This window comes from Methylophilaceae bacterium (assembly GCA_018398995.1).
Taxonomy (GTDB): Bacteria; Pseudomonadota; Gammaproteobacteria; order Burkholderiales; family Methylophilaceae.
Genome location: CP073759.1, coordinates 346,029 through 403,221, shown reverse-complemented (window position 1 = coordinate 403,221; position 57,193 = coordinate 346,029). Strand labels below are relative to the sequence as shown.

Below are 57,193 nucleotides of genomic sequence, written 5' to 3'. Positions count from 1 at the left end.
CATGCTGAACTACATACATTATTATCGATGATTACACCGCTTAGTTGGTTAGAGCGTGTGCCAACCTATAAAGATCAGCAAGAGAAATTAAGTAGTAAAGATTTATCAACCTATGGCTTTTTAGGTTATCCGCTACTGCAAAGTGCGGATATTTTGATGTATAAAGCGACGCAAGTGCCTGTTGGTGAAGATCAAATTCCACACATTGAATTTACGCGCGAAATTGCCCGTCGCTTTAATCATATTTATGGCAAAGAAACTGGATTTGAAGAAAAAGCAGAGGCGGCAATAAAAAAATTAGGCAATAAACGCGGTAATTTATATAACGAGTTGCGCACAGCTTATCAAGAAAGTGGCGATGAAGAAGCATTAGAATCGGCTAGAGCCTTAATTGAAGAGCAGCAAGGCATGAGTATGGGCGACAAAGAGCGTTTACTTGGGTACCTTGAAGGCGGTGGAAAAATCATTCTCATTGAGCCAGACTATAAATTGACGCCTGCTTCAAAAATGCCAGGATTAGATGGTCAGAAAATGTCTAAATCCTATAACAACACCATCTCTTTACGTGAATTGCCAGAGGATATCACCAAGAAAATTAGAACCATGCCCACGGATCCCGCTCGGGTGCGACGCACCGATCCAGGCGATCCAGCTCATTGTCCAGTATGGCAATTACATGAAATCTATTCGGATGACAATATCAAAGATTGGGTGCAAATGGGCTGTAAAGCCGGTTCCATCGGTTGTATTGAATGCAAGCAACCGGTCATTGATGGCGTATTAAAAGAGTTGAAGCCGATTCAAGAGCGCGCTGCACAATACGCAGAAGACCCAACCTTGGTCAAAAATATTGTATCAGAGGGTTGCGAAAAAGCCCGCAAACTGGCACGTGAGACCATGCGAGATGTGCGTGATGTGATGGGTTTGGATTATGGTTAATTAATGAATTGTTAAGCACATTTGGTGTTTTATCTTTACTAAAAGTGCTATATGATGTGGTTTATTGTTTAAACGGCTGTTAAAAGGATTTCTTTGCTAATCACCACATCAGACATTAAAATCAATGGCGAGGCGCTGTACGAGCTGCCACATGATTTATATATTCCACCTGATGCACTAGAAGTCTATTTAGAGTCGTTTGAAGGACCATTAGACTTATTACTTTATCTAATCCGCAAAAACAATCTTGATATTTTAGACATTCCGATGGCAGACTTGACTGTGCAATATATGCAGTATGTCGAAAAAATGAAGGCGATTAAGCTGGAACTGGCGGCTGATTATTTATTAATGTCTGCTATGCTCATTGAAATTAAATCACGCATGTTGCTGCCTAAACCAGCACAGATTGAAGAAGAAGATGATCCGCGGGCTGAACTCGTTAGACGGCTGATGGAGTATGAGGCCATTAAGTTAGCTGCTCAAAACTTAGAGGATATGCCTAAAGTGGGGGATCAGTTTCAAGTTGCCGATGCTTATTATCAACATATTGCAGATATTAAACCACCAGAAGTGAGCATAGATGAATTAGTGGAAGCATGGCGTAATGTGCTCAAACGTGCCAAATTAAACTCCCATCACAAGTTGGGCAGAGCAGAGCTTTCTGTACGTGAGCACATGAGTGCTGTATTGCGCCGCTTGCAAACGGATGGCATGTGTGAGTTTTCTCAGCTGTTTGATTTACGCGAAGGTGGCTTGCCTAAATTGGTGGTGAATTTTTTAGCCATTTTAGAATTAGCAAAAGAAGGGCTGATTAAGATCACCCAGCAAACGGCTTTTTCAACCATTTATTTGCAAGTGAGTCATGCAGAATGAGGGAACCCGAAAACATAACGGAAATGAAACAAATTATCGAAGCGGCCTTGTTAACTGCTGGGCAACCGCTCAGTTTAGATGATTTGTTAAAGCTATTTGCTGGTCGCATGGAGCGCGCAACGCTGAGAATGTTGTTGGACGAACTCAAGCAAGATTGGGAAGATAAAACCTTAGAGTTGGTGCAAGTGGCTAGCGGTTATCGTTTTCAAGCCAAGCCAGAACTGAGTGCTTTTATTGCCCGTTTAAATCCTGAGCGACAACCAAAATATTCTCGTGCAGTGATGGAAACACTCGCCATTATTGCTTATCGTCAGCCGGTTACGCGTGGTGATATTGAACAAATTCGCGGTGTAACGGTTAATCCAAATGTCATTCGCCAGTTGGTTGAGCGCGATTGGATTGATGTAGTTGGACAACGAGAGGTGCCTGGTAGGCCATCACTTTATGCCACAACAAAACATTTTTTAGATGATCTTAATTTACGCTCATTAGCAGAATTGCCACCGTTTGAAGATTTTGCCCAGACTGAAATACCACTCGATAGTTAGTTGTTATCACACTTAAGAATCAGAATGTTGAGTCGGAATGGAGTGGTTGCTGTAAAATCACCTACTTACCAATTATTACTCATTATTAAGATCCTTCATGGCCAGACCCTTTAAAAAACCTCAAGATAAACAAATCGCTACACGCAGATCAGTGTCTGACGATACTGTGGCAATGGAGCCATCTCAACGTTTGCATAAACTGCTGGCGATGGCAGGTTTAGGCTCGCGCCGTGATATGGAAAAGCTCATTGAAAGCGGCCGCGTCATGGTGAATGGTGAGGTGGCACAGCTTGGTGCTGGGGTTACCAAATATGACGAAGTCAAAGTGGATAATCGTCCTATTCGCTTATCTTTTACACCAGAGCTACCACAAGTATTGATTTATCATAAACCTGACGATGAAATTGTGAGTGCGGATGACCCAGAAGGTCGTGCCAGTGTATTTGATAAACTGCCACGTATTAAAGATGCTAAGTGGATTGCCATTGGTCGTTTGGATATGAATACCTCTGGATTGCTGATTTTTACTACATCCGGTGAATTAGCCAATCGTTTTATGCATCCGCGCTATGAAGTAGAGCGTGAGTACGCTGTCCGTGTGTTTGGTGAGCTGACCGATGAACAAATAGAGATGTTAAAGCAAGGTATTGAGCTTGAAGATGGCCCAGCAGCGTTTGATTCAATTGTTGCCCAAGGTGGTGAAGGTGCGAATCATTGGTATCAAGTGATTTTGCGTGAAGGTAGAAACCGCGAAGTGCGACGGTTGTTCGAAGCTTTTCAGATGCCTGTGAGTCGTTTAATGCGCGTGCGTTTTGGGCCTGTGACTTTGCCATCACGTGTTAAACGAGGCGGTATGCTGAAACTGGATACTAAACAGGTTATTGGTTTAATGGAGTGGGCAGGGCTAGCAGTGCCAAAAGCACCACCTAGACAGCTTAATCAGCGAGAAAAAGACAAAGTGACGACCGTATTTACGCCAAAAGTACGCAAGCGTCGGGGCGGTGTGTTAGAACATCAGCCAAAAGGAAGGTCAGTAGATGGTAAAACCGTCGAGCATAAAGCCGTAGAACAACGTAAGCCTCGGTCAGCAGCAGACACAAAAAGAAAGCCAACGAAAAATCGTCGCATTAGAGGTTAAAAATGAACCCCTTAAATAGCCAGCAACTGCGCTTTGGTCAGCAAGAACACGAACTGATCGCCGCCGCTAGTCTCCAACCAAACAAAGGGCACATGAGGGTAAGCTTCTAATAACGCATCTCTGTTGTGACCAATTTCAACAATCAGTATGCCTTCATCGTTTAAATAATGGGCAGCTTCGCGCAGGAGTGTATGCGTGTGATCCAATCCTGCATCGCCACTACCTAATGCTAGTTGTGGTTCATTGCGATATTCCGTTGGTAGTGCGGCCATACTTGGGGCATCAACATACGGCGGATTGCTAATCATGACATCATATGTTTTTCCTGATAGTGCACTAAACATATCTGACTGTATCGCAGTCACTTGGTCTTCTAAACCATAATTGGCGATATTGATATTGCTGACGGCAATCGCATCTAGTGAAATATCAATGACATCAACCGCAGCTGAAGGAAAAGCATGTGCCAGTAAAATGCCTAAACAGCCACTGCCAGTGCAAATGTCTGCTGCATTTTCAATCATCTCGGGATATTCAATCCAAGCACTCAAACTATCATTGAGCAATAATTCTGCAATGAATGAGCGTGGGACTATCACCCGCTCATCCACATAAAATTTGAAATCATGCAACCAAGCTTCGCGTACTAAATAAGCTGTTGGCACGCGCTTGGTTACTCGTTGTTCAATTAAGTAGGCAAGATGTTTACGTTCTGCTGTTGTTATAGCGGCGTCAAGAAAATTTTCTAAGGTTTCCATGGGCAAATGCAAACCACTCATCATGAGCCATACGGCTTCATCATAACTATTGTCCGCGCCATGACCATAAAAAATATCGGATGCTTCAAATTGGCTGACCGCATAACGAATCCAATCACGGATAGTTGATAGTTCTTCCGCTAACTTGATGGGATTACTCATGCTAATAATTTTTCCATGGTTTTTTTATAGGTTTCTTTTAGCGGTTCAATATCTGCTACAGCAACACATTCATTGAGTTTATGAATGGTGGCATTCAGTGGCCCAAACTCAATCACTTGTTTGCAAATGTCTGCAATAAAACGTCCGTCAGAAGTGCCGCCAGTGGTGGATAGTTCAGGAGTAACACCATAGCTTTCTTGAATGGCTTCTGAGATGGCATCAGACAGATTGCCACGGGGGGTAATATAAGGTGGAGAGTATTCCCACACAATGCTGTAATCTAATGCGTGTTTATCAAAAATAGCAATCGTGCGTTGTTTTAAATCGGCTTCCGTACTCGCTGTGCAAAACCTGAAATTGAACAAAATTTCCACTTCACCTGGCACTACATTGGTTGCACCTGTGCCACCATTGATATTGCTAATTTGCCAAGAAGTGGCAGGAAAGTATTCATTGCCTTCATCCCACACGGTATCAACCATGTCTTTAATGGCAGGTGCTACCATGTGAATGGGGTTCTTCACTAAATGTGGATAAGCGATATGGCCTTGTATGCCTTTTACAATAAGTTTGCCTGATAACGAACCACGTCTACCATTTTTAATCATGTCGCCAACCACTTTATTAGAAGTTGGTTCGCCAACGATACAATAGTCAATTAACTCGCCGCGTGCCTTTAGCGCTTGCACCACTTTAACCGTACCATCAATCGCCACATCTTCTTCATCTGAAGTAATAAGTAGACCAATCGAACCGCTATGGTTAGGGTTCTCTGCGACAAATTCTTCTATGCTGGTAATAAAGGCGGCAAGCGATGTTTTCATGTCAGCTGCGCCACGCGCATATAAAATGCCATCTTTAATGGTTGGTTCAAATGGCGGCGTATGCCATTTTTCAACCGGTCCTGTTGGCACCACATCCGTATGGCCGGCAAAAACAAGCAAAGGGCCAGTTGTGCCGCGGCGAGCGAAGAAATTATCGACTTTGCCAAAACGCATGCGCTCAATCTTAAAGCCTAATGGCGCTAGTCGGGCAATCATGGTTTCTTGGCAGCCTTTATCGTCAGGTGTCACTGAGCTGCGTGACAGCAAGTCTATGGCGAGGTCTACTGTTTTTGTCATTGCACTATCTCTTTATAAGTATCTTCATGAAAACCAATACACAGAATGACATCATCTTTTTCTAAAATAGGCCGTTTAATAACCGATGTTTTTTCTATCATTAATGCACAAGCGCTGCTGCTGTTTGTGATGCTGGCTTTTGTCTCATCACACAGATTGCGCCAAGTCATTCCAGCGCGATTCACCAGTTTCTCCCACGGCTGCTGTGCTAGCCATGCATTAGCTTTTGTTTGCGTAAGGCCGAGTTTTTTAAAATCGTGGAATGTATAAGGCACGTTGTTTTCATCTAGCCAAATACGGGCTTTTTTCACTGTATTGCAATTGGGAATGCCGTAAAGTTTCATATGGATATTGAGTTGCAGTTAAATAAATTAATCATCATTTTAACAGCTCAAACAATAGATGTGCAGTTAAGGTTTTTGGGTCGGTTCAATTGGCATATCAAAGTCAATCTGCAATTGTTTGTATTGTAGTTTTTTATATAAAACCAATAGCTCATCTTCTTTTACTGGTTTGGTAAATAGGTAGCCCTGCATAAAGTCACAACCAAGCTTAATAATGGTCTCTTGTTGCGCTTTGTCTTCAATCCCTTCTGCTGTCACCTGAAAGCCTAAAGCATGGGTGAGTTTAAAAACAGCATCAATCAGCGCTTTAGCACCATCATCTTTATTAATCATGGCAATAAATGATTTATCAATTTTGATTTCATCAATATCTAAATCAAGTAGATAGGTCAGGCTGACAGGTAATAAACCAAAATCATCCAGGATGACTTTAATACCAGCTTCTTTAAAGGTGCTCAGTAAATCTTTAAACTGCTCTTGATTATTAATAGCAGCGGTTTCTTTGATTTCGAATGAAAGACAATTGGGGTGTAGTGCGTGATTTTTAATAATACGCACAATTTGTTGCGCAAGATTGGCATCGCGGAACTGATAACTTGAGAGGTTAATTGAAATGTTGAGATCCAAACCAGTTTCCCTTGCTCTTACTAAGGTGTGGCAACACGCATCCACTACCCAAGCGTTAATCTCTTGAATCAAGCCACATTGCTCAGCAATACCTAAAAAATCATTAGGTAATATTTCACCCTTGGTTGGGTGGTTCCAGCGAATCAAGGCCTCTGCACCAACGGCAGCCATTGTTTTGCAATTGATTTTTGGCATATAAGCAATCGAGAACTCTTTATTTTGCAATGCCATCATTAAATCTCGTTGCATATGTTGAATTAAGATATTAGCGGACTCGATTTCTTCATCATAGAATTTAAACTGATTTTTACCTTGGTCTTTTGCTTTGTACATTGCAGCATCAGCGTTCACCAATAGTTTATTGTCTTGATTATCTTTTGGATAAATGGCGATGCCAACAGAGCAAGATAGCTCGATATTTAAATGGTCAATAAAATAAGGTTCTTTAATCGAAGTGACAATACGGCTGACTACGGGGCGAATATCATCTTCCGAATGAATTTCTTCTAAAATAGCCACAAACTCATCCCCGCCAATACGCGCCACAAAATCGCAACCGCGTATCGCCGCATTTAGCCTGTCAGCAGTCATGCTAAGCACCCTATCACCAGTATGATGGCCATAAGTATCATTAATGGGTTTGAATGCATCTAAATCAATGTAAGCCACTGCAAAAGCGTTGCCGTTACGAATATGACGCTTTTCTGCAGCACGTAAGTGTGACTCGAACGCTCGACGATTAGGTAATTTTGTCAGCGGATCGCTAAGATTGGTTTTATCAAATTTATATGCTGATATTGGACGAAACGCCCCAGCAAGTTTGAATACATTTTTACCATATCGCTCATAGAGCAAAAAGAACATAAAAGCCGTTAATAACAAACTCAGCAAGCCGAGCAGCGTGACAATCGTTGTTATTTTGAATCCAGTCAGACCTTGTTCAGAGGGTAAGAGACTAGGGTTAGCCTCCGAAAAAACGCTATAAAAAACAAAGTTGATACTTAATAGAATGCCACTAATGAGTATTGCTAGTACTATTTTAATGGGAGTATTGTTTTTTCCACTGTAGTTTTTCAGCCAATAAGTAATCATTAACATGACTATCATTGCCACAACCACAATGACAGTAGTAATGATTGCCATCACCAAGCTGAGTAATATGATTGAATCATGATTGATTGCAATATAACTGGTATAAAAAAGACCAAACATGCAAATGCCCGCACATAGTCCCCCGATGATAAAGTGGCGTAGTTTCGGTGTGAGCACAACCACAACTGCCATAAAGCAAACCGCTATTATGGTGGCAAATAACCAGCTCAATAGTAATGGCAAAGAAAAAGTAAAACTGAGATGAGTATGGGTGCTATAAAAAGCCAAAAGATGACTCGCCCAGAATGTGGTACCTACAATGAGCGGTTGACTAAGGGTAAGTGGTTTTTTGAGCCTAGCGGACGATTGGCTTAATGCACCTATCAAGCCAAAAGCAATAAATATGGCGCTGCTAGTCGCGATGACAGAAAGTAGAATGAGCCAAATATCGTAATGTAAAGCCATTTAATTTAATTAATCATATAGACTCAATTGCTACTGGCCAGATGATGACTCGCTACATAAGCGGGATCAAGTGCTGATCAGAAACGGGGCTAGCCTACCCCGTCTCAATCTAGATTGTAAACTAAATGCCGCGTAAAAGTTCGTTAATTCCCACTTTACCCAGTGTTTTGGCATCCACTTTTTTAACGATGACTGCACAATACAGACTATAACTACCATCTTTAGAGGGCAAGTTGCCTGATACGACAACTGAGCCTGCTGGAATGCGTCCATAAGATACGCTGCCTGTTTCACGGTCATATATTTTAGTCGATTGGCCAATATAGACACCCATAGAAATTACGCTATTATCTTCAACCACGACACCTTCAACTACTTCTGAACGCGCGCCAATAAAGCAATTGTCACCAATAATGGTTGGACCTGCTTGTAATGGCTCTAACACGCCACCAATGCCAACGCCGCCAGACAAATGCACGTTTTTACCAATTTGTGCACACGAGCCAACCGTCGCCCATGTATCTACCATTGAGCCTTCGCCTACATAAGCGCCAATGTTGACGTATGAAGGCATCAATACTGCATTTTTACCGATAAATGAACCGCGACGTGCGACTGCATTTGGTACCACACGGAAGCCACCATCTTTAAAGTCTTGTTCAGAATAGTGAGCAAATTTGGTTGGCACTTTATCAAAGTACTTTGCAACGCCATCACTCATTAGCACGTTATCTTCAAGACGGAAAGACAATAACACTGCCATTTTTAGCCATTGATGCACCTCCCAGTTTTGGGTATCGCTAATGCGAGAGGCCACACGTAGCTTGCCAGAATCTAAATCGGCAAGCACGCTTTCAACAGTTGATTTTATTTCAGTAGATGCGTTGGCCGGGTTGATGTTGGCGCGGTCTTCAAAAGCCGCTTCAATAATACTTTGACGTGGGTCCATAAAATTTCCAAATTAATAATTAAAAGTAGTAATCATAAACGCGTTATTTTACCCTAAACTCTGCGGCTGCCCAAAAAACAAAAAATGCGTACATTGAGCATGTAGGCATGATTGAATAACTGACTTTCAATAACCTAAAATGGATTATTGACGTTTTGCTGCCAAGTATAAAGGACGTACTTTTGGCGCCAACGCTTTCAAATCGGCAATTCGGTTTTCGCTAGCAGGATGCGTGCTTAAAAACTCTGGAGGTGCTCCGTTGTTGTTTGCAGTCATTTTTTGCCAAAGTGTGACAGCTGCATCTGGATTGTAACCTGCACGAGCGGCCAGCTCTAAGCCAATTCTGTCGGATTCACGCTCTTGCTCACGACCATTAGGCAAAGCAAAAAACAATTGACTTCCTAGACTAGCGCCTTGCATTGTTGCGGCACCCGCTAAGCCATTGCCGACAAACGCAGCGAGTGCGCGCAAACCAAATTGTTGCACATAGGCTTGTGACATGCGTTCACGACCATGCTCTCGTAATGCATGCGCAATTTCATGGCCAATCACAGCAGCGAGTTCGTCATCAGTTGCATTGATTTTTTCAACAAGACCAGTAAACACCATGATTTTACCGCCTGGCATACAATAGGCATTGACTTGGTCATTCTGTTCTATATTTACTTCCCATGCCCAAGCTTTTGCATCGGCTCTAAAAACATCCACTTGCGCAATCAGCCGCTGAGAAATAGCATTGACACGGTTATACATAGCCTTATCTACATTGAGCGTTGCTTTTTGTTTTGCTACAGATAGGGTCTCAGAATAAGCCCGCGCTGACATCTGATCAACTTTTGATGCTGGCATGACTAAGAATTGTGAGCGGGTAACACCTGATGCGCTACTGTTGGTTGTGGTTGCACATCCGCTTAGATGTAAGGTGATGGATGCCACTAAAATGGCAATGATTTTTTTCATTATTACGTCCTTAATATCTCAATATTAAACATCATTATAAGATTAAAAATAACACATCATCATAACGTATGTTTTAGCAATTGGTTGAGGGACGTTTAAAAATTTTACTGATGTTTGCTGATGCAAGCAAACGGCCATGCATTGGCTACAACAGATTGCCATGAATCAGTAAGTCACTATGCATTAATCATGACTGATTATTTTTTGGTTATGTGCGCCTCTGCTTCGCCAATATGTAATTGGATATGAACAGCTTGCCCAAGCGCCAACTGCGCGCTATTAGTAATTGCTTGATGATCATGAGAAACAATGGCATAACCCCTAGCCAGTACCGCTTGCGGGCTTAGCTGTTCGATACTGCTTTTAAGTTGCTTGTAGTGGAGGTGATGTTGCTGCAATACCTGTTTAACGGCATAGTGGAGTCGGTTTTGCAATTGTTGCATATAGTCAATTTGGTTTTTTAGTTTTTGCGCTGGTGAGATGAGACGTTGTGCCAAAAAATCCAATCGCTGTGTACGCTGGTTTAAGTTTGATTGTATTTGCTGACTGAGTTGCTGATAGAGGTTGTTGATTTGTTGTTTTAAATGCGCGCTATCCTGGCAGGCTAGTTCAGCTGCAGCTGTTGGTGTTGCTGCACGTACATCAGCCACAAAGTCACAAATAGTGAAGTCGGTTTCATGCCCAACGCCACTGATGGTTGGAATGCGACATTCTGCAATTGTACGTGCGACAATCTCTTCGTTGAATTGCCATAAATCTTCAAAACTGCCACCACCACGACAAATAATCAGGGTGTCGACTTCTTGTCGCGCGTTGGCTCGATTAATGGCGCTTGCGATTTTTTCGGCTGCACCTTTGCCTTGTACTGGCGTGGGGTAAATAATCACTTGTGTATTTGGATTGCGGCGTTTGAGTGTTGTTAATACGTCACGTAAAGCGGCAGCATCCGTTGAAGTGACGATACCAATTGCTTTGGCATGTGTTGGAATAAGCCGCTTACGTGAAGCTTCAAATAAACCCTCGTCTTGCAGTTTGCGCTTTAATTGCTCAAACGCTTCAAACAAATCACCTAAACCCGCTTGTCTTAAAAATGCAACTGTCAGTTGAAAGTCACCTCGCGCTTCGTATAAAGTAGCGGTTGCATGGGCTTCGACTTGATCGCCTTCACGCGGTACAAAATCAACAAAACTATTACGACCTTTAAACATCACGCAACGCACTTGAGCACTGGCATCTTTCAGTGAAAAATACCAATGACCACTTGCGGCACGCGTCAAATTAGAAATTTCTCCAGATACCCAAAATAAAGGGAAGCTTGCTTGTAATACATCACGCGCTAAGCGATTTAACTCGCTAACTGAGAGTATTTGCTGAGGAATTTTTGGGTTGTTTATGCTGTCATAATCTGCCATGGTCTCTATTATCCATTACAATCTCATAAATACGAAGACTGTTTAATGATGCGTGAGGAAATGTTGATGTTTAAAACAATATGTGAAGTGTTAAAAGGCAAAACAGGCTACTTATTCGGGTTTGTCAGCTGTTTTTTTATCGTGGGGTTGGCGCTTGTGATTCAGACAAAGTACAACTTAGATCCATGTCCGCTGTGTATATCGCAACGCATGATATTCATGGGCTTGGGTGTGTTATTTTTGATTGCTGCGCTCATTCCATCAGCAAGCATCATCAACAAATGGTTAACAGTTTTACAGGTGCTAACTGCATTAGGTGGCGCAGGTGTTGCGATGCGTCATTGGTATTTACAAGCCAACAAAGAAAGTATGATTGCCGATTGCGGTGTGGGTTTTGATTATATGTTCGAGAACTTTCCATTAGAAAAAGCCCTTAAGTTGGTTTTTCGTGGAACAGGCGATTGCGCCGCAATAGACTGGACGTTTTTAGGCCTTACATTGCCACAGCTTGGGCTGATTAGTTTTATTGCTTTTGCTGTATATGCACTTTACTTATTGAAATTAAACAAATAATGAAAACGATTAACGATTTTGTCGGCAATACGCCGCTGGTTGCTTTGCAACGCATGCAAGGTGAAACGAGTAATACCATTTTATTAAAATTAGAGGGCAATAATCCTGCAGGATCAGTCAAAGATCGGCCGGCGTATAGCATGATTAAGCGAGCCGAAGCGCGTGGCGATATTCAACCAGGTGATACCTTAATTGAGGCGACTAGTGGCAATACGGGAATTGCATTAGCAATGGTAGCGGCGATGCGCGGTTATAAAATGATACTAGTCATGCCAGAAAATCAAACGATTGAACGCCAGCAAAGTATGAAAGCCTATGGTGCTGAGTTGGTGTTAACGCCTGCTGATGGCAGTATGGAATTGGCACGCGATGTTGCCATGAAAATGCAAGCAGAGGGCGAAGGTATTGTATTGGATCAATTTAGCAATATGGATAATCCGCAAGCGCATTACGAAGGAACCGGCCCTGAAATTTGGCGTGACACGCAAGGCAAAGTTACGCATTTTGTTTCTAGTATGGGCACGACAGGAACCATTATGGGTACTTCACGTTATTTAAAAGAACAAAACCCCGCCATTCAAATTATTGGTGTCCAACCAGAAGAGGGTGCGCGTATTCCTGGTATTCGTAAATGGCCAGAAGAATATATGCCAACTATTTTTGAAAAAAGTAGAGTGGATTCATTGGTGTATGTGAATCAACAACAGGCAGAAAATACCACTAGAAAATTAGCAACTACAGAAGGTATTTTTGCTGGTGTTTCAACTGGTGGTGCGCTATACGCAGCATTAGAATTATCGAAGACAGTCGAAAATGCCGTGATTGTGAGTATTGCGTGTGACCGTGGTGATCGTTACTTATCTTCAGGTGTGTTTCCTGCTTAGCGAATGTCTTTTGCCGCTATGCTTTATTTAAATAAGCTGTATTTAAATAAGCTTTATTTAGATAAGCGATGTGGTAAAGCCGTTGCCGATTATAGTATCGGCACTTTTCGCAAAGCATTGTTATTTGTTCTCATTTTATCGAGTAAGTCAGCTTTTGCCGTTTCTAGCATAGAAATGAGTATTGGCGTTGTCGATGCCCCTGTTGGTCAACTCAAAGACACCAAATTACACATTGATTTAAAAGGCAAGAAGCCAAAGCTTAATTTAACCGCCGCTGTTAAACCTGCTGACTCACCTGATTTTACGCCATTTAAACTGGTGTGTGACACCTTGTTTAGTGATCAGCTGGGTTATATTGATTGCTTTGATGGCAGGCTAACTTCTGCGGTAATGGATATCCCTTTTTCTGTACATATTGCACAACAAACCAATCAAGTTGCTTTTGACGTGTTGTTCAATGGCGCAACATTTAGTGATGCTGCAGGCATGCATGCGGGCGAAGGGTTGATTGGAGATATTCAGTTTACCGCCAATAAAAAACAAACTGGTTGGCAATGGCAGAGTGAGCTAAATTGGGATGAAGGGGAAGTGTTTTGGCAACCTTTTTATTTTGGCGATGCAGGGAGTGCTTTTTCGGCAAATGGCTTTGCAGATGCAAAAAAAATAACCATTAGCAATGCGGATTTAATGGTTAAAAACGTGGGAGAGATTAATGCGCACGCCATTATTGATGCGAAAAGCAAACAATTGACTGATGCAGTAATAACGGCGCAACAGATTGATTTTAATGGTCTTTATACTTTATTGCTGAAGCCAAGTTTGCAAAAGTCAGCTTTTGGTCATTTGGCTGTTTCTGGCACAGCGAGTTGGCAATTTGAGATTAAACATGCGCAACCAGCAAATTTTCACTTGAAATTAATAGATACCAATATTGCAGACCAAAATGGTAAATTTGCTTTTACGCAAGTGAACGCCAATATTCCTTGGGATTATGATATTGCGCAAGCTATTTCGCTGTCCTATCAAGGTGGCCACTTATTGCAGTTACCATTAGACCAAGCGAACTTAAGCGCAGAACTGAATCGGTATGCGTTGACTGCTCCTGAGCTGGTATTGCCTTTATTGGATGGTGCATTAAATTTTAAAGATATATCCGCAGCATGGCTTGGTGAACACTGGGTTTGGCATTTGCGCATGGATTTAACGCCAATGGACTTAAGTCAGTTCACGGCGGCTCTTGGTTGGCCAACATTGTCAGGCCATATCTCAGGACAAGTACCCTTGGTTACTTATGCCAATAAGCAATTGAATATGGATGGTGTAATGACATTTAACATGTTTGATGGCACGGTTGCTATGCGTCATCTACATATAGACGACCCTTTGGGTGTTGTACCCAAACTGTATGCGGATTTGACAATGCGGAAATTGGACCTAGGTAAATTAACACGCACTTACCGTTTTGGCGCAATAGAAGGAAAAATAGATGGTGATGTTAAGGGTTTAGAGTTGCAAAATTGGAAAGCGGTCAGATTTGATGCCGCTTTGCAAACCAGTGAAGATAAGCAAATTAAGACAATCTCACAACGCGCTGTAGAGAATATCGCTGCTTTGGGTGGAGAAGGAACTGCTGCCGCTTTGCAACGGACATTTTTACGTTTTTTTGATGCGTTTAACTACGATAAAATAGGACTGAGCTGCAAGTTAAGACACGATCAATGTGAAATGGGCGGCGTAGCGGCAACGCCTGGCGGATATATCATCGTAAAAGGACGCGGTATTCCCGCACTCAATGTCAATGGCTATAACAAGCAAGTGAGTTTGTCTGATTTACTCGCTAGGATTAAACGCATAACAGATAACAATGCCAGCGTTATCGTTCAATAAATGGTGATAGGAAAATCATGGTAAAAAGTATCATAGTATTGTTAACAGTAGTGTTAACAGCATGTGTCACAATTAATATTTATTTTCCGGCAGCAGCAGCCCAGGCAGCAGCAGATAAAATTATTGATGATGTGTGGAAAATTAACGAACCTAATACGGATAAAGTGGTTGACACGCCATCTAACACCACTGAAACACCAATCAAATAAAGGGGCAATCATGACGTTTAAATGGGTTCAATTGTTTGTCATATTAATGGCTATAACTTCAATGCAATTAGCATATTCAGCGCCTAATTTAGAAATTAACACGCCTGCAATTAATGCATTAAAAAACAGTATGCAAGTGCGCCATGTGCAGTTGGCACCTCATTATCACAGTGGGGCGATTGGTTTAACGGCCGATGGCTTGATTGCTGTGCGGGATACTAAAGCATTACCACTTAAAGATAGACAGGGTATTAATGCATTAGTCGCGTCAGAAAATGCGGACCGTAACAAGCTATATCAAGAAATTGCCGTTGCTAATGGGCATCCAGAGTGGAGTGACAGCGTTAAAGCAGCTTTCGCTGGTCGCTGGATAGACAAGGCGCAACATGGTTGGTATTACCAAGCCGCTGGTCGTTGGAACCAAAAGTAATTGTGGCCTCTCAACAGATGGTGTTTTTATGATTAATTAAGACCATCTGCCTTTTACTCTCAGTGAACAGAATTAATCTGTAAACGCCTTGTTGTTTATTGCTTGCACAGGTTTGTTTCTGCGCTAGACTTTATTTAATCTAGCTTATACCAAGCTAGGGTTTAGCACAGGGGGTTTTATGACGAGTAATGTTGTTAATTTATCTACATATGGCAAAGCCATTAGCCTTGATGATCAGGGCATTTATTTCACATTAAATCCAAGTACGGGGTTAGTGCATAGCATCATTCAATTGGTTTACGACGAGGAGTGGTACTTGTTCCAACTCCAAAAAACAGGGCAGCCCGACGAAGCGGGCTGGATTATGATGACTGAAGAAGTTGATGGTGCTTTGATCAGTATTCCATCTATCGAACTTAGGCAGCACTTTTCTAAACCCGAATATGCAGAGCCAAGAGGCGCTTGGCAAGTAATGCGTAACACCAAGTTTGGTTTTGGTAAATTTACGCCAGCTGATCAAGATGATACTGTTTGTCATGCAATTATGGTTTTTTCAGGTGATGAAATGCATCCGCCAGTAAGACTCTACAAAGCAGATAAAGAAACCTTGAGGATGGCTGAGCAAATATCGGCCGATCAGATAGAAACGGTCTGAACTCGATTACAACGGGTTGGTGCTAGCAACACCAGCCCTTTTTAATGTATTCTAACGAATATGACACCAACGCTAGTTTTTGATATAGAAACCATCCCCGATGCGCAAGGTCTTCGCGTATTGCTTGATGTCTCAAATGATATTTCAGATGAAGATGTCGTTAACTTGGCTTTACACCAACGCCGCCAACAGAATGGCACGGAGTTTTTGCCGCTGCATCTACACAAAGTTTGCGCCATTTCTTGCGCATTACGCCAAGCAGACCACTTTAGCATCTGGACGTTGGGTGATGAAGACGCTTCAGAAAAAGAAATGATTCAACGTTTTTATGATGGTATTGAAAAATATACTCCGCAAATCATCTCTTGGAACGGTAGTGGTTTTGACTTGCCTGTACTTACCTACCGCGGCTTAATCCATAGCGTTAATGCCAGTCGTTATTGGGATTTAGGCGAGGACGACAAAGACTTTAAATGGAATAACTACATCAGCCGTTACCATATGCGTCACTTGGATTTAATGGACGTAATGGCCATGTACGGTGGCCGAGCCAATGCGCCATTAGATGATTTAGCCAAGCTTTGTGGCTTTCCTGGTAAGTTAGGTATGGACGGTAGCAAAGTGTGGGACGCCTATAAAGCAGGTAAGCTTAAGGAGATTCGTGATTATTGTGAGACCGATGTGGCTAATACCCATCTTGTTTATTTGCGTTTTCAGCGCATGCGTGGACATTTAACAGAACAAGCTTATCAGCAAGAAGTGGCATTGGTACGGGAAACGTTAGAAGGATACCAAGGTGAGCATTGGGATATTTATTTGAAGGCTTGGAAATAGACGTTAATCTAGTTTAACGCTTCTGTATCGATTTCCTGCCAATTTAAAATAACACGAGTAGCTTTGTTTTCTTGTAAAGTGAACCGACTGCCTTGTTTTATGCCATCAAGCGTGGCAACAATGCGATAGCTTCCACCAGGCAATCGGATGTTCAATCTGGGGGATGCACCAAATAATCTAAAAACCAATTGATTGTTGCTATCAAAAATACGCACGTTTACATTGGTAACCGCTTCACCATCACCAATAGAAAACAACACATGCAAATTAAACTGGCCTTGATGTTGCTTAAGAAAAGCTGTTTCCTCTGCACCAATGCCTCCTGTCATATAAGCAAAGCCTTTGGACGAATACTTAATCTCAGTAGCAAATGCTAAGTGTGTCGTTAAAATAAGCAGTAACGCGAGCCATATACATGCCAGTAACCGTTTCATAGCGTCCTTCTTAGAATGATTATTCAACTATTAATTCAACGATAAAATGAAGTAATTGAATTCGAATTGCTAATATTACCACTGCGTAAAGTGATTTTGATAGTGTGGTAGGATTGATTAAGAACAGCGCGTATTAACCAATGATAATGCATCGCAAGTAACTGACTAATCATTATAAATTAGCCCCAGCTGTTGTTGAGCTTCTTTAATTAATTGCTTATCTAATGGAGGTGGCGTTAAATTGACCCCTTCAGCTAATACATGATAAACATGCTTTAACACCGCAACACGTGTAAACCACTTGCGATTAGCAGCAATCAATTGCCAAGACGCGGCTTCGGTAGAGGTGTAACGAAACATATCATTAACCGCATCAACATAATCATCCCACTTAGCACGGTTGCGGATATCGTCACTGGTTAATTTCCATTGTTTAGATAGATTATTTAACCGCTCATCAAAGCGCATCAGCTGTTCTTCTGGCGTAATATGCAAAAACAGTTTAACTATCCGCACACCATCATCTATTAATGTGCGCTCAAACTCGTTAATCTCTTGATAAGCGCGTTGCCATGCTTGTGCTGAGGCAAAACCCTCAACGCGCTCGACCAGCACGCGTCCATACCAAGAGCGATCAAAAATCGCAATTGTGCCCGATGCTGGCAAACGCATTTGGAAACGATGCAAATAATGTTGTTGAAGTTCTGCGGTAGTCGGCGCGCCAATCGGGTGCACAGTATATCCCCTAGGATCTAACTTCTCAGTCAAACGCCTAATCGCACCACCTTTACCACTTGCATCCCAACCCTGCAACACAATCACCGCAAGGCGGTTTTGATGATAATAAGCCTGCTGCACCTCAACAATTTTCTGCTGCCATTTTTTTAACTCTTTTTTATAAAGCTTTAAATCGCCAATGATGGAAGATTCAAAATCAGCGTTGGCTAAGAGAGGTGGATGTTTTTGTAAAATAATATCGCTAGGGGTATGCACGGATTAGCCTTGTTTGAATGGTTGAAACTAGTTTAGCAAATAGGCTGCATTAATGAAATGTAATCCACCGTATGAAGCTTCTTTGAGGTATTCACCAAGTCGGGGGTGGTCCGACAGCTAGTCAGTTTTCACAACCGACTTGATGCTTTAGCATTTAGCGAGGTTGGGGACATCCTGCGGGTGGGGCTGTACCGTTATGCACTCGACTTATCTCACTAAAGCTATATCTTTTTCGCCTCTAGGCGAGTGACTTTCTTTTGCTTGTGCCAAAGAAAGTAACCAAAGAAACACACACCCTGCTATCAAGCCCTTCGGGTCCCTTGCGTTGCTCAACAAAATAAGCGGCTGTACCCGTAAAGGGCATCACCAACTTCGCTAGCTGCTAAAGCAGCAAGTCAGTTGAGACGGAACTCGCCCTAACAGACCACACAAATCATGGTCTGTCGCGTTGCTCAAACAGTCCTCGCCTTCATCTTATTTTGTCTGCGCTACTCAGCTTGATAAAGGGAAGGTAAAGCAACCCAACGTAGATGGAGTTTACATTTCCGTCATTCCCATGCAAATGGGAATCCATTTTGAATTTAAAACATAATTTGGATTCCTGCCTTCGCAGAAATGACGAGATTTAATATTTGTTCAGTGATGCAATCGTACAAATTCATATGGTGTTCAGCCCCCTGTAGCCACGCCGAGCAACGGAGGTGAACAAGGGGATTTCGTCGAGGACCTGTCCGAGCACCGCGACAGACCACGTTTTGTGTGGTCTGTTAGGGCGAGTTCCGCAGACGCCTTGTTTACTGAGTAGCGCAGGGAATCCGAAGGGCGTTTCAACCGACTTGGCGCTTCAGCGCCTAGCGAGGTTGGGAATGACCCTGACGGTCGTGGTGACGGGGTGCCGTTTTCTTGGGTTACTTTCTTTTCAGGCAGTTAAAAGAAAGTAACTCGCCTAAAGGCGAAAAGGAAGGCAACTTAAAATAGATGCATACGGCACAATGCGCTATCGCTTATTGTCGTCCTACTTATTACGTGATACGGTTGCTTGATTGAAGGGAGGGAATCGGCATTGTCAAAGACTAACCTCATCCTTTAATTTTTCATAAGCAGAAGTTATATCTATCGCTCGGTATTTCTTCTCGAGCTCTAAAGCTGAACCATAATGCTGATATATTTTGGCGTCTAACAGACTGCGGGGATTATTCTGGTATTTGGTTATCAAAGTACGCAATAAAATAATAATAAATTCAGTTTGGGAAATTAAGTCCTTAAGTTGTCCCAGAGCTGTATCTGGTAAGCCATTTCTTTCTGAGGCATATTTTTCAAATCGAGAGTAGATCAACATGTATGAGTCGACTCGAGCGCGACAACTCAGTAAAGCCTGACGTAAAACCTTCCCACCTCGTCTGACTGTTGTTGGTTTATCAAGAAAATAGTTTATGAGACTGGTGTTGAGCCTACCATAGTTAAAACTGTTACTAGTCGTTTCAGTGCGATGCTTACCTAAAATAGAAAGATTGTGTTCAAGCTCAACGTCTAGAACCTCAAGCCCAGAGTCAAACTCCTCTTTATCGGTGCGTAGTTCTTTTAGTTTATTTAAATCAAGTGCTAGAATCACACCGAACATGGTTGCTCAGACTCCAACAAGGAGAGAGATATAGTACTCGAATTTACCTATACATATAACGACAGTTGCAGCAATTAATAACAACCCAAATGCGATAAGATATTGGCGGTTCCACATTTGTTCTCTAACAGAGGTTATCAAATAGTTTGCCTGATATCCCTATATTTTGATAAAAAGCGAATATAGGATATTTTCTTTCTTATGCATTATGTTAGACGTGCTTTACTCGCGTCTGCCTTATTTATCAATACCATCAATTAACCAGCACTTTTGAGCAATTCATTTAATCAGTTAGAATGCCGCCTTCTGTTAAACACATGCATTAATTGAAAGTTTTCTATGGCTCGTCGTTCTCGTCGTCAACAATCAGTTCCGGTTGAAATCTCTTCCCCTGTCATGGTTGAGTCTCTCGACCAAGAGGGTAGAGGCGTTGCGCATGTGGATGGTAAAGCTATTTTTATTGATGGCGCGTTGCCGACTGAAACAGTGACATATCAAGTGACGCGCAGTAAAGATAAGTATGCGTTTGCGAATGTGGTAGATGTGCTTAAGCAATCTAATTTGCGGGTGCAGCCTAAATGCAAGCATTTTGGCTATTGCGGTGGTTGTAAGTTGCAACATTTAGATGCTGTTGGGCAGGTTGCTGCTAAGCAGCGTTTATTAGAAAACGATATTAAACATATCGGTAAAGCCAAGCCTGAGAATATGTTACCGCCGTTATTTGGGCCAACTTGGGGTTATCGTCACAAAGCGCGATTGAGCGTTAAATATGTGGCCAAAAAAGAGCGCGTATTGGTTGGTTTTAACGAAAAAGGCACACGTTTTGTAGCCGATATGCAAAGTTGCCAAGTGCTAACGCCAGAAGTATCTGCATTGATTACACCATTGCAAGCGCTCATTTTTAATCTCAGTTTGCGCGATAAAATCCCACAATTGGAATTGGCTGTGGGTGAGGCAACTGAAACTACACATAAAAATATCGTGTTGATTTTCCGTATCATGGATGCGCTGTTACCTGAAGATGAGCAGCTACTAAAGCAATTCGCTGACCAATACCATGTGAGTGTGTGGACGCAAACCAAAGGTCCTGAAACGGTCAAGCCATTTTACCCATTAGATGCACCCTCTTTACAGTATTCCTTAGAAGAGTTTGCGTTAACGTATCCGTTTAAGCCGAATGAATTTACCCAAGTAAACCCGCAGATTAACCAAGTGATGGTGCGTCGTGCTATGCAGTTATTAAAACCGCAAGCCGGAGAACGTATTGCGGATTTCTTTTGTGGTATTGGTAATTTTACATTACCGATTGCGCGCAGTGGTGCAACCGTGTTGGGCTATGAAGGCTTAGATAATTTGGTTGCTCGTGCAGTAGAAAGTGCAGCACTGAATGGTTTAGAACATACGACGCAATTTGGTGTATCTGATTTATTTCAAATGACTGATGAATCGCTAACCAATTTAGGGCGGTTTGATAAATGGTTAATTGATCCGCCGCGTGATGGTGCTTTTGCTTTGGTGAAAGCGATTAATTCAGATAATGCGCCTGATACAATTGTGTATGTTTCTTGTAATCCCGCTACACTGGCGCGGGATATCGATGTCTTAGTGAATGAAAAAGGCTACAAGCTGAGCGCAGCGGGTGTCATTAATATGTTTCCACATACGGCGCATGTTGAATCGATTGCGTTGTTTACAAGAGATAAGATTTAAACTAATACTATCTTAAAAGAAACGCGCTTGTTGTTTCTTTCTATCAAGACTATAAGCCGTTGTGCCAGCTGACGCTAGCATGAGTAAGCCGCCTGCGATGGCAATGTTTTTTAGAAATAAAACCATCTGTATCTTGTCACCCAAATCACTGTGAAAAAGCACAGCAGCCGCAATTGAAAAAATAGCCAAAGCAAACGCGGCTATCCCTGTTTTATAGCCGATTGCAATCGCAATACCACCAAGTAGCTCCAATAAAATGGTTGGCCATAGCAGTGTGCTAGAGACACCCATTGCTGCCATATAAGCGCTTGTGCCAGCAATGTCGGCAAGCTTGCCAATACCAGCAACAATAAAAATAAAAGCTAGCATGAGTCTGCCTAAAGGTTGCAATAAAGCGGTCATGTCAATTCCTTGTTCAACTATAGACGATTAAGGTTACATCATACCTATTTTTATTTTCTTTGATAACCTTTGTTGGCACATAGCTTGCTGGATAAGCTAAATATATTGTGTCACGCATCACTTTTAGGAAAGTTCAACGATGATTAATAAGAGCGGCGTTCTATCTTTTGCTTTGGTATTTTTTTCAACATCTTTATACGCGGCTGAAACGGACAATACCATTGAAATAATAAATACCTTATGGGTTTCGATTGCAGGTTGTTTGGTGTTTTTAATGCAGGCAGGTTTTGCTTTGCTGGAGTCGGGCATGGCGCGTGCAAAAAATGCAGTGAATGTCATGATGAAAAACTTTATGGATGTATGTGCTGGTTCTATTTTGTTTTGGTTGATTGGCTATGGGCTCATGTTTGGCAGTAACCCATCTGGTTTATTTGGCACCAACCTGTTTGCCTTATCAAATATGGGTAATTGGGAATATACCACCTTGTTTTTTCAAACAATGTTTGCTGCTACCGCCGCAACGATTGTCAGTGGTGCGGTTGCGGAACGAACTAATTACATGGCTTATTTATTTGGCGCTATTGGGTTAACGGCTTTTATCTATCCTATTTTTGGTAGTTGGGCTTGGAATGAAGGTGGTTGGTTAAATAAAATGGGCTTTATTGATTTTGCGGGTTCAACCGTTGTACATTCGGTTGGCGGTTGGGCAGCACTTGCCGCAATCATTATTTTAGGTCCTAGATTAGGACGTTTTACGCCAGACAAAAAACCCAGACAGTTACCAGGACACAATTTAAATTATGTTGCCATTGGCGGCTTGTTGTTGTGGTTTGGTTGGTTTGGTTTTAATGGCGGCAGCACTTTGGCAGCAGGCACAAATGTTGGGCATATATTGCTGAATACGCACTTAGCAGGTGCGGCAGGCGCGCTGGGAGCGCTTTTCGTTCATTTTATATTACGACAGCCGGCCTTAATGACCAGCGGCGTCAATGGCAGTATTGCAGGTTTAGTTGCGATTACTGCTGGTTGTGCAACGATGGAGATTCCTTATGCGGTTTTAACTGGCGCCATCGGCGGCGCTATTTCTGTCATAGGTAACAAATGGATTGAAAAAATGACGTTAGACGATGTTGTTGGCGCAGTTTCTGTTCATGGATTTGCTGGTGTTTGGGGTACGTTGGCAGCGGGTCTTTTCCTCACGGGTAATCTGTTTGATTGGCACCAAGTAACGGTTCAACTTATCGGCATTGCTGCAGCTTTTATCTGGGTGATGGTGACGGCATTTGTCATGTATTGGCTAATTGCTAATACGGTGGGTATGCGCGTGAGTACGATGCATGAGCAACGGGGATTGGATATTACAGAGCATGGTGAGATTGGTTATCCAGAGTTTAGTCATCAAGCGGCTTATACGGCAGAAACATTAAGTAATTTAGAAAAATTATAAAAAAAATAGTCAAGCAAATGGAAATGGAGTGGATGTAAGTGGATGTTGTGTATACAAGAAGAGCGGTTTTTACTGCGTTACGTCCTTTTTTTTCGGATATGGATTTACTGACGGCGATGATGATTTGGCAAGAAAAATATGCCAATAAGCCAACGCATACATTCACATTGTTTTTATCCGAATGTTGTCGAATAACAGAACAGAAGCATAGTCGACTTTTATTATTAAAAGCGATATTTGGTGCGCTTGAAATGCCACAGCAGCATTTATTGCCAGATCCGCTTAATCATGAAACCAATCAGTTTGATAGTTTGGTTGGCCATCCACAATTGCCTGAAGCCGATAATGTAGTATTTGTTGGGTTGATCAATGCTTTGCTTGGCCATTTAGGAAATGACTTGGACTTGAAAGTGACCAGCTATTTGATAGCGCATATTGGTGCTAATCTAGCATTGAACACACAGCAAATGTTTGCGTTAAAAGCGTGGGCTGATAAAAGCATACTGACATTGAACGCAGCGTTTGATAATAAGCAAAAGCAAGTCATCATTCATATAATGTACATTGCTATTTGCGAATATATTGGTCCTGTCCAGGCCGATCAGTTGCTTGCGTTGGCTGTTAAAGCGGCTGAGCCGTTGGCAAAAGCACATCATGTGGATTTGCATGATTATCTTTAGGTATTGATATGTAAAAATGAATGCGATTTACAGTAAACTGTCACCAAGATGAAGTTGATACCGTTTATTGTTGTATTGTATTTATTGATGCTTGCCGGCTGTGCTAAGCAATCGCCTGATGGCGCAATTCATTTTGCCGTTGCACAGGCGCCGATTAATCTAGACCCGCGTTATGCAACAGATGCCGCCTCGGAGCGTGTTAATCGCTTAATCTATCAGCGTTTAGTGGAGTTTGATGTTGCGTCAAAACCAATACCTAGTTTAGCCAATTGGCATCAGATTAGCCCAACACATTATCGGGTGTCGTTACGGCAAGATATTGCGCCTTTTCATCACGACAAGCCATTAACAGCGGTAGATGTAAAAGCAACGTATGAAAGTTTATTGTTGTTAAACGATGCGCCACATGCCGCTGAGTATCGCCATATTCATCGTATTGAACTCATTAATCAGCGTACGTTGGACTTTCAGTTAACAGAAGTCGATACCGATTTCCCAGCAAAGTTGATAATAGGTATTTTGCCTAAAGATTTAATTGATCAACAACATAATTTTACCCATCAACCTGTTGGTAATGGCGGGTTTCAGTTTATCTCTTGGCACAGGCAGTTAATCTTAAAGCGCTTGCGCGACAATCAATTTATCACACTGACAGAGGTGAAAGATCCGACTGTAAGAGTGCTTAAATTAATGCGTGGGGAAACGGATTTATTGCAAGGTGATTTGCCGCCAGAGTTAGTGCAATATCTACAAAAAAAATCTGATGTGAAAGTAAAAACAGCACAAGGCACTAATTTTTCTTATCTAGGCTTGAATATGCAAGATCCTGTTTTAAAGCAGCTTAAAGTTAGGCAAGCCATTGCCCATGCGATTGATAGGGAAGCGATTGTGAAGCAAGTGATGGTTGATGATACCCGTTTGGCAGAAGTGATACTGCCGCCTGAGCATTACGCTGGTAATGCCGCATTGCAGCATACTGAATATAACCCCGCGCTGGCAAAACAACTATTACAATCGGCAGGGGTTTCACTGCCATTAAAATTGGTTTACAAAACCAGCACCGATGCACAACGTGTTCGGTTAGCCACTGTTTTACAGGCACAAATGATACCTGCTGGCATTGATTTAGAGATTCGTAGTTTAGACTGGGGTACTTTTTTTGCAGAAGTCAAACAAGGTCGCTTTCAATTATATGGTTTAACCTGGGTGGGCATTAAAACGCCTGAAATTTATACCAAGGTATTTGGTTCACAGTTTATGCCACCCAAAGGTTTTAATCGTGGCGGTTATAGTGATGGCGAACTTGATGCATTCTTAACGGCAGAAAATTGGCCTGCAGTCACCGCGCGTATTCAGGCGCAATTACCTTATATTCCATTATGGTATGAAGGGCAGGTCGCCGTGATGCAAAACAATATCCGTGATTACAACCCACAAGCGGATGGTAATTGGGATAATTTAGCAAGCGTTCAAAGGTTAGCTACAAAAGGTCGGCTACAATAAGCAACTATGCACATTAATATTTCTATCGCTAAGCAAACACTCACCTTGTTCGATCATGATGGTGAGTTGATGGCACAGTTTCCAGTGTCTACTGCTGCTAACGGTGTTGGTTGCGAAAAAGACAGTGGTTGTACGCCTTTAGGCGCGCATGTGATTCGTGCCAAAATTGGAGAAAATGCAGCGCCAAACACGGTCTTTGTTGCCCGCAGAGCCACTGGAGAAATTTGGTCACCAGCACTCATGATTGCGCATCCAAAGCGTGATTGGATATTGACCAGAATATTGTGGCTATCAGGCAAAGAGATTGGTAAAAATCGCTTAGGTAATGTGGATACCATGCAGCGCTATATTTATATTCATGGTACGCCCGATACAACTCAGATGAACGTGGCTGGCTCGCATGGTTGTGTGCGTATGCATAACAATGACATCATCCAGTTGTTTGATTGGGTTTCTGTCAACACTACCGTTCAAATTGATAATGATTAGCAGATTATTCGGGTTTATCACCGTCATTTTTGGCGTATTAGTACTCACTTTTTTATTGATTCATCTAGTGCCAGGCGATCCGGTTGAGGTCATGCTGGGTGAATCAGCTAGCATGGCAGACCGTGAAGCTTTACGTGACCAATTAGGTTTAAATCAGTCACTGATTCGTCAATTTGCTATTTATTTAAATAACCTCGCTCACGGTGACTTAGGTCAATCGATACACACAAAAACGCCTATTATCGAGTTGTTTAAAACACGCTATCCAGCCAGTATTCAATTGGCATTATTATCCATGTTAATTGGATTATTAGTGGGTGTGCCGCTGGGTGTTTATGCCGCATTAAAAGCAGGTCGGTGGCAAGATATTGTGGTCACTATCGTGAGTGTGCGCTTATCAGCCATGCCTGTCTTTTGGCTAGGTCCCATTCTTATGCTGGTGTTTGCTGTTTGGTTGGGTTGGCTACCAGTGAGTGGTATGGATGAACCCGCAGCGATTATTTTACCTGCCCTCACGCTAGGGTTTGGTCTTAGCGCAATTCTGACAAGAATGACGCGCACCAGTCTGTTAGAAGTGCTGAATGAAGACTTTATTCGTACTGCTCGTGCCAAAGGATTAAGCGAGCGCACAGTGATTGTGCGCCATGCCTTACGTGCAGCCTTGTTGCCAATAATAACGATTGTAGGCTTGCAAATGGGCAGCCTACTGGCGGGAACTGTCATTACTGAAACCATCTTCAGTTGGGATGGAATTGGTCTTTTGTTAGTAGAGAGTATCGAAAAACGCGATTACCCTGTTACACAAGCTTGTGTATTGGTCATTGCATTAAGTTATGTCGTGATTAACTTTTTAACCGATGTTGTCTATCGGCTCGTTGATCCAAGAATGAGGCAAGCTTGAGATGACGAACATGATAAAAAAAATCGTTTTGAGCATTCTTATTTTCTGGCTGTTTGCAGTCATTATCGGTCGTGCATTTGGCTTGCATGGAAATGAAATTGACCTAACGCGCGTATTGGCCAGCCCAAGCTGGCAACATTGGTTTGGTGCAGATGATTTAGGCCGTGATATTTTTTCACGTATTTTACGTGGTGTAGAGGTTTCATTTGTGGTGGCGTTTTGTGTGACGGTAGTGACGATGAGCATTGGTGTCAGTATAGGTTTATTGGCTGGTTTTTATGGCGGTAAATTAGATAAAGTATTGATGCAAATCACAGATATTTTCTTGGCTTTTCCTGGCATTTTGTTAGCCATTGCATTTGCTGCGGTATTAGGGCCAGGTATTGTCAATTTAATGATGGCGCTTTGTTTAACTGGTTGGGTGAGCTATGCGCGGTTAACCCGTGCGCAAACTTTAAGCTTACGCCATCGTCAACATGTGTTGGCATCAGAATCTTTAGGTGCAAGGCCACTGCGCTTGATGCGTTATCATATTTTTCCACTTTTGCTTTCTGTTTTAATTGTAGAAGCGACCTATAGCTTAGCCAGCATCATGATTGCTGAGGCTAGCCTGTCATTTCTAGGCCTGGGCATACAAGCGCCCGATGCTTCATGGGGCGCAATGTTGCGTGATGCAGTACGCTATATGCTCGTTGCACCGCATTATGTGCTGTTAGTTGGTGCGAGTTTGATGAGCTTGATTTTGGCAATTAATTTAGGAGGGGATTACCTCCGTGATAAACTAGACATTGCGTCTTCTTCCGCCAATGCAAGCTGACGTTGTTGCTGCGCTTAGCCGTACTAATGAACTGTCTTCGGCTTGCTATCCAGTCAGCCTGCATTTGTGAAAGAAGACGCTTTTTAATCTGTAAAACTACCATCTAATAGGAACACCCTTTGACACAAGCACCCACCATCACTTGGCAAGAAAACAAAAAAACCAAAGAAGCGCTTTGGCAATCTGCAGCAAATAATCAACCACCTAAAAGAATTCAAGTGATTGACGACACCATCAAAGCCGACGCTGCCTACAAGCTCGTTTGCGAAGGTACTGCCTTGTTGTGGCGTGGTGATTTTCAAAATGCCAAGCATTTATCGCAAGCGATTTCACGGCGAATTGATAACCGTGATTTAAAGCCAAAAGCGAAAAATAAACGCAATAAAGAATTGAAAACAGGAGAGCTACTTCATCCAAAAGATCAGTTTCATTTATATCGTAAAAGTCAGATAGAGCGTGCGCGGACGCTAGGCATGTTGTTGGTGGAGCTAACAGGTGATTATCGCCTACCTTACAATCGTGCGCCTGATATTGCTGATGCATGCGAGCATGCTTATGGCAAAAGTGAAAGCCACCATTCACGCTTGGTTTCATTGCGCGAAGTGTTGGGGCTAATCGGCGCTTATGAGTGGCATAAAAAAGGCGTAGCAATTCCACAATTAGAGGCGAGTATTACGCCAAGTTACGGTGTCTACTCACCTGTGCGTGCTGAATATATTGACTTAGTCAATACGACGCCACTTAACAATATGTCCGTTGCCTTTGATATTGGCACGGGAACAGGCGTATTAGCAGCTATTTTAGCCAAAAGGGGCATGAACAAAGTTATTGCAACGGACACCGCCTCGCGCGCCTTGATTTGCGCGAAACATAACATCCAAAAGCTAGGCTACACAGATCAAGTTAAAATCATCAATGCTGATTTATTCCCACCAACCGATGCAGGTCTTGCCGACTTAATTGTCTGCAACCCACCTTGGCTACCAGCCAAAGCGAATAGCACGATTGAGCAAGCGGTGTATGATCCTGACAGCCAAATGCTTAAAGGCTTTTTAAAAGGCGTTAAAAATTATTTAGCCGTGAATGGTGAGGCATGGCTAATTCTTTCCGACTTTGCTGAGCATTTAGGATTGCGAACAAAAGAGGAGTTGCAGCAGTGGATTGCGAATGCAGGCTTAGCAGTGATAGAGAAATTGGACATTGCACCTAAACATGGTAAAGCGAGCGATCCATCAGACCCACTACATCAAGCACGCTCAAAAGAAGTGACTTCCCTTTATCGTTTACAAGTAGTTTAAAATACGCATCATTGCGTGATAGAAAGTGAATATGTCGTTAGGTCCAGTCATGTTAGATGTTGTCGGCACGGAGTTGACTGCTGATGATATTCGTCGTTTACAACACCCATTAGTTGGGGGTGTTATTTTGTTTGCGCGTAATTTTGAACATGGCGCGCAATTAAAAGCATTGACAGCAAGTATTCATAAAGTGCGGCAACCGCCATTATTGATTGCAGTTGACCATGAAGGTGGGCGTGTACAAAGGTTTAGAGAAGGATTTACCAAAATCCCACCGATGCGTGAGTTTGGCAAAATATGGGATAAAGACCGCAAAAAAGCGATGGCATTAGCTGTTGAAGCGGGCTGGATTCTAGCGGCTGAATTGCGTGCGCATGGGGTGGATTTTAGTTTTACCCCTATTTTGGATATGGACTATGGCGATAGCTTGGTGATTGGCGACCGCGCTTTTCATTTGGATCCACGTGCGATAAATGAATTGGCGTTTAGCTTAATGCAAGGTCTGAAAAAAGGTGGTATGGCTGCAGTAGGTAAACATTTTCCAGGACACGGTTATGTGGTCGCCGATTCACATGTCAGCATTCCAGTTGATGAGCGCGAGTTTGACCAAATCGCACAAAATGATATGCAGCCTTTTATACACATGATTGATGAGGGTTTGCCTGCGATGATGCCGGCGCATGTGATTTATCCCAAAGTGGATGATAAGCCAGCAGGTTTTTCTACAAAATGGTTGCAAAAAGTATTGCGTGAACGTTTAGGTTTTAATGGTGCGATTTTTAGTGACGATTTAAGCATGGAAGGCGCAACCGTGGGTGGCGATGTGACAACACGTAGTTTGGCTGCACTACACGCTGGCTGCGATATGATTTTATTATGTAATCGACCAGATTTAGCGGATGAGCTATTAGAAAATTTGGTTTGGAAAATGTCTGCACAAAGCATCATCCGATTAACGCGTATGCATGGCGGTCATCATCCGCAAAGCATAACGCAATTGCGAGAAAGCGGCGTATTTGCAGATGCCGTGAAACGCGTTGCCATGGTAGGGCAGTCGGAAGGCGATTTTTTTGCTTAATACGATTGATTGGTAAGGTTTAATCAAACATTCACAATTTGTTACTTGAAACTTTTAACAATAGTCGCTATCTTAGATAGTAATACCATTTGGTAGTTTTAATAAAGGAATTGATTTAATGGCTGATAATATTGAAGTATTAGGTCGCGAGAGCAGTGTCTCTAGCGCTACAAATAAAGTAATGCGAAATACTTACGCATTGCTAGGCTTGACCATGATTCCAACTGTGATTGGCGCAATGGTCGGTATGAGTATTAATTTTTCTTTCTTATTTGCTGCCAGCCCAATCGTTGCCTTTATCGGCATCATGGCAGCGGTGTTTGGCATGAGTTGGTTGGTGACTAAAAATGCAAACAATCCAGCGGGTGTATGGCTACTGTTTGGCTTTACTTTTATCATGGGTTTATTGTTAGGACCAATCTTACAAGTCGCTTTAAGTTTAAGTAATGGCCCACAGTTAATTGCATTGGCAGCTGGCGGTACTGCGGCTTCCTTCCTAACCCTGGCTGCTGTTGCGTCGAATACTAACCGTGACTTTAGTTTCCTTGGTAAATTTTTAACAATTGGCTTTGTGTTAGTTGTTTTAGCCATTTTAGCTAACTTCTTTTTCAAAGTACCTGCGCTATCGCTAACCATTTCAGCGGTGGTTGTGTTGTTGATGGCTGGTTTTATCTTATATGAGATTAACCAAGTGGTGCGTGGTGGTCAAACTAACTATGTATTGGCTACATTAAGTATTTACATTAGCTTGCACAATATGTTTACACATTTATTGCATTTATTAATGGCATTAATGGGTAGCAGAGATTAGGTTCTAACTTGATCAAAAACCCGCTTCGGCGGGTTTTTTTATGCATCATGACGCCATTTTTTATTTCTTCGTTCTTTAAAAAATGCCGTTAATAAACCAGCGCACTCTTCGGCTAATACACCGCCAGTGACCTTTGTATGATGGTTTAGCTTAGCTTCTGCCATCAGGTTAATCACACTACCACAAGCGCCTGTTTTTACATCATTGGCGCCATAAACCAAGTGGGCAATACGCGCATGTTGAATGGCGCCAGTGCACATGGCGCAAGGTTCTAGCGTGACATATAAAGTACAATCAATGAGGCGATAATTGCTTAGATTATTTGCGGCATCCCGTAAAGCCAGAATTTCGGCATGTGCGGAAGGATCGTGTTCTTTGATAGGCGCGTTGTAGCCACGCCCAACGATTAGCCCATTTTTTACGACGATAGCACCCACAGGCACTTCGCCTTCGGCTTGCGCTTCTTGGGCTAATGCAATGGCTATTTGCATAAAATGTTGATGCTCAGACATGTGTTATTTTAATCATGGAAAATGGTATTGTGGCATTACATGAGTAACTCTTCTAGCGATAATTGGGCCAGTTGCTTAATTAACCACTGTTGTGCCTTGCCAATTTCTGTGTCATTACGCCAAGCTAAAAAAATAGGGCCAACTGGCTTTGCTTCGGCGACCTCTTTAATGATGAGCTGGTCTGGATATTGTAGTGCGAGTTGTTTGGGTATAAATCCAACACCTAACCCAGCGATTTGTGCAATTATTTTTGCGTGCATATCTGGAACTGTTAATACATCTTGTCCTGATAAAATACCTGAAGTGCGTGGCGCTAGATGGCGTGAGCTGTCCGCAGCAGCAACAGCGCGATGAGCAATGATGTCTTGATTGCTGAGGGGCTCGGCTTGTTGAGCTAATGGATGATGAGGTGCAACGGCGAATACAAAACTCAAGTGGCCTAATAGTTTGGTCGCATAACCGCCACCTGGCGGCACGTCGCCTGGGGCACCAATGGAAATATGCGCACCTCCTGAAAGTAATGCGTCCCAGCTACCGCCAAATACTTCGCGCGAGAGCTTAATGCGGGTGCCAAAGTTTTGTGCATAAAAATCAGCCAGTACATGAAAAATAGGCGACATACTAAATAGGTCGCTGATGGAAATATTAATATCAGTTTCAATGCCAGTTGCAATGCGCTTCACTCTTGATTCCAGTGCTAGCGTTGCATTGAGTAACTGACGTCCTTCTTTCAGCAATGCTGCACCAGCCGCCGTTAATGTGGCACGATGCCCACTGCGATCAAATAAAGTAACGCCTAAATCTTCTTCGAGCTTTTTAATGCTATAAGTGAGCGCAGATGGGACACGGAATAACGATTCTGCCGCTGCCGCAAAGCTCCCTTTGCGATCAATTGCGTCAATAATTTCTAGCGCTTCTATTGATATGTTAAGTGACATAATGGGTTCATTTTTTATTCAGATTAATTGAATAAGTTAAGCAAAAATATCCGCTATGAATGCTATTTCAATCGATATAATATACTATTTTTAATTCAACTATATTGAATAATTTTAGATGATAAAGATTAGAAAATCAGATGAACGTGGTTATGCAGATCATGGGTGGTTAAACGCACGCCACTCTTTTTCGTTTGCTGAGTATCATGATCCAGCCAATATGGGTTATTCGGTTTTGCGGGTGATTAACGAGGATGTGATTGCTGGTGGTGGCGGATTTGGCATGCATTCGCACTGCGATATGGAAATTATTACTTATATTTTGTCAGGCGAATTGCGCCATCGCGACAGTTTGGGTAATGGTGCTGTGATTGGTGTTGGTGATGTGCAACGGATGACAGCGGGTAGCGGCGTCAGGCATAGCGAGTTTAATGCATCGGCAGATGCGCCTGTGCATTTGTTGCAAATTTGGTTATTGCCTGCAGAAAATAATTTGCCGCCCAGTTATGAGGATAAACACTTTGCGCAGGAACAAAAAAAGAATCGTTGGTGTTTGATTGCATCGCCTGAGCTTAGTGACAACGCGTTGAAAATTCATCAAGATGTACGTCTATATGCAAGCTTGTTATCAGCGCAATCTACTGTAGCGATGGACTTGTATATTAAGCGTTGCGCCTATTTACAAATTGCCAAAGGTGAAGTATTTGTTAATGGCATTGCGTTAACAGCGGGTGACGCCGCTAAAATTGAACAAGAAGTAACAGTAGAAATAGAGGCTCAATCAGCTGCAGAGCTGCTCTGGTTTGATCTGCCCGTGATTGAATAAACAAACCAGCAACTTTTTGACCGCATGGGTGGTCGGATACTTTCTTGAAAGAGTAGAAATAATGAAAAAACAGCTTGTAGGACTATTGAGTTTTTTATTGATGTGCCATGGTGTGATGGCGGCTCCAGACACTTATCAAATTGATAATAAACACAGCTTTGTCAATTTTACTATTCGCCATGTGGTGGCTAAAACGGCGGGCAGCTTTACCGATGTGACAGGTGTGATTAAGATTGATAGGGATCACTTAGAAAAATCAAGTGTGGAAGCTAAGATTGCGGTTGCGAGTGTGAATACTGGATTAGCTAAACGTGATGAGCATATTCAAAAATCAGAATATTTAGATGCGGTTAATTTTGGTGAAATAACCTTTATTAGCAAGTCTATAAAAGCGACTTCTGCAACTGAAGGGCTGATGACGGGTGATTTCACTTTGCATGGCGTCACAAAATCAATCACGATGCCTTTTAAAGTGTTAGGCTTTGGCGCTGATCCATGGGGCGGACAACGTGCTGGATTTGAAGCGGCAACGATAATTAAAGCCTCTGACTATGGGTTTGGTTGGATGAAAGAAAGCAATGCGCCAATCGGCGACGATATAGAAGTAACTTTGTTTATTGAAGCGATTAAAGCAAAATAAACGATACACAATAAAGGGATAAGAATGACAGCTGATTTGTTTTCTGCCGTTAGTTTAGGCAGCATTAATTTGAGTAATAGAGTAGTGATGGCACCACTTACACGTAACCGTGCAGGCGAGGGCGGTGTGCCGCAAGCAATTAACGTAAGCTATTATGAACAGCGTGCGACTGCAGGCCTCATTGTGACCGAAGCAACGCCCATTTCTAGTATGGCACATGGTTATCCTGCATTGCCTGGTATTTATACGGATGAGCAAGTGGCTGGATGGAAAAAAGTGACGGAAGCTGTGCATGCCAAAGGTGGAAAAATTGTCATTCAGTTATGGCATGTCGGACGTATTTCTCATCCTAGTTTATTACCCAATAATGCATTGCCTGTGGCGCCTTCTGCTATCAAGCCTGCCGGACAAGCGTTTACGTATCAAGGTTTGCAAGACTATATGGAGCCGCGTGCATTAGCAGCTCATGAGTTGCCTGCGATTGTGCAGGACTATGTGCATGCAACCAAATGCGCGATTGCAGCGGGCTTTGATGGGGTGGAAATTCATGCCGCCAACGGTTATTTATTGGATCAGTTTTTACGCGATGGTAGCAATCAACGTATTGATGCCTATGGCGGCAGCGTCGAGAATCGCGCTCGCTTATTATTAGAAGTGACAGAAGCGGTAGTTGGTATCATTGGTTCGGATAAAGTGGGCGTGCGACTTTCACCTGTTAACCCATTTAATGATATGCAGGATAGCAATCCGCAAGCCATATTTAATTATGTTGCGATGGCGCTTAATCAATTTAATTTGGCTTATTTACATGTGGTGGAAGGTGGCATTCATGGCGGCGGGGTGGCGGCACCATTTGATTTTTCTGCTTACAGAACGCTATTTAAAGGCAAGTACATGGCCAATTTGAGTTACGATAAAGCACGTGGAAATGCGGCGATTGCCAGTGGTCACGCCGATTGTATTGCTTTTGGTGTGCCGTTTATCGCAAATCCAGATTTAGTCGCACGCTTTAAAATAGATGCGCCATTGAATGAAGCAAATAGTGATACATTTTATGGTGGTAGTGCAGAAGGCTATATTGACTATCCCTTCTTAGCGCATTGATTTTAAAAATAGATAACAATAGTAACAATTGATTGGAATGAATACATGCAAAAACCAGCAATAACACAAGCCCCCATCCACGATATCATTGCGCACCGTTGGAGTCCGCGCGCATATGATCCTCATAAAACGGTAAGCCAAACGCAAATTCTGAGTTTGTTAGAGGCTGCACGTTGGGCGCCATCTTGTTTTGGTGATGAGCCCTGGCGTTTCATCGTGTGGGATAAAACGCAGGATGCCGAAGCCTGGAAGGGTGCTTTTGATTGTATTGTGCCAGGCAATCAAGATTGGGCAAAAGATGCCCCTGTTTTGATATTGATTTGCGCAGACACCTTGTTTAGTCATAATCAAAAACCCAATCGCTGGAGCGCGTATGATACAGGCGCTGCTGCTGTTAGCTTATGTCTGCAAGCAACCAGTATGGGATTGGTCACTCACCAAATGGGTGGCTTTAATGGCGAGCAAGCGCGTACCAAATTTGGTATTCCTACTCAGATTGAACTATTGTCGATGCTTGCTGTTGGCTATGAAGCCCATATAGATAGTTTATCGGATGAGCGTAAAGAGCGTGCGCTAGCACCACGCAAGCGAAGCACATTAGGTGAGCTGTTTTACGATGGTGTGTGGAATAAGCCTATCATCTGATAAAATGTTATTTTAATTTACTTTATAGGACACCCCATGGCAGTTGTAACGCTGACAAAAGAGAATTTTAAAGACACAATAGAAAAAAATGACTTTGTGATCGTCGATTTTTGGGCGCCTTGGTGTGACCCTTGTGTTGCATTTACCCCAGTTTTTGAAGCGGCTGCTGAAAAAAATCCTGACATTGTCTTTGGCATGGTAGATACAGAGCAAGATCCTGAAATAGCTGAATATTTTGATGTTAATAAAATTCCAGGTATTTTAGTGGTGCGTGAACAGGCGGGCATTCATGCGCAACAAGGAGAAATTGGTGCGCCAGCATTAGATGAGATTATCAAATGGGCACGCGAAAAAGACATGAGCGCATTGCATCAATATTATGCGGATGAAGCTGCAAAAAATAAATAATTTAGTGTATTGTTAAAAATAAAAAAAGCCGTTCAAAACGGCTTTTTTAATGGCTAATGCTGACTAGTAGCCTTAAAAGGCATTGGTGGTAATAAACTTAAAAATATAATAGACGCCTAGCAGCATCACAATGTACATGGGTAAATTACCACTTTTTTTTGTTTCAGACGCATTGGGTGTGCTAATCCAGCGATTCAATAGCCAAAGTGTAACAAAAATTACAGGAATAAATAACATCGTCATCGTTGATTGAAAAAGGTAAAAAAGGCTTTGGGTAAATAAGCCATCTTCTTTGAACATATCTAACGCAACACCAATAATGCCGATCAGCATGAGAATAAAATAGGATGTCGATGTCACGGTTCGCATGAGCGAATCTGGGCGAATGTCAGCGTTCTTTTTGTATTTGTTGGGCTCCATAATCGTTTAATTTCCCTTATTGAAAATGATTAACTGTTGGGCAAGAATAATACGGGGTCTACCGACTTGCCCTTTTGGCGTATTTCAAAATGTAGCTTGGTTTTATCCGTATCTGTGTTACCCATCTCAGCAATTTTCTGCCCAGCTTTGACAATCTGCCCTTCTTTAATGTTAATTTTGCTATTGTGAGCATAAACTGATAACAGCGTATTACTATGTTTAATAATAACCAATTTACCATAGCCACGTAAATCAGAGCCAGTATAAATCACTTTACCATCGGCTGATGCGGTAATCGGTTGTCCTTCTTTGCCAACAATATCAATACCCTTATTGTTTGCCGCATTAAAAGTTGCGCTTACTTTGCCTTCTGTAGGCCATGACCATCTAATGCCGTCTACAACAGTGGAGGCCATGTTGTTTTTTATGGGTTCATTGACAGTATTGACTGCAGCTTGTTTTGTCTCAGTAATCGGCGTTGTATTAGTTTGAGTGTTAGCGATTTCGACTGTAGACGCTGGTGGTGGGGTCTCTACGCGATTAAATGCTTCAATGCTATAAGGCTCACGCATTGCTTTAGGAGATACTAATTTTGGCGTTGTAAACGAAGATGTTGATGCATCGGTTGCTTGCTGGATAGCTGTTGTATCAACATCAATCGGGGAAATAATCACACCGTTTTCATTTTCATAAGCCGTAGGTTTGACATTGCTGGGTGTTTCTTTGTTAAGGCTAGAAAAGTTGAGCGTCTGCCCAATTTTAATGGTGTAAGGGTCATAAATATTATTAGCAGCAGCAATTTCTCGATAATCGTAACCATGCTCGAGGCCTATGCTATATAAAGTGTCGCCTTTCTTTACGATATAACGATCAGGTCGCCAGTCATCACTTTTAATTGTTGGGCTGGGTATTGCTGCTTGTGGCGAACGATTTATCACAGGCGCAGGTGTGTGGTTAGCACAACCCACCATTAATAGAACAAAAAAACCAACTAAAAAAACATATTTCATTAACCTAAACCACCTAATAAAGGGACGAATTTAACTGCTTCTAATTCTGTCTTTACGAATTCATCATTTAAACGCTCGATGAGATACAGCGTTTGCGAATCGGTACCAATTGGGATAACCATTCTGCCACCTTCTGCTAATTGTATTAACAGATTTTGTGGCACATGGCTCGCTGCTGCTGTTACGATGATGCCATCAAATGGGGCATGGCTTTCTAAACCATCACTGCCATCAACATGGTCTAGTTTAACATTAGTACACTTCAGCGCGCGCAAATTATCACGCGCCTTTAATACTAACGGACGAATACGTTCTACTGACAGCACTTCATGCGCAATACGGGATAAAACAGCCGTTTGATAGCCACAACCTGTTCCAATTTCTAATACTTTATTTAGCGGTTTGTCATTACGCAGAATCTCTGTCATGCGCGCGACAATGTAGGGTTGAGAAATGGTCTGACCGTAGCCAATTGGCAAAGACACATCTTCATAAGCACGAATAGATAGGGCCTCGTCGACAAAAATATGTCTTGGAATTTCGCCGATGACAGACAAGGTAAACTCATCTTTGATGCCTTGTTCACGCAGGCGCGCCAACATGCGATCGCGTGTGCGTGGCGATGTCATGCCAATACCAGATTGCTTTGTTAGGGTTTTTAACGCCATTAATTAATCAAGCCAACTCTTTAATTCTGTTAATTGCTCATGTTTAGTCAAATCTGCACGAATGGGGGTAATGGAGACTTGGTTGTTAGAAATTGCGTAAAAGTCTGTACCTTCACCACCATCATTCGGTTGTCCTGCTGCACCTATCCAATAGACTTGTTCACCACGCGGTGTTTTGATTTTAATCACAGGCTCAGCTTTATGCCGCTTACCTAATCGCGTAATCACCTTGCCATTTAATGCCTCATAAGGCACATCAGGCACATTAACGTTTAGCAGCATAGGTAATTGACAAGGTTTCTTCAGATAATGTTTCACTAACTCAACGACAACTCTTGCTGCTGTTTCAAAGTGGATGGCATTGTGTTGTGACATAGAAATGGCAATCGCTGGAATATTTAATAGGTAACCTTCCATTGCAGCCGCAACGGTGCCGCTATAAATCGTGTCATCGCCCATATTGGCACCATCATTAATGCCTGAAATAACCAAATCTGGCATGGTTGTCATCAACCCTGTTAACGCAACATGTACGCAATCTGTTGGGGTGCCGTCTACGTAAAAGAACCCGTTCGCTGCTTGTTTAACGTACAAAGGTCTATCGAGCGTGAGCGAGTTGCTGGCGCCACTGCGATTGCGATCTGGAGCAACGACGGTAAGCTCTGCAATCTCGGTAAGATGGTTAACCAATGTTGCAATGCCTTCAGATAAATAGCCATCATCGTTGGAAATTAAAATTCGCATACGCTTATTATAAATTACAAGCCAGTGTTGCGTGTAAGCCGCGCATAAAAAATTGCACACCCAAAGAAGATAATACTCAACAGGGTTTCTATCATAGCCAATTGGGCGGAGAAACCTTGATCAGACCAGGCGCGAACAACGCCTTCAATAAAGTAGAGCAGAATGAGCATACTGGCCCATTGGTACGTGTAACGATGACCTTTGAGAATGCCAAATAATGGCGCAAGTAAGGGCAAAGCCTTCAGAAAAAGTAATGAGCCATCAGCCTTGAGAGGTGCAAGAAAAATTTCCCAAGATAAGCACAAAACAATCAATGCAATTAAGCTTATCGATGCAAAAAGTTGCAATTTCTTAACAAGATTGAATGGTTGATTTAACTGCGACATATTTTTGCCATTGCCACCAAAGCGGCCCTTGCTTCTTGTGCATTGCTGATGCTTTCGGTGAAAGTGAAGCGTAATTGCTGCTGGTGATTGACACGGACATCAAAACCGAAAGTATCAATGCCGATCATGGTCACTGTTGAAGCGACGACTTGATGATAATGCAGACAATAGGCTTTTAGATTTTCGCTATGGTCTGCATTCATATGATCCAAAATATCCGACTCTTCAATAAATAAGGGATTGCTTGGTATGTGGAAGGTGTCGCCTTGTACCCAACCCATCTTACCAAAGCCGGCAATATAGCGAGCATGGGTAATATGGAGCGTATAAAACATAAAGTCATGCATATCGAAATAAGATTCAGCTTGCGGCATGTAGCGTAAATATCGGGCTCGAATTAAACCGTTGTTTTTATCGGTTTGTTCTGCAGTGGCAAGCAGTGTCAGCCTAGCGCCCGCTTGTAAATCACCTTCATTATTAAACACCAACAAAGAAACGTGGGCATTTTGTGTGATATTTTTTGTGTGCTCGGCCAAGTTGCTAATTAAAATAACAGGCATGCCTTGTTGATTTAAAACAAAAGGCGTCACCGAACCAAAAGGATAGCCTGCAAATTGCGCTGAGTGGCTGGAAAGTACACCGTTTTGCGCGCTGAATAAAAATTGTTGCGCTTCTGTGTGAAGGTCCATCGTTATGTACTTAATTTCAATGCGGTTTCAGCAAGTCGTTTACCCAATGCAATACATAATTTCTTTTCATCTTCAGTGATTGGTTGATCATCCAGGGCACCGCCCACATGGCTGGCACCATATGGCGTACCACCAGATTGGGTGGTTGCTAAACTGGGCTCGCTATAGGGAATGCCTACTATTACCATGCCATGATGCAATAAGGGTAATGTCATGGTTAATAAGGTACTTTCATTGCCTCCGTGCATTGAACCACTAGAGGTAAATACGCAAGCAGGTTTATTGATGAGTGTGCCCTTTAACCATAAGCTAGAGGTGCTATCTAAAAAATACTTCATTGGCGCAGCCATATTACCAAAACGGGTAGGGCTGCCAAGGGCCAAGCCGATGCATTCTTCTAAATCGCTATGTTCAACATAAGGATCGCCTGCATTCGGAATATCAGCTTCTGTTGCTTCACAAACCGTTGAGATTTTAGGTACAGTACGTAAACGTGCTTTAGCGCTATGAACGCTTTCTACACCCCGCGCAATCAGCTTCGCCATTTCACGCACTGATCCGCCATTGGAATAATATAAAATTAAGAGTTCCGACATTGCTTTTTAGCGAGTTCCGCTGCTTTTCCAGTGTAATTGGCAGGGGTTAATTCAAGCAGTAATTGTTTTGCTTCAGCTGGGATATTTAATGTTTGAATAAAGGCTTGAAGAGAAGCCTTGTTAATGCCACCTTTGCCACGTGTGAGGTCTTTGAGTTGCTCGTAAGGATTTTCTAAACCATAACGACGCATGACCGTTTGTATTGGCTCGGCTAGCACTTCCCAGCTATTATCTAAGTCCTCAACTAACTTTGCCGCATTGATCTCGAGTTTGTTTAAACCACGTAGACAAGAGTCGTAACCTAATAAAGTATAACCAAAGCCAACCCCCATATTACGTAACACCGTACTATCAGTTAAATCACGTTGCCAACGTGAAACAGGTAATTTTTCTGCCATGTGGCGCAGAATAGCATTGGCCATGCCTAAATTTCCTTCTGAGTTTTCAAAATCAATCGGGTTGACTTTGTGTGGCATTGTTGATGAGCCAATCTCCCCCGATTTTACTTTCTGCTTGAAGTAACCTACCGAAATATAGCCCCAAATATCACGATTTAAATCAATCAAAATGGTATTGGCACGTGCCATGGCATCATACAATTCTGCCATATAATCATGTGGCTCAATTTGAATAGTCATTGGGTTATACGTTAAGCCTAAGCTTTCAACAAAGCGTTTAGCAAACGCTTCCCAATCAAAGTCTGGATAGGCGGACAAATGTGCATTGAAATTGCCAACAGCGCCATTAATTTTTCCGAGTATGTCATTATTGCTGATTTGCTGATGTTGTCTTTGTAAGCGATAGGCAACGTTTGCCAACTCTTTACCCATGGTTGTAGGCGATGCAGTTTGGCCATGGGTGCGAGACAGCATAGGTTGATCGGCAAATTCAGAAGCTAATTGGCTTAGCCGGTCTATGACATCTTTCAAGTAAGGCAACATAACAGAATTGCGCGCCGCTTTTAACATCAGTGCGTGAGAAAGGTTATTAATATCCTCGCTGGTACAAGCAAAATGTATAAATTCGCTGGCAGCATTTACTTCATGGTTACCAATAAACTTCTCTTTTAGCCAATACTCAAGCGCCTTTACATCGTGATTCGTGCGTAATTCAATCGCTTTGACTTGTGCTGCATCTTCTTCACTAAAGGCTGTAATTGCTGCGTCAAGCTCTTTGATGGTTTCTGCGCTAAATGGAGCGATTTCAGCCAGCTCTTTAGTCGCGCTTAAGGCTTTTAACCATTCAACTTCTACCCATGCACGGTGTTTAATGAGTGCATATTCACTAAAAAAGGGGCGCAATGCATCCAGTTTATTTTGGTAGCGACCGTCAAGCGGAGAGAGGGCGTTTAGGGTAGTAAGTGACATATAAAAGCTAAAAAACAGAAAAACGCTATTTTACGCTTTTTATGCCACTTAATCTATTCAGGTAAAGGTTTGTGTATTAACTTTTTAAAACACCATCATATCGACAAACGCATTGACAGCCGTATTTTCGAGCTTGGTTTGATCTAAACATAAATCTAAAATGGCCTGTTGTGTGTTCTGATCAAATCGACGCGCTAGATTCACTTTAAATTTCTTTACCAGTTCTGGAATACCCTCTTCACGACGACGACGGTGTCCAATTGGATATTCGACCGCGATATTGCTAGAACTAGAGCCATCTTTAAAGAAAATCTGAATAGCGTTAGCAATCGAGCGTTTTTCAGGATCATGGTAATCCTTGGTGTATTCGGCTTTTTCCACACACACCATTTTCTCGCGGATGGCGTCAATACGTTGGTCAGCAGCTGCAGCATCTTCATAATCTTGGGCAGTTAAACTACCTTTTAATAAACCCACGGCAGCCATGTATTGAATGCAATGATCGCGGTCGGCTGGGTTATCTAGCGGCCCTGTTTTGTCAATGATGCGAATAGCAGATTCATGGGTGGTGATGACGATTTTGTCGATTTCTGCAATTTGCGCTAATGTTTGTAATTTGCTGCCAACTTCGGCATGTAATTGAAAAGCACATTCTACTGCAGTTTGTGCATGAAACTCTGCTGGAAATGAGATTTTAAACAACACTTGTTCCATCACATATGAGCCATACGTGCGTTGAAATTGGAATGGCTTACCTTTAAATAGCACGTCATAAAAGCCCCAAGTTTTGGCTGTTAATGCGCCAGGATAGCCCATTTCACCTTGCATGGTCATCCATGCCAAACGGACTGCACGCGATGTGGCATCGCCCGCCGCCCATGATTTACGTGAGCCAGTGTTGGGTGAGTGGCGATAAGTGCGTAAGCTTTGACCGTCTACAAATGCGTTAGAAACTGCATTGATGATATCTTCTTTAGTGCCACCCAATAGCTTGGTCACAACAGCAGTGGAGGCAATTTTTACTAAAATGACATGATCTAAACCAACGCGATTAAAACTATTTTCAAGCGCCAGAACGCCTTGTATCTCATGCGCTTTAATCATAGCGGTTAGCACGTCTTTCATGGTGAGCGGTGCTTTTCCTTCGGCAACACTCTTGCGAGATAAATAATCGGCAACCGCCAAAATACCGCCAAGGTTATCAGAAGGGTGTCCCCATTCTGCTGCCAACCAAGTATCGTTAAAATCTAACCAACGAATCATGGCGCCAATATTAAAAGCAGCCAAAATAGGGTCTAGCTGATAGTTGGTGCCAGGTACTTTTGCGCCATTAGGTACAACAGTGCCTGCTATCACTGGGCCTAGTAGTTTTTTACAGGCAGGGTAATCGAGTGCTTCAAAACCGCAACCCAGCGTATCGATTAAGCAGTTGCGCGCCGTGTCATAGGCTTCATCAGATTGTATTTCATAGTTTACGACGTAATCAGCAATATCGACGATGACTTGGTCTGGGTTTGGTCTTACATTAGAAATGTGGCTTGACATAAATAACCTTTAAATAAATTGGAATTAGCGTTGTTCGATTGGTGTATATGGCCTGTTTTCAGGACCGACATATTCAGCATTTGGGCGAATAATTTTATTATCAACGCGCTGCTCTATCGCATGTGCAATCCAGCCTGTGGTGCGCGAGATGACAAAAATAGGGGTGAACATGCCTGTTGGAATGCCCATCATGTGATAGCTAGAAGCGCTGTACCAATCTAAATTGGGGAACATTTTTTTCTCGCGCCACATGGTTTCTTCTATTCGCGCTGAAATATTAAACAGATTCATGTTGCCAGCATCTGTACTTAATGCATGACTAACTGCTTTGATTGACTCGTTTCGCGGGTCGCCAATGGTATAGACAGGATGACCAAAGCCAATCACAATTTCTTTGCGTGCCATGCGCGCCATGATGTCGGCTTCTGCTTCATCTGGCGTTTGATAGCGTTGAATAATCTCCATCGCCGCCTCGTTTGCGCCACCATGTTTGGGACCGCGCAGCGCACCAATCGCGCTGGTGATGCACGAATACATGTCTGATAGCGTGCCCGATACAACGCGCGCAGTAAATGTTGATGCATTAAATTCATGTTCGGCATATAACACCAAAGAAGTATTCATGGCGTCAATATGCAGTTGTTTTGGCTTTTCCCCATGCAATATATGTAAAAAATGCGCAGCAATTGAATCATCATCGGTTTCAACTTCTATGCGTTTGTCATGATGGCTGTAGTGATACCAATAAACCAAGATGGAGCCAAAACAAGCAATCAAACGGTCGCCTAATTGTCTGGCGCCGTTAATATTGTGATCTTCTGATTCTGGTTCTAGTGTGCCAAGCATAGAGCAGCCCGTGCGCATCACATCCATTGGATGAGCGCTAGCTGGAATCTGTTCTAAAACGGTTTTGAGTGCAGCAGGGATGCCGCGTAACTTTCTGAGTTTTTGATGGTAGGCGGCCAATTGCGGCTGGGTAGGCAGTTCGCCGTAAATAAGTAAATAGGCAACCTCTTCAAATGTAGCGTAATTTGCCAGTTCAGTAATATCGTAACCGCGATAATGTAAGTCGTTACCAGTATGACCTACCGTGCAAATAGCCGTAGAACCAGCAGAAACCCCCGCGAGTGCAACGCCCTTTTTCTTTTTAGGCGCTTCATTCATGGTATCGGTTGATGTATTCATTTTAATCTCCCTATTTTTAAGCTCTTTTACTATTCAAATCGTTATTTTTGATAAAGTGCATCTAATTTTTGTTCGAATGCGTGATACCCCAAGTGGTCGTAAAGCGCCATGCGTGTTTGCATCGTATCGATCACATGCTGTTGTGTGCCATCTTGACGAACAGCTGTATAGACATTCAGTGCTGCTTGATTCATGGCGCGGAACGCAGAAAGCGGATAGAGCACCATGCTGACATCTACGGTGGCTAACTCTTTAACAGTAAAAAGCGGTGTTGAGCCAAATTCGGTAATGTTGGCTAAAATGGGTGCTTTAACCGCATCGGCAAATTGTTGATACATATTAAGTTCGGTGATGGCCTCAGGAAAAACCATATCTGCACCAGCCTCAACGCAAGCGCATGCGCGATCGATTGCAGATTGCAAGCCTTCAACTGCAAGTGCATCGGTACGGGCCATAATCACAAAGCTATCATCTGTTCTCGCGTCTACAGCAGCTTTAATCCGATCAACCATTTCATTTTGACTAACAATCGCTTTATTGGGCCGATGGCCACAGCGTTTGGCACTGACTTGGTCTTCAATATGAACGGCTGCGGCACCGGCTTTTTGGACACTTTTAATGGAGCGCGCTATATTAAATGCACCACCAAAACCAGTATCAATATCCACTAGTAGCGGCGTATCGACGGCATCTGTGATGCGTCTAACATCGATTAATACATCCTCTAGTGTTGAAATGCCCAGATCTGGCACGCCAAGCGAACCTGCTGCTACGCCACCGCCTGATAAATAGATTGCCTTGAATCCAGATTGTGTTGCAAGCATTGCATGATAGGCATTAATTGCCCCGATAATTTGTAATGGACTTTCTGCTTCTAGCGCGGCGCGAAAGCGCATGCCTGCTGTTTCAAGATTGCTCATAATAGACCTTCATTAACTAAAAGAATGCGATAACGGCTTGCTCTGGAATAGTGACGCCAGTGAGTCTCGCCTTTTGTAAAATTTCCCAGAAATAGCGGTAAGTTGCACGATCATGTAACTCTCCTGCGTATTGAATAGGGCCCCAGTCTGCTGCTTGTGCCGTTAGTAAAATATTGGCAGCATCAATCACTTCATCAAAATTAGGCTTCATTGCATCAACAATCGCCTGAATCTGGGTGGGGTAGATGCTCCACATGCGCATAAATCCAAACTCGTTTCTGGCACGCGATGCATCACTATAGGTTGTTTCTACATTTTTAAGATCTAAGGTGACATTGTGCGCAGGCACGATGCCATTACCTAGCGCAGCAGCAGTGACTTCCGCTTTTGCTCTTGCTAGTAAACGGTGTTCAAATTGACCAGGGCTGCGCATTGCGCTGGCAGGTATTGCGCCATTATGCGCGCTGACAAAGTCCATTAAGCCAAAGTCTAGTACTTGCAACCAAGGCAGTTTGGCAATGTCATGTACTTGATGTAATGCACCGTGCGTTTCAATCAGAATATGAACTGGAATTTCACGCGTGATACCGCTAAAGGTTGCCATTTTTTGCAGATAGGCAATCATTTCTCGTGCTTGATTAACATCGGTACATTTTGGTATGGTGATGTAACTTAATACGTTTCCAGCGCCAGCAACCAATATATCAATATCTTGTTTCCAAGCAGGGTGCGTGTAATCATGAATGCGCGCGCCGGCCATCTTGTGTTTGTTTGCATCAGAAGTCAGTACGTTGACAATCATCTGTGCATGCTCACGCTCTTGTCCACTGGCCGCGCCATCCTCACAGTCACAAGTAATGTCAAACACTGGGCCAATCGTATCTTGCAAGCCGAGCGCTTTTAAAATTAACTTTTCACTGCCAGCAAAATGCTCACAAGTTGGAATTAAAGGGAACGGCTTTTCGCCGCCAAATAAAGCTTCACTTGGATGTACACTCATTATTCATTTCCTTTACGTGGCATTGCCACTGTGTAGTCGAGATCTAATACCACATGTTGGTGGTAGTCTTGATTGGTTTTAATAGCCTCAATTGCGCTAGGAGACATATTTTTAATACCTACCATACGTAACCGTAAAGCGCCTATATCTTGACGGGTTGGTAAGGCCCACTTATCCAAAACTTCAGTGATGGTGTAGATGGTGTCGCCTGCGAATGTTGGATTAACATGTGTGCCGCCATTAATAGCTAAGATGCTCAGTGCATTTTCCAAGCCTTCATAACTCAGCGCGCGGCAAACCGAAATCACAACGCCGCCATAAACAAGGCGTTTTCCAATTGGCGCATTGTGCATAAGATGCGCATCAAAATGTAAGCGCGCATTATTTTGATAAAGCCTGGTTGCTAATGCGTGGTCACTTTCATTAATTGTCATGCCTGCAACATGATTCAGTCGCTCGCCAATGGCATAGTCATCCCAAACATATTGGCCACCCGTGACGTTGCTGATTTCATCATGTGTTTGCACATAGCTTGGTATGTGTAGCTGGCTTGCCTCCACATGGGTAGGCAGTGAGGGGATCACTGCTGTAGGTGCATCGGTACTCATTTGTTTTTTATGTACCATCACCCAGCGTACCCAGCTTAATACGGGTGTGTTATTTTGATTAACAGTGGTAGAGCGCACCCAAACCACGCCACTTTTGCCGTTAGAGTTCTGCTTTAAACCAATGACTTGGCTAGCGGTGCTTAATGTGTCGCCCACGAATATAGGTTGAGCAAACTTGACATCGGCATAACCTAAATTAGCCACAGCGTTGACAGAAATATCTGGTACGGTTTTACCAAAGGCAATATGAAAAGCAAGTAAATCATCAATCGGTGTGCTTTTATACTCTAAACTTTGCGCAAATGGCTCGCTACAGTGTAGGGGGTTTCTTGCTCCAGTTAGGGCGATATAAAGTGCAGTATCGCCCGCTGTGATGGTGCGCGGCGTGGCGTGTTGAATCACCTCATCCAAAACGAAGTCTTCAAAAAATCTGCCGCTGCTAATTTTTGTTGTGTTTGTCATTAAATAAACTCTTCTTCCAATTCGTCTATCATTTCACTTAGTTGGATAATGCGTTCTGCCGCTGCAATATGATGATTTTCTACAAACTTATCATTAACAATCACAGTGCCTTTACCAGAAGCTTGTGCTTCTTTTAATGCCTTAATGACTTCACGTGCGTTGCTGACTTCAGACGCTTTAGGCGTATAGGCATCATTGCTATAGGCAATTTGGGCTGGGTGGATGATGGACTTTCCATCAAAGCCTAGGTCTCTGCCAACGCGGCAGGCATATTCAAAAGCATGCATATTCTTAAGATCGCTGGCAATCCCATCGACGACGGCTCTTTTGTACGCGCGCGCAGCAAGCACAACCAAAGATAACGACGTTAAAATGGCGGTGCGTTCTGGCGTGTATCGTGCATGAAGTTGGGTGATTAAATCTGAAGTTGCGATTACCATGCATTTAATACGGTCGGATGCCGCTGCAATTTCTTTTGCATTTAATACAGCCAGTGGACTTTCTATCATCACCATAATAGGCATATGACTGCCACCCGCTTCATCCAGTAATTGTTGTGCAGTTAATACATCTTCTTTTGATTCTATATTAGGGAAAAGAATGGCATCAGCACCAATATTGGCTACAGCCTTAATGTCGTCGCGCCCCCACTCGGAGTCTAAGTCATTGACCCTTACAATCACTTCACGCTTGCCATAACCGCCTTCTTTGACTGCTTCAACAATATTTAAACGCGACTGTACTTTTGCATCAATTAAGATTGGGTCGCCCAAATCTAAGATAACCGCATCAGCTGCAAGTGTACGCGCGCGATTAAGATAGTGTGTATTGCAACCTGGCACATATAGCATCGATCGCCTTGGTCTTATATGCTCATTCATCATTATGCTAACTCGAAGTGTTTAGTTGGCATTAATTATAAAGATAATTGTTTGCCTGTCAACATATATCTTATGTCTTATATAAGATATAAAATAGATAGACAAACGATATTTATCTATGATATAAAGTATGTAAATAATTGGAGAGTGTGTCATGGCTTGCATACACGCTTATTGGAAATTAAATTTTTAGGTTGATAGATTGCGTATATGGATAAACAATTAAATTCACCGAGTTATCGCCCTCTTTACGATCAGATTAAAGTGCTCATTACGCAAAGCTTAATTGGCGGTGAGTGGCGTCCAGGCGAAGTGATTCCAAGTGAAGTTGAGTTGGCAATGCGCTATAAGGTCAGTCAGGGCACCGTTAGAAAAGCGATTGATAGCTTAGCCACTGAAAATATCGTTATTCGGCGCCAGGGCAAAGGTACTTATGTGGCAACCCATAAAGAAGACGATATTAAGTTGCGATTCTTGCGATTAACATCTGAAACGGGACATAAAGAGCTATTAAATAATGCATTTATTTCCTGCACAAAGTCAAAAGCCGGTGCTTATATAGCCAAAATACTAGAGATTAAAGCCAGTGCGAGTGTGATAGAGGTAAAAAGATTACTTACTTTTTCTGGCCGACCATTGATTCATGATCACATTATTGTGCCTGCGGCAGCATTCAAAGGACTTAATAGAGCAAAGGTAGAAGAAAGTAGTGGCTCTATGTATAGCATGTATGAGGCGCAATTTGGCGTAAGAATGGTGCGTGCTGAAGAACGATTAAAAGCAGTGGAAGCAGAAGCAAGCGTTGCACAATCGTTGGGTTTGAAGCAGGGTCATCCGTTGTTAAGTATTGAGCGTGTATCGTTTACCTATGGCGATAAACCGATGGAGTGGCGACTTGGACTATGTTTAACCGACGATCATCATTATATGAGTGAGTTGGAATAAAGCGTTGTCAATAGATAATAGATTCAACCTGTATAGAAAAGAGAAGCAACCATGACAGAATTAGAAAAACGTGCATTAGATTATCACCAGTTTCCTATGCCTGGAAAGTTGAGTGTTGAATCGACCAAGCCATGTTTAACACAAGACGATTTATCGTTAGCCTATACCCCGGGCGTGGCGGTACCTGTCATGGCGATTCGTGATAATCCAGCGGATGCTTACAAGTACACCAACAAAGGCAATCTGATTGCGGTGATTACCGATGGCAGTGCTGTCTTGGGTCTGGGTAACACGGGCGCTTTAGCCAGTAAGCCTGTGATGGAGGGTAAGGCCGTTTTGTTTAAACGCTTTGCTGGTATTGATGTATTTGATATTGAAGTAAATGCGGCTAGTCCTGACGCGTTTATTCAGACTGTAATCAATATTGCGCCAACTTTTGGGGGCATTAATTTAGAAGATATTGCGGCGCCACATTGCTTTTATATTGAAAAACAGCTGAAACAACATTTGGATATTCCTGTGTTTCATGATGATCAGCACGGCACGGCGGTGATTGTGGGGGCGGCGTTATTGAACGCGCTGCAATTGCAGTCAAAAACAATTCATCAGGCCAAAATTGTCTTTTTGGGTGCGGGTGCTGCCGGTTGCTCATGTGCAAAACTATTAAAGCACATGGGGGCAAGCAATATCACGATGGTTGATAAAAAAGGGGTGATTGATAAAAGTCGTCAAGATTTACATGACAATAATATCGATCTCGCGGTTGAGGTGAGTGCTGTTAAAACCCTTGCAGATGCCATGCAAGACGCCGATGTTTTTATTGGTGTTTCTGCTAAGAATGCATTAGATGCTGGTTTAATAAAAAGCATGGCAAAAAATCCCATTATATTTGCATTAGCAAACCCAGATCCTGAAGTGTTACCCAGTGTGGCACATGCCATACGAGATGACATTATTATGGCGACAGGACGTAGCGACTTTCCTAATCAGGTCAATAATGCGCTATGTTTTCCTTATTTGTTTCGTGGCGCATTAGATGCCAAAGCCAAAAAAATCACAGAAGAAATGAAGGTTGCAGCGGCAAAAGCACTGGGTGAATTGGCACATGAACCTGTTCCAGCCGAGGTGCTTGAGGCATACAAATTAACTTCACTCACCTTTGGTCCGGACTATATTATTCCTAAACCATTTGATCCAAGATTGTTAGAAAAAGTATCAACAGCCGTAAAAGAGGCAGCACTAAAGGGTATGGCGAATGAATAACAATAGACCTAAAAATCTTAATTTATTGACCATTCGCTTGCCAATCAATGCGTTGGTTTCCATTTTGCATCGCGTGAGCGGCATGGGTTTGTTTTTATTGCTGCCTTTGCTATTGCTTGCATTGCAGGGTTCATTTGCAAGCGAGGCTGATTACTTACGTGTATTAATGGCGATGGATTTTTGGTTAGTGAAATTAGTGATAATCGGATTTGCTTGGGCATTTTTTCATCATTTTTATGCTGGATTACGCCACTTAGCACAAGACTTACATTGGATGCATGGCCTGCACCAGGCGCGGTATTCCAGTCGCATATTGATGGGGCTTGTTGTGCTTTCTGTTTTATATTTTTCTTATTTAATATGGTGATGACTCTATGTTGATTGAGCTATTAACAGAGCGATATCCTGGTATGCGATTTTGGTTGCTACAAAGAATAACTGCAACCTATATGACAGTATATTTATTGATATTGTTAGTTTATTTTTTGATACAAAAGCCAGTTGATTATGCAACTTGGATGGCATTTAACGCACCATGGTGGTGGCGCATCTTAAACGTACTCTTCTATGCTAGCTTGTGTATACATGCATGGATTGGTGTCAGAGATGTGTTTAGAGATTATGTACCTAATTTAACGATAAGACGCTACCTGCAAATACTAGTAGAGCTGGTGTTATTAGCCTCATTAGCTTGGTCAATTTTTCTTTTTTGGAGTATTTAGATGGCATTAGAAAAACATCAGTTTGATACAGTGATAGTAGGTGGCGGCGGTGCAGGTTTGCGTGCAGCGCTTCAACTAGCCGAAGCTGGCGTTAAAGTGGCGGTGTTATCCAAAGTATTTCCGACACGTTCGCACACCGTTGCTGCACAAGGCGGTATTGCAGCTGCTTTGGGTAACGTAGCCGAAGATAAATGGCTTTGGCACATGTATGACACCATCAAAGGGTCTGACTTTTTGGGCGATCAAGATGCAATTGAATTTATGTGTAAGAACGCGGCAAAAGCCATTATTGAGCTTGAGCATTTTGGGATGCCATTTGACCGATTAGACAATGGCAAAATTTTCCAAAGACCGTTTGGCGGCATGACACAAAACTTTGGGGAATCACCCATTTCTCGCACTTGTGCTGTTGCCGACAGAACAGGCCATGCCATGTTGCATACCTTATACCAACGCAATGTGCGCGCGCAAACACAATTTTTTGTCGAATGGTACGCGTTAGATTTGATTCGTGATGCAGACGGCGATGTGCTTGGTGTGATCGCACTTGAAATCGAAACTGGAGAAGTGCGCATATTTGAAGCGAAAGCAACCTTGCTAGCAACAGGGGGCGCTGGACGTATCTTTCAAGCCAGTACCAATGCATTTACCTGCACGGGCGATGGTCTTGGTATGGCGGCACGCGCAGGGATTCCTCTACAAGATATGGAGTTTTGGCAATTTCACCCAACTGGCGTTTTGCATGCGGGTGTATTGATTACAGAAGGGGTAAGGGGTGAGGGCGGCTATTTGGTTAATTCTGAAGGCGAACGCTTCATGGAACGTTATGCGCCAACCGCAAAAGATCTTGCCAGTCGAGATATCGTTTCACGCGCTTCAGCCACCGAGATTAAAGAAGGGCGCGGCGTTGGTGCAAGTAAGAATGCGGTCTACTTAAAATTGGATCATTTGGGTGAAGAAATGATTGACCAGCGTTTGCCTGGTATTCGCCAAATTGCTAAAACATTTGCAAATGTTGATCCAGTAAAAGACCCGATTCCAGTCGTGCCCACTGCCCACTATATGATGGGTGGTTTGCCCACTAATCTGAATGGCCAAGTGATTGTGCCAAATGGTGATCAACAGCAAGCGGTGAATGGTCTATATGCGGTTGGCGAATGTGCTTGTATATCAGTACATGGTGCAAATCGTCTAGGTTCAAATTCGTTACTAGATTTGGTTGTCTTTGGCAAATCAACAGGCGATCACATTGTTAACACAGTGAAGACACATAAAGCGCATAAGCCATTACCCAAAGATGTTGGCGACAAAACAATGAGTCGACTTGCACGATATGAGCGTCCACAAGGTGAGAATTTGATGCAAGTGCGGTTGGATCTGCGTCAAATCATGCAAGAAAATTGTGGCGTCTTCCGTTTTCCAGATTTATTGGCAAAAGGTGTGCAAGAAATCAATGCGGTCGCTGAGCGTGTAGCAAATGTTGTCATAAAAGACACCAGTAAAGTATTTAATACTGCGCGTATTGAAGCGCTTGAATTAGATAACTTAATTGAAGTGGCATTAGCCACCATGCACGCCGCACACAACCGCACCGAGAGCCGTGGTGCGCATGCGCGTGAAGACTACGAAGAGCGAGATGATGTGAATTGGCTCACACATTCACTCTACTATCGAGAAAATCACCAACTTAAATATAAACCAGTTCAGCTGCAGCCGCTGACCGTGCCGTCATTTGTTCCAAAAGCGAGGGTATATTAATCATGAAACTATCGATTTACCGATTTAATCCAGATACCGATAAAAAGCCCTACATGCAGGATTATGAGATTGAACTGCAAGAAGGCGAGCATATGTTGTTGGATGCTTTGCTTAGGGTGAAACATCAAGATCCAACATTGAGCGTGCGCAAATCTTGTCGCGAGGGTGTGTGCGGTAGTGATGCGTTAAATATCAATGGTAAAAATGCTTTGGCTTGTATTACCAATATTGCAGATTTAGAGCAGCCTGTTGTCATTAGGCCTTTGCCTGGCCTGCCTGTGATTCGTGATTTGGTGGTCGATATGACCCAGTTTTTTGAGCATTACAATTCTGTGAAGCCCTACTTACAAAACAATGATCCATTACCCGAAACTGAAAGGTTACAAAGCCCTGAAGATAGAGCAAAGTTAGATGGGTTATACGAATGTATATTGTGTGGTGCTTGTACTACGTCTTGTCCAAGTTTTTGGTGGAATTCAGACAAGTTTGTTGGACCAGCCGGCTTATTACAGGCTTATCGCTTTATCGCAGATTCGCGCGATCAAGCAGAAGAAGAGCGTTTAGAAAATCTAGAAGATCCTTATCGTTTATATCGGTGCCATAACATTATGAATTGCGTTGAGGTTTGTCCAAAGCAGCTGAACCCAAACGCGGCTATCTCAAAGATTAAAGATTTAAAAATTGAGCGCGCAAAAGAAAAGAAATCTAATAAAAAGATATTTTCAATCAACCCATTATGAGATGCCTAATATGATTAATGCAGAAATAATGCTTGATGCTGAACAAAGGCGATTGGCTTGGCGCTGTCGCCGTGGCATGTTGGAGCTGGATATTGTTTTACAGCGTTTTGTGAATGAGCAATTTAATGATTTGTCGCTTAAAGAGTTTGAAGTGTTTGATGGCTTATTAGACCTGCCAGACAATGAATTTTGGGCGTTGATTCAATCGCAAAAAGCGCAGAACAACCAACATTTAAATAACATCATCACAAAGCTCAATGCGGTAAGTAGCTACGTTTTAAGGGACTTTTAATGACAGAACAAGACGATATGAAATCGCTTGGCAATTACTGGCCAGGGATACAGCTTTATTATCCACCAATCAAGTATGCACCAAGCCTGGGTATCTATGAGGATATGGAGCAAGCTTCAGCACGTATGAAAAAACACGCACATTTTACCAATGCGCATACCTTGATATTTGATTTAGAAGATGGCTGCCGCCAGAAAGAAATGAGTCGGCAATTATTGCGCCAAGAACTGCCTTTATTACGCAAAATGAATGAGCGCGTCACCATTGCCGTGCGTGTTAACTCGTTCCGCACAGATGAATATGAAGAGGATATGAAGCTAGTGCGAGATATGGGCGACTATATCAATGTCGTGATGTTAGCAAAAGCAGGCGAGGCATATGGGGCGGCAGAAGTACGTGATTTGTCCAGTTTACTATTAGAGGTGAATGAGAAAATTACCATTCAGCCGATTATAGAGCACCCAAAATCACTCAGAATTGCACCAGAACTGATGCAATATGAAACAGTTGAACATGTGGTATTTGGTATTCACGACTTCTCAAAAGCGATGGGGATTCATATTACACCTGAAAACTGGATAGCAGAGCTACAGTTCTATATGCACGCATTGTTGTTTGAGTCGCGTATTGCGGGTGTTGGTGTAATTGGCGGCGTGGAAACGCTGATAGGCTCTAATATCATGCCAGAGAAATTTGTGGAGCCGCACGATGTGCGTCGTTGGTTGGATTTACATGGCGACGATCAAGCGCGTGTTGTTTATAAACACGCCTGTGAAGAGGCGGCAATGGGCCTGACTGGCAAACAAACCATTCACCCTGGGCATATTCATTTATGTAAAACAGCTTATACGCCTTCACCTACCGAAGTGACAAAAAAAGTGAATATTTTAAAAGCAGCCATTGAAGCCGATGCTTTATTAGGGGGTGCAATCAAGTTTGAGGGGGAAATGTTAGATCCGCCTATGTTTGGCAAAGCCTTACAAACTCTGTTAAGGGCGCACGCCTTGAGAGCGTTGAAAAAAAGTGATACAGAATTTGCACTTGAAGTGCTTGCAATGTTACCTGAACAGGTGATCCGTCAAAACTGGCCATATGGAATATTATTATGATGCATAACCTATTGAAACCGTTTGAACCATTCGAAAAATGGGAATGGAAAGTACCTACATTCTTTAATATTGGATCTGCATGTGCTGATAGCCAAATAAACACGCCGCTTGCAGATTCGTTAGCCATGATAGTAGAAGATGATGCCTTAGGAACAGACACCATTACATTTACTGAGTTGTCGCATAAAACCAATCAGTTTGCCCAGTTGCTACGCAATCTTAAGCTGAATAAAGGCGATCGTGTATTAGTCCGTTTGCCGAACAGTTTGGCTTATCCCATTGCTTTTTTAGGCACCATGAAAATGGGCGCTATTGCAGTGCCTACTTCAACATTATTGACCGCTGAAGAAGTTGCTTATTTAGCAAAGGATTCAGGTGCTTCTGTCTTGGTTACCGATGCGAAAGCATGGCAGGCAATGTCTGCACAAATTAAACAAAATCTGCAAGAAACACCACATCTAAAACATATTCTTGTTACTGAAGCAGATCAAGTTGAAACAGATGACGTGCTCAATGTATTGAGTTTAAAAGCGGCGTTGATGGCCATTAAAGAGATTCAGCCTGCCGAGAAAACCCTAGCGGATGATCCCGCTTACTTGGTTTATACCTCAGGTACAACGGGTTATCCCAAAGGCGTCTTACATGCTCACCGCGCCATGTTAGGGCGACAACCTGCAGCTAAATATTGGTTCAATTATGCAGAGAATACGCAAGATAGAATTATGCACTCTGGTAAGTTTAATTGGACCTATGTATTGGGCTCAGGTTTGATGGACCCGCTCTATTTAGGTAAAACAGTCATTGTGCACGAAGGTAAAAATGACGCACAAAAATGGTTGGATTTAATACAAAAACACAAGGCAACTATTTTTATTGGTGTGCCAACCATTTATCGTCAAATTTTACAAAAGACAACAACGGATAAAAAAGACTTGCCGAGTATTCGACATTTTATGAGTGCGGGTGAGCATTTATCCGATGAAGTCTTGCATCAGTGGGAACAGCGATTTGGATTGGATATTTACGAAGCGGTAGGCATGAGCGAGTTTTCTTATTACCTGTCGCAAAGCATTTATCGCCCAATACGCGCTGGCTCAGCCGGTTTTGCTCAACCGGGACATGCGATTAAATTACTAGACCCGGAAACCTTAACAGAAGTGCCAGTGGGCGAGGAAGGTATGATTAGCATTCCACTTGACGATCCGGGTGTGTTTTTACGCTATTGGAACTTGGATGAGGAAACGGCAAAATATAAGCACGATGGCTATTTTTTCACAGGGGATTATGCCAAATATGATGAAGATGGCTACATTTGGTTCTTGGGACGTAAAGACGACATTATCAAAAGTTTTGGCTATCGTGTATCGCCATATGAAATTGAGCGCGTGTATAAAGGACATCCTGACGTTGCGGATTGTGCAGCGATTGGTGAAGCGCTAGAGAAAGATAAAGTGCTAGTCGCTTGTTATGCAATATTGAAGCCAAATGCTAGTGTTAGTCCAAATGATTTAATTGCTTTTGGTAAAGAGCATCTAGCCGCGTATAAAGTGCCAAAAGTCATCTACTTTGCTAACGATTTTCCCAGAACTAAAAATGGCAAAATTTTACGTAAAGATATTACGCCTTCGATTGCAATAGCAAAGAGCACAAGATAATTCATGACCTTGATCAAAAAAGAAGATTTCATACAAAGTGTTGCAGATGCGCTGCAATTTATTTCTTATTATCATCCGCAAGATTATATTCAAGCATTAGCTGAAGCT

General features: G+C 42.7%; 63 protein-coding genes (2 of these 63 only partly in view). 36 read left to right on the top strand and 27 right to left on the bottom strand.

Going from position 1 to position 57,193, the window contains the following annotated elements:
- The 4 genes from KFB94_02010 to KFB94_01995 all read left to right on the top strand — a co-directional run.
- Positions 1 to 939: the 3' portion of a tryptophan--tRNA ligase gene (locus KFB94_02010; protein ID QVL45913.1), read on the top strand. The gene continues 264 nt to the left of window position 1, outside the view; only the last 939 of its 1,203 coding nucleotides appear in the window; its start codon lies off the left edge, out of view; it ends in the stop codon at positions 937 to 939.
- 87 nt (positions 940 to 1,026) lie between these two features.
- On the top strand, positions 1,027 to 1,815 hold the full coding sequence (locus tag KFB94_02005) for a segregation/condensation protein A (GenBank protein ID QVL46530.1): 789 nt from the start codon (positions 1,027 to 1,029) through the stop codon (positions 1,813 to 1,815).
- Positions 1,812 to 2,363, top strand: coding sequence for an SMC-Scp complex subunit ScpB (scpB, locus tag KFB94_02000; protein ID QVL45912.1), 552 nt, complete (start codon positions 1,812 to 1,814; stop codon positions 2,361 to 2,363). The genes KFB94_02005 and scpB overlap by 4 nt, the downstream gene beginning before the upstream one ends.
- A 97-nt stretch (positions 2,364 to 2,460) precedes the next feature.
- Positions 2,461 to 3,501 (top strand): pseudouridine synthase, encoded by a 1,041-nt coding sequence (locus KFB94_01995; GenBank protein ID QVL45911.1) that lies wholly within the window; start codon positions 2,461 to 2,463, stop codon positions 3,499 to 3,501.
- A gap of 11 nt (positions 3,502 to 3,512) precedes the next feature.
- Here KFB94_01995 and prmB read toward each other — a convergent pair whose 3' ends face one another.
- The 7 genes from prmB to KFB94_01960 all read right to left on the bottom strand — a co-directional run bounded on the left by prmB (position 3,513) and on the right by KFB94_01960 (position 11,391).
- A complete protein-coding gene (gene prmB, locus KFB94_01990) occupies positions 3,513 to 4,421 on the bottom strand; it encodes a 50S ribosomal protein L3 N(5)-glutamine methyltransferase (GenBank protein QVL45910.1) in 909 nt (302 codons plus the stop codon).
- The gene (gene dapE, locus KFB94_01985) at positions 4,418 to 5,542 is read right to left on the bottom strand and encodes a succinyl-diaminopimelate desuccinylase (GenBank protein QVL45909.1); all 1,125 of its coding nucleotides are present in this window, start codon (positions 5,540 to 5,542) and stop codon (positions 4,418 to 4,420) included. The genes prmB and dapE overlap by 4 nt, the downstream gene beginning before the upstream one ends.
- Positions 5,539 to 5,886 (bottom strand): ArsC family reductase, encoded by a 348-nt coding sequence (locus tag KFB94_01980; GenBank protein QVL45908.1) that lies wholly within the window; start codon positions 5,884 to 5,886, stop codon positions 5,539 to 5,541. Before KFB94_01980 ends, dapE begins: the two co-directional genes overlap by 4 nt.
- Positions 5,887 to 5,952: 66 nt before the next feature.
- The gene (locus KFB94_01975) at positions 5,953 to 8,070 is read right to left on the bottom strand and encodes an EAL domain-containing protein (GenBank protein QVL45907.1); all 2,118 of its coding nucleotides are present in this window, start codon (positions 8,068 to 8,070) and stop codon (positions 5,953 to 5,955) included.
- Positions 8,071 to 8,191: 121 nt separating this feature from the next.
- Positions 8,192 to 9,019, bottom strand: coding sequence for a 2,3,4,5-tetrahydropyridine-2,6-dicarboxylate N-succinyltransferase (dapD, locus tag KFB94_01970; protein ID QVL45906.1), 828 nt, complete (start codon positions 9,017 to 9,019; stop codon positions 8,192 to 8,194).
- Positions 9,020 to 9,163: 144 nt separating this feature from the next.
- A complete protein-coding gene (locus tag KFB94_01965) occupies positions 9,164 to 9,979 on the bottom strand; it encodes a M48 family metallopeptidase (protein ID QVL45905.1) in 816 nt (271 codons plus the stop codon).
- Between the two features lie 197 nt (positions 9,980 to 10,176).
- A complete protein-coding gene (locus KFB94_01960; protein ID QVL45904.1) occupies positions 10,177 to 11,391 on the bottom strand; it encodes an exodeoxyribonuclease VII large subunit in 1,215 nt (404 codons plus the stop codon).
- A 48-nt stretch (positions 11,392 to 11,439) separates the two neighbouring features.
- Here KFB94_01960 and KFB94_01955 point away from each other — a divergent pair, with 48 nt between their 5' ends.
- The 7 genes from KFB94_01955 (at position 11,440) to KFB94_01925 (ending at position 16,863) form a co-directional block, all read left to right on the top strand.
- The gene (locus KFB94_01955; protein ID QVL45903.1) at positions 11,440 to 11,964 is read left to right on the top strand and encodes a disulfide bond formation protein B; all 525 of its coding nucleotides are present in this window, start codon (positions 11,440 to 11,442) and stop codon (positions 11,962 to 11,964) included.
- Positions 11,961 to 12,848: a cysteine synthase CysM gene (gene cysM / locus KFB94_01950; protein ID QVL46529.1), complete on the top strand. Its 888-nt coding sequence runs from the start codon at positions 11,961 to 11,963 to the stop codon at positions 12,846 to 12,848. The genes KFB94_01955 and cysM overlap by 4 nt, the downstream gene beginning before the upstream one ends.
- Positions 12,849 to 12,944: 96 nt before the next feature.
- Entirely contained in the window at positions 12,945 to 14,735 is a 1,791-nt protein-coding gene (locus KFB94_01945) for a hypothetical protein (protein QVL46528.1), read from the top strand.
- A 17-nt stretch (positions 14,736 to 14,752) separates the two neighbouring features.
- Positions 14,753 to 14,944 (top strand): hypothetical protein, encoded by a 192-nt coding sequence (locus tag KFB94_01940; protein QVL45902.1) that lies wholly within the window; start codon positions 14,753 to 14,755, stop codon positions 14,942 to 14,944.
- Between the two features lie 10 nt (positions 14,945 to 14,954).
- Positions 14,955 to 15,374 (top strand): YdbL family protein, encoded by a 420-nt coding sequence (locus KFB94_01935; GenBank protein QVL45901.1) that lies wholly within the window; start codon positions 14,955 to 14,957, stop codon positions 15,372 to 15,374.
- Between the two features lie 178 nt (positions 15,375 to 15,552).
- The gene (locus KFB94_01930; GenBank protein QVL45900.1) at positions 15,553 to 16,029 is read left to right on the top strand and encodes a hypothetical protein; all 477 of its coding nucleotides are present in this window, start codon (positions 15,553 to 15,555) and stop codon (positions 16,027 to 16,029) included.
- A 60-nt stretch (positions 16,030 to 16,089) separates the two neighbouring features.
- Entirely contained in the window at positions 16,090 to 16,863 is a 774-nt protein-coding gene (locus tag KFB94_01925) for a 3'-5' exonuclease (protein QVL45899.1), read from the top strand.
- Between the two features lie 8 nt (positions 16,864 to 16,871).
- Here KFB94_01925 and KFB94_01920 read toward each other — a convergent pair whose 3' ends face one another.
- The 3 genes from KFB94_01920 to KFB94_01910 all read right to left on the bottom strand — a co-directional run bounded on the left by KFB94_01920 (position 16,872) and on the right by KFB94_01910 (position 19,911).
- Positions 16,872 to 17,297, bottom strand: a complete 426-nt coding sequence (locus KFB94_01920) for a hypothetical protein (GenBank protein QVL45898.1) — start codon at positions 17,295 to 17,297, stop codon at positions 16,872 to 16,874.
- A gap of 165 nt (positions 17,298 to 17,462) precedes the next feature.
- Positions 17,463 to 18,290, bottom strand: coding sequence for a polyphosphate kinase 2 family protein (locus KFB94_01915; protein QVL45897.1), 828 nt, complete (start codon positions 18,288 to 18,290; stop codon positions 17,463 to 17,465).
- Between the two features lie 1,066 nt (positions 18,291 to 19,356).
- The gene (locus tag KFB94_01910; protein ID QVL45896.1) at positions 19,357 to 19,911 is read right to left on the bottom strand and encodes a hypothetical protein; all 555 of its coding nucleotides are present in this window, start codon (positions 19,909 to 19,911) and stop codon (positions 19,357 to 19,359) included.
- A gap of 339 nt (positions 19,912 to 20,250) precedes the next feature.
- Between KFB94_01910 and rlmD the strand changes: the two genes are divergently transcribed.
- Positions 20,251 to 21,621 (top strand): 23S rRNA (uracil(1939)-C(5))-methyltransferase RlmD, encoded by a 1,371-nt coding sequence (gene rlmD / locus KFB94_01905; protein QVL45895.1) that lies wholly within the window; start codon positions 20,251 to 20,253, stop codon positions 21,619 to 21,621.
- Positions 21,622 to 21,633: 12 nt separating this feature from the next.
- On the opposite strand, the gene KFB94_01900 is transcribed toward rlmD, so the two are convergent.
- Positions 21,634 to 22,023, bottom strand: a complete 390-nt coding sequence (locus tag KFB94_01900; GenBank protein QVL45894.1) for a DoxX family protein — start codon at positions 22,021 to 22,023, stop codon at positions 21,634 to 21,636.
- 139 nt (positions 22,024 to 22,162) lie between these two features.
- Here KFB94_01900 and KFB94_01895 point away from each other — a divergent pair, with 139 nt between their 5' ends.
- From KFB94_01895 to KFB94_01855, 9 genes are all read left to right on the top strand, one after another.
- Positions 22,163 to 23,470, top strand: coding sequence for an ammonium transporter (locus tag KFB94_01895; GenBank protein ID QVL45893.1), 1,308 nt, complete (start codon positions 22,163 to 22,165; stop codon positions 23,468 to 23,470).
- 38 nt (positions 23,471 to 23,508) lie between these two features.
- Positions 23,509 to 24,150, top strand: a complete 642-nt coding sequence (locus KFB94_01890; GenBank protein QVL45892.1) for a hypothetical protein — start codon at positions 23,509 to 23,511, stop codon at positions 24,148 to 24,150.
- Positions 24,151 to 24,198: 48 nt separating this feature from the next.
- The gene (locus tag KFB94_01885) at positions 24,199 to 25,653 is read left to right on the top strand and encodes an ABC transporter substrate-binding protein (protein QVL45891.1); all 1,455 of its coding nucleotides are present in this window, start codon (positions 24,199 to 24,201) and stop codon (positions 25,651 to 25,653) included.
- 6 nt (positions 25,654 to 25,659) lie between these two features.
- Entirely contained in the window at positions 25,660 to 26,142 is a 483-nt protein-coding gene (locus KFB94_01880) for a L,D-transpeptidase (GenBank protein ID QVL45890.1), read from the top strand.
- Positions 26,135 to 27,043 carry an ABC transporter permease gene (locus KFB94_01875; protein QVL45889.1) on the top strand — a complete coding sequence of 303 codons (909 nt, stop codon included), beginning with the start codon at positions 26,135 to 26,137 and terminating at the stop codon, positions 27,041 to 27,043. Before KFB94_01880 ends, KFB94_01875 begins: the two co-directional genes overlap by 8 nt.
- A 13-nt stretch (positions 27,044 to 27,056) precedes the next feature.
- Positions 27,057 to 27,860 carry an ABC transporter permease gene (locus KFB94_01870; GenBank protein ID QVL46527.1) on the top strand — a complete coding sequence of 268 codons (804 nt, stop codon included), beginning with the start codon at positions 27,057 to 27,059 and terminating at the stop codon, positions 27,858 to 27,860.
- Positions 27,861 to 27,979: 119 nt separating this feature from the next.
- Positions 27,980 to 29,158, top strand: coding sequence for a class I SAM-dependent methyltransferase (locus KFB94_01865; GenBank protein ID QVL45888.1), 1,179 nt, complete (start codon positions 27,980 to 27,982; stop codon positions 29,156 to 29,158).
- Between the two features lie 31 nt (positions 29,159 to 29,189).
- A complete protein-coding gene (nagZ, locus tag KFB94_01860; protein QVL45887.1) occupies positions 29,190 to 30,236 on the top strand; it encodes a beta-N-acetylhexosaminidase in 1,047 nt (348 codons plus the stop codon).
- Positions 30,237 to 30,354: 118 nt separating this feature from the next.
- Positions 30,355 to 31,047, top strand: coding sequence for a Bax inhibitor-1 family protein (locus KFB94_01855; protein QVL45886.1), 693 nt, complete (start codon positions 30,355 to 30,357; stop codon positions 31,045 to 31,047).
- A 38-nt stretch (positions 31,048 to 31,085) separates the two neighbouring features.
- Here the strand turns inward: KFB94_01855 and tadA are convergent, their stop codons facing one another.
- Complete coding sequence (gene tadA, locus KFB94_01850) at positions 31,086 to 31,559, bottom strand: tRNA adenosine(34) deaminase TadA (GenBank protein ID QVL45885.1); 474 nt, start codon at positions 31,557 to 31,559, stop codon at positions 31,086 to 31,088.
- Between the two features lie 35 nt (positions 31,560 to 31,594).
- Positions 31,595 to 32,497: a LysR family transcriptional regulator gene (locus tag KFB94_01845; GenBank protein ID QVL45884.1), complete on the bottom strand. Its 903-nt coding sequence runs from the start codon at positions 32,495 to 32,497 to the stop codon at positions 31,595 to 31,597.
- Between the two features lie 118 nt (positions 32,498 to 32,615).
- On the opposite strand from KFB94_01845, the gene KFB94_01840 reads away from it, so the two are divergent.
- The 5 genes from KFB94_01840 (at position 32,616) to KFB94_01820 (ending at position 36,120) form a co-directional block, all read left to right on the top strand.
- Positions 32,616 to 33,323, top strand: coding sequence for a pirin family protein (locus tag KFB94_01840; GenBank protein QVL45883.1), 708 nt, complete (start codon positions 32,616 to 32,618; stop codon positions 33,321 to 33,323).
- Positions 33,324 to 33,384: 61 nt separating this feature from the next.
- Positions 33,385 to 33,963, top strand: coding sequence for a YceI family protein (locus KFB94_01835; protein QVL45882.1), 579 nt, complete (start codon positions 33,385 to 33,387; stop codon positions 33,961 to 33,963).
- A gap of 24 nt (positions 33,964 to 33,987) precedes the next feature.
- The gene (locus KFB94_01830; protein ID QVL45881.1) at positions 33,988 to 35,067 is read left to right on the top strand and encodes an alkene reductase; all 1,080 of its coding nucleotides are present in this window, start codon (positions 33,988 to 33,990) and stop codon (positions 35,065 to 35,067) included.
- A gap of 45 nt (positions 35,068 to 35,112) precedes the next feature.
- Positions 35,113 to 35,712, top strand: coding sequence for a nitroreductase family protein (locus KFB94_01825; GenBank protein QVL45880.1), 600 nt, complete (start codon positions 35,113 to 35,115; stop codon positions 35,710 to 35,712).
- A gap of 36 nt (positions 35,713 to 35,748) precedes the next feature.
- Positions 35,749 to 36,120: a thioredoxin family protein gene (locus KFB94_01820; GenBank protein ID QVL45879.1), complete on the top strand. Its 372-nt coding sequence runs from the start codon at positions 35,749 to 35,751 to the stop codon at positions 36,118 to 36,120.
- 72 nt (positions 36,121 to 36,192) lie between these two features.
- On the opposite strand, the gene KFB94_01815 is transcribed toward KFB94_01820, so the two are convergent.
- From KFB94_01815 to KFB94_01750, 14 genes are all read right to left on the bottom strand, one after another.
- Positions 36,193 to 36,540, bottom strand: a complete 348-nt coding sequence (locus tag KFB94_01815; GenBank protein QVL45878.1) for a hypothetical protein — start codon at positions 36,538 to 36,540, stop codon at positions 36,193 to 36,195.
- A gap of 29 nt (positions 36,541 to 36,569) precedes the next feature.
- Positions 36,570 to 37,550 (bottom strand): peptidoglycan DD-metalloendopeptidase family protein, encoded by a 981-nt coding sequence (locus KFB94_01810; protein ID QVL45877.1) that lies wholly within the window; start codon positions 37,548 to 37,550, stop codon positions 36,570 to 36,572.
- Positions 37,550 to 38,218 carry a protein-L-isoaspartate(D-aspartate) O-methyltransferase gene (locus KFB94_01805; GenBank protein ID QVL45876.1) on the bottom strand — a complete coding sequence of 223 codons (669 nt, stop codon included), beginning with the start codon at positions 38,216 to 38,218 and terminating at the stop codon, positions 37,550 to 37,552. Before KFB94_01805 ends, KFB94_01810 begins: the two co-directional genes overlap by 1 nt.
- Positions 38,219 to 38,221: 3 nt before the next feature.
- Positions 38,222 to 38,962 carry a 5'/3'-nucleotidase SurE gene (surE, locus tag KFB94_01800; protein QVL45875.1) on the bottom strand — a complete coding sequence of 247 codons (741 nt, stop codon included), beginning with the start codon at positions 38,960 to 38,962 and terminating at the stop codon, positions 38,222 to 38,224.
- Positions 38,963 to 38,976: 14 nt separating this feature from the next.
- The gene (locus KFB94_01795; GenBank protein QVL45874.1) at positions 38,977 to 39,348 is read right to left on the bottom strand and encodes a DUF2069 domain-containing protein; all 372 of its coding nucleotides are present in this window, start codon (positions 39,346 to 39,348) and stop codon (positions 38,977 to 38,979) included.
- A complete protein-coding gene (locus tag KFB94_01790; protein QVL45873.1) occupies positions 39,336 to 40,037 on the bottom strand; it encodes a DUF2470 domain-containing protein in 702 nt (233 codons plus the stop codon). Before KFB94_01790 ends, KFB94_01795 begins: the two co-directional genes overlap by 13 nt.
- A 2-nt stretch (positions 40,038 to 40,039) precedes the next feature.
- Positions 40,040 to 40,633, bottom strand: a complete 594-nt coding sequence (gene wrbA / locus KFB94_01785) for an NAD(P)H:quinone oxidoreductase (GenBank protein QVL45872.1) — start codon at positions 40,631 to 40,633, stop codon at positions 40,040 to 40,042.
- Positions 40,618 to 42,000: an adenylosuccinate lyase gene (gene purB / locus KFB94_01780; GenBank protein ID QVL45871.1), complete on the bottom strand. Its 1,383-nt coding sequence runs from the start codon at positions 41,998 to 42,000 to the stop codon at positions 40,618 to 40,620. The genes wrbA and purB overlap by 16 nt, the downstream gene beginning before the upstream one ends.
- A gap of 84 nt (positions 42,001 to 42,084) precedes the next feature.
- A complete protein-coding gene (locus KFB94_01775; GenBank protein ID QVL45870.1) occupies positions 42,085 to 43,545 on the bottom strand; it encodes a bifunctional 2-methylcitrate dehydratase/aconitate hydratase in 1,461 nt (486 codons plus the stop codon).
- Between the two features lie 24 nt (positions 43,546 to 43,569).
- Positions 43,570 to 44,730, bottom strand: a complete 1,161-nt coding sequence (gene prpC / locus KFB94_01770; GenBank protein ID QVL45869.1) for a 2-methylcitrate synthase — start codon at positions 44,728 to 44,730, stop codon at positions 43,570 to 43,572.
- A gap of 41 nt (positions 44,731 to 44,771) precedes the next feature.
- Complete coding sequence (prpB, locus tag KFB94_01765) at positions 44,772 to 45,650, bottom strand: methylisocitrate lyase (GenBank protein QVL45868.1); 879 nt, start codon at positions 45,648 to 45,650, stop codon at positions 44,772 to 44,774.
- A 16-nt stretch (positions 45,651 to 45,666) separates the two neighbouring features.
- Positions 45,667 to 46,650 (bottom strand): CoA ester lyase, encoded by a 984-nt coding sequence (locus tag KFB94_01760; GenBank protein ID QVL45867.1) that lies wholly within the window; start codon positions 46,648 to 46,650, stop codon positions 45,667 to 45,669.
- Positions 46,650 to 47,720 carry a MaoC family dehydratase gene (locus KFB94_01755; GenBank protein ID QVL45866.1) on the bottom strand — a complete coding sequence of 357 codons (1,071 nt, stop codon included), beginning with the start codon at positions 47,718 to 47,720 and terminating at the stop codon, positions 46,650 to 46,652. The genes KFB94_01760 and KFB94_01755 overlap by 1 nt, the downstream gene beginning before the upstream one ends.
- On the bottom strand, positions 47,720 to 48,601 hold the full coding sequence (locus KFB94_01750) for a CoA ester lyase (protein ID QVL46526.1): 882 nt from the start codon (positions 48,599 to 48,601) through the stop codon (positions 47,720 to 47,722). Before KFB94_01750 ends, KFB94_01755 begins: the two co-directional genes overlap by 1 nt.
- Before the next feature lie 210 nt (positions 48,602 to 48,811).
- Between KFB94_01750 and KFB94_01745 the strand changes: the two genes are divergently transcribed.
- The 10 genes in view from KFB94_01745 to KFB94_01700 are tightly spaced (at most 51 nt apart) and all read left to right on the top strand, a layout consistent with a single transcriptional unit that may run on beyond the window.
- A complete protein-coding gene (locus KFB94_01745) occupies positions 48,812 to 49,546 on the top strand; it encodes a GntR family transcriptional regulator (protein ID QVL45865.1) in 735 nt (244 codons plus the stop codon).
- 51 nt (positions 49,547 to 49,597) lie between these two features.
- Positions 49,598 to 50,809: a malate dehydrogenase gene (locus KFB94_01740; GenBank protein QVL45864.1), complete on the top strand. Its 1,212-nt coding sequence runs from the start codon at positions 49,598 to 49,600 to the stop codon at positions 50,807 to 50,809.
- Complete coding sequence (gene sdhC, locus KFB94_01735) at positions 50,802 to 51,176, top strand: succinate dehydrogenase, cytochrome b556 subunit (protein ID QVL45863.1); 375 nt, start codon at positions 50,802 to 50,804, stop codon at positions 51,174 to 51,176. The genes KFB94_01740 and sdhC overlap by 8 nt, the downstream gene beginning before the upstream one ends.
- A 7-nt stretch (positions 51,177 to 51,183) precedes the next feature.
- Positions 51,184 to 51,531 carry a succinate dehydrogenase, hydrophobic membrane anchor protein gene (gene sdhD / locus KFB94_01730; GenBank protein QVL45862.1) on the top strand — a complete coding sequence of 116 codons (348 nt, stop codon included), beginning with the start codon at positions 51,184 to 51,186 and terminating at the stop codon, positions 51,529 to 51,531.
- Positions 51,532 to 53,289, top strand: a complete 1,758-nt coding sequence (gene sdhA / locus KFB94_01725) for a succinate dehydrogenase flavoprotein subunit (GenBank protein ID QVL45861.1) — start codon at positions 51,532 to 51,534, stop codon at positions 53,287 to 53,289.
- 2 nt (positions 53,290 to 53,291) lie between these two features.
- Entirely contained in the window at positions 53,292 to 54,029 is a 738-nt protein-coding gene (locus KFB94_01720) for a succinate dehydrogenase iron-sulfur subunit (protein QVL45860.1), read from the top strand.
- Between the two features lie 10 nt (positions 54,030 to 54,039).
- Positions 54,040 to 54,321, top strand: coding sequence for a succinate dehydrogenase assembly factor 2 (locus KFB94_01715; protein ID QVL46525.1), 282 nt, complete (start codon positions 54,040 to 54,042; stop codon positions 54,319 to 54,321).
- The gene (locus KFB94_01710; GenBank protein ID QVL45859.1) at positions 54,321 to 55,430 is read left to right on the top strand and encodes an aldolase; all 1,110 of its coding nucleotides are present in this window, start codon (positions 54,321 to 54,323) and stop codon (positions 55,428 to 55,430) included. The genes KFB94_01715 and KFB94_01710 overlap by 1 nt, the downstream gene beginning before the upstream one ends.
- A complete protein-coding gene (locus KFB94_01705; GenBank protein QVL46524.1) occupies positions 55,430 to 57,085 on the top strand; it encodes an acyl-CoA synthetase in 1,656 nt (551 codons plus the stop codon). The genes KFB94_01710 and KFB94_01705 overlap by 1 nt, the downstream gene beginning before the upstream one ends.
- A gap of 3 nt (positions 57,086 to 57,088) precedes the next feature.
- On the top strand, positions 57,089 to 57,193 hold the start of the coding sequence (locus KFB94_01700; protein ID QVL45858.1) for a fumarate hydratase. 1,431 nt of this gene lie beyond the right edge of the window; the window shows 105 of its 1,536 coding nt (coding positions 1–105); the start codon lies at positions 57,089 to 57,091; its stop codon lies beyond the right edge, outside the window.

What these genes read in the sequence shown, in the direction of transcription:
- rlmD (QVL45895.1), top strand. Translation starts at nt 20,251, where the DNA reads ATGGCTCGTCGTTCTCGTCGTCAACAATCAGTTCCGGTTGAAATCTCT.
- KFB94_01790 (QVL45873.1), bottom strand. Translation starts at nt 40,037, where the DNA reads ATGGACCTTCACACAGAAGCGCAACAATTTTTATTCAGCGCGCAAAAC.
- KFB94_01750 (QVL46526.1), bottom strand. Translation starts at nt 48,601, where the DNA reads ATGAATGAGCATATAAGACCAAGGCGATCGATGCTATATGTGCCAGGT.
- KFB94_01775 (QVL45870.1), bottom strand. Translation starts at nt 43,545, where the DNA reads ATGTCAAGCCACATTTCTAATGTAAGACCAAACCCAGACCAAGTCATC.
- KFB94_01825 (QVL45880.1), top strand. Translation starts at nt 35,113, where the DNA reads ATGCAAAAACCAGCAATAACACAAGCCCCCATCCACGATATCATTGCG.
- KFB94_01920 (QVL45898.1), bottom strand. Translation starts at nt 17,297, where the DNA reads ATGAAACGGTTACTGGCATGTATATGGCTCGCGTTACTGCTTATTTTA.
- nagZ (QVL45887.1), top strand. Translation starts at nt 29,190, where the DNA reads ATGTCGTTAGGTCCAGTCATGTTAGATGTTGTCGGCACGGAGTTGACT.
- KFB94_01840 (QVL45883.1), top strand. Translation starts at nt 32,616, where the DNA reads ATGATAAAGATTAGAAAATCAGATGAACGTGGTTATGCAGATCATGGG.
- KFB94_01960 (QVL45904.1), bottom strand. Translation starts at nt 11,391, where the DNA reads ATGGCAGATTATGACAGCATAAACAACCCAAAAATTCCTCAGCAAATA.
- KFB94_01875 (QVL45889.1), top strand. Translation starts at nt 26,135, where the DNA reads ATGATTAGCAGATTATTCGGGTTTATCACCGTCATTTTTGGCGTATTA.
- KFB94_01925 (QVL45899.1), top strand. Translation starts at nt 16,090, where the DNA reads ATGACACCAACGCTAGTTTTTGATATAGAAACCATCCCCGATGCGCAA.
- KFB94_01760 (QVL45867.1), bottom strand. Translation starts at nt 46,650, where the DNA reads ATGAGTGTACATCCAAGTGAAGCTTTATTTGGCGGCGAAAAGCCGTTC.
- KFB94_01975 (QVL45907.1), bottom strand. Translation starts at nt 8,070, where the DNA reads ATGGCTTTACATTACGATATTTGGCTCATTCTACTTTCTGTCATCGCG.
- wrbA (QVL45872.1), bottom strand. Translation starts at nt 40,633, where the DNA reads ATGTCGGAACTCTTAATTTTATATTATTCCAATGGCGGATCAGTGCGT.
- KFB94_01710 (QVL45859.1), top strand. Translation starts at nt 54,321, where the DNA reads ATGACAGAACAAGACGATATGAAATCGCTTGGCAATTACTGGCCAGGG.
- dapE (QVL45909.1), bottom strand. Translation starts at nt 5,542, where the DNA reads ATGACAAAAACAGTAGACCTCGCCATAGACTTGCTGTCACGCAGCTCA.
- KFB94_01995 (QVL45911.1), top strand. Translation starts at nt 2,461, where the DNA reads ATGGCCAGACCCTTTAAAAAACCTCAAGATAAACAAATCGCTACACGC.
- KFB94_01705 (QVL46524.1), top strand. Translation starts at nt 55,430, where the DNA reads ATGCATAACCTATTGAAACCGTTTGAACCATTCGAAAAATGGGAATGG.
- prmB (QVL45910.1), bottom strand. Translation starts at nt 4,421, where the DNA reads ATGAGTAATCCCATCAAGTTAGCGGAAGAACTATCAACTATCCGTGAT.
- KFB94_01845 (QVL45884.1), bottom strand. Translation starts at nt 32,497, where the DNA reads ATGTCACTTAACATATCAATAGAAGCGCTAGAAATTATTGACGCAATT.
- KFB94_01900 (QVL45894.1), bottom strand. Translation starts at nt 22,023, where the DNA reads ATGACCGCTTTATTGCAACCTTTAGGCAGACTCATGCTAGCTTTTATT.
- prpB (QVL45868.1), bottom strand. Translation starts at nt 45,650, where the DNA reads ATGAGCAATCTTGAAACAGCAGGCATGCGCTTTCGCGCCGCGCTAGAA.
- KFB94_01935 (QVL45901.1), top strand. Translation starts at nt 14,955, where the DNA reads ATGACGTTTAAATGGGTTCAATTGTTTGTCATATTAATGGCTATAACT.
- KFB94_01830 (QVL45881.1), top strand. Translation starts at nt 33,988, where the DNA reads ATGACAGCTGATTTGTTTTCTGCCGTTAGTTTAGGCAGCATTAATTTG.
- KFB94_01795 (QVL45874.1), bottom strand. Translation starts at nt 39,348, where the DNA reads ATGTCGCAGTTAAATCAACCATTCAATCTTGTTAAGAAATTGCAACTT.
- KFB94_01755 (QVL45866.1), bottom strand. Translation starts at nt 47,720, where the DNA reads ATGACAAACACAACAAAAATTAGCAGCGGCAGATTTTTTGAAGACTTC.
- purB (QVL45871.1), bottom strand. Translation starts at nt 42,000, where the DNA reads ATGTCACTTACTACCCTAAACGCCCTCTCTCCGCTTGACGGTCGCTAC.
- KFB94_01930 (QVL45900.1), top strand. Translation starts at nt 15,553, where the DNA reads ATGACGAGTAATGTTGTTAATTTATCTACATATGGCAAAGCCATTAGC.
- KFB94_01740 (QVL45864.1), top strand. Translation starts at nt 49,598, where the DNA reads ATGACAGAATTAGAAAAACGTGCATTAGATTATCACCAGTTTCCTATG.
- tadA (QVL45885.1), bottom strand. Translation starts at nt 31,559, where the DNA reads ATGTCTGAGCATCAACATTTTATGCAAATAGCCATTGCATTAGCCCAA.
- KFB94_01910 (QVL45896.1), bottom strand. Translation starts at nt 19,911, where the DNA reads ATGTTCGGTGTGATTCTAGCACTTGATTTAAATAAACTAAAAGAACTA.
- KFB94_01815 (QVL45878.1), bottom strand. Translation starts at nt 36,540, where the DNA reads ATGGAGCCCAACAAATACAAAAAGAACGCTGACATTCGCCCAGATTCG.
- KFB94_01885 (QVL45891.1), top strand. Translation starts at nt 24,199, where the DNA reads ATGAAGTTGATACCGTTTATTGTTGTATTGTATTTATTGATGCTTGCC.
- dapD (QVL45906.1), bottom strand. Translation starts at nt 9,019, where the DNA reads ATGGACCCACGTCAAAGTATTATTGAAGCGGCTTTTGAAGACCGCGCC.
- KFB94_01820 (QVL45879.1), top strand. Translation starts at nt 35,749, where the DNA reads ATGGCAGTTGTAACGCTGACAAAAGAGAATTTTAAAGACACAATAGAA.
- scpB (QVL45912.1), top strand. Translation starts at nt 1,812, where the DNA reads ATGAGGGAACCCGAAAACATAACGGAAATGAAACAAATTATCGAAGCG.
- KFB94_01980 (QVL45908.1), bottom strand. Translation starts at nt 5,886, where the DNA reads ATGAAACTTTACGGCATTCCCAATTGCAATACAGTGAAAAAAGCCCGT.
- KFB94_01715 (QVL46525.1), top strand. Translation starts at nt 54,040, where the DNA reads ATGATTAATGCAGAAATAATGCTTGATGCTGAACAAAGGCGATTGGCT.
- KFB94_01810 (QVL45877.1), bottom strand. Translation starts at nt 37,550, where the DNA reads ATGAAATATGTTTTTTTAGTTGGTTTTTTTGTTCTATTAATGGTGGGT.
- KFB94_01805 (QVL45876.1), bottom strand. Translation starts at nt 38,218, where the DNA reads ATGGCGTTAAAAACCCTAACAAAGCAATCTGGTATTGGCATGACATCG.
- KFB94_01955 (QVL45903.1), top strand. Translation starts at nt 11,440, where the DNA reads ATGCGTGAGGAAATGTTGATGTTTAAAACAATATGTGAAGTGTTAAAA.
- KFB94_01855 (QVL45886.1), top strand. Translation starts at nt 30,355, where the DNA reads ATGGCTGATAATATTGAAGTATTAGGTCGCGAGAGCAGTGTCTCTAGC.
- KFB94_01880 (QVL45890.1), top strand. Translation starts at nt 25,660, where the DNA reads ATGCACATTAATATTTCTATCGCTAAGCAAACACTCACCTTGTTCGAT.
- KFB94_01895 (QVL45893.1), top strand. Translation starts at nt 22,163, where the DNA reads ATGATTAATAAGAGCGGCGTTCTATCTTTTGCTTTGGTATTTTTTTCA.
- sdhC (QVL45863.1), top strand. Translation starts at nt 50,802, where the DNA reads ATGAATAACAATAGACCTAAAAATCTTAATTTATTGACCATTCGCTTG.
- prpC (QVL45869.1), bottom strand. Translation starts at nt 44,730, where the DNA reads ATGAATACATCAACCGATACCATGAATGAAGCGCCTAAAAAGAAAAAG.
- KFB94_01720 (QVL45860.1), top strand. Translation starts at nt 53,292, where the DNA reads ATGAAACTATCGATTTACCGATTTAATCCAGATACCGATAAAAAGCCC.
- KFB94_01745 (QVL45865.1), top strand. Translation starts at nt 48,812, where the DNA reads ATGGATAAACAATTAAATTCACCGAGTTATCGCCCTCTTTACGATCAG.
- sdhA (QVL45861.1), top strand. Translation starts at nt 51,532, where the DNA reads ATGGCATTAGAAAAACATCAGTTTGATACAGTGATAGTAGGTGGCGGC.
- KFB94_01965 (QVL45905.1), bottom strand. Translation starts at nt 9,979, where the DNA reads ATGAAAAAAATCATTGCCATTTTAGTGGCATCCATCACCTTACATCTA.
- KFB94_01835 (QVL45882.1), top strand. Translation starts at nt 33,385, where the DNA reads ATGAAAAAACAGCTTGTAGGACTATTGAGTTTTTTATTGATGTGCCAT.
- surE (QVL45875.1), bottom strand. Translation starts at nt 38,962, where the DNA reads ATGCGAATTTTAATTTCCAACGATGATGGCTATTTATCTGAAGGCATT.
- KFB94_01940 (QVL45902.1), top strand. Translation starts at nt 14,753, where the DNA reads ATGGTAAAAAGTATCATAGTATTGTTAACAGTAGTGTTAACAGCATGT.
- sdhD (QVL45862.1), top strand. Translation starts at nt 51,184, where the DNA reads ATGTTGATTGAGCTATTAACAGAGCGATATCCTGGTATGCGATTTTGG.